At 58.0% G+C, this 57,671-nt stretch carries 48 protein-coding genes, 4 pseudogenes and 1 riboswitch (1 of these 53 running past the window's edge); of the genes and pseudogenes, 26 read left to right on the top strand and 26 right to left on the bottom strand.

What is annotated here, in order from left to right; translation table 11 throughout:
• The 4 genes from BLM14_RS28120 to BLM14_RS28105 form a co-directional block, all read right to left on the bottom strand.
• Nucleotides 1-186: the beginning of an ABC transporter substrate-binding protein gene (locus tag BLM14_RS28120; protein WP_100003330.1), read on the bottom strand. The gene continues 807 nt to the left of window position 1, outside the view; 186 of the gene's 993 nt are visible here — the first part of the coding sequence; it begins with the start codon at nucleotides 184-186; the stop codon falls past the left edge of the window.
• Between the two features lie 328 nt (nucleotides 187-514).
• The gene (locus tag BLM14_RS28115; protein ID WP_100003329.1) at nucleotides 515-1,510 is read right to left on the bottom strand and encodes a CobW family GTP-binding protein; all 996 of its coding nucleotides are present in this window, start codon (nucleotides 1,508-1,510) and stop codon (nucleotides 515-517) included.
• A gap of 2 nt (nucleotides 1,511-1,512) precedes the next feature.
• Complete coding sequence (locus tag BLM14_RS28110; protein ID WP_100003328.1) at nucleotides 1,513-1,980, bottom strand: RidA family protein; 468 nt, start codon at nucleotides 1,978-1,980, stop codon at nucleotides 1,513-1,515.
• 24 nt (nucleotides 1,981-2,004) lie between these two features.
• Nucleotides 2,005-2,736: a GntR family transcriptional regulator gene (locus tag BLM14_RS28105; protein ID WP_100003327.1), complete on the bottom strand. Its 732-nt coding sequence runs from the start codon at nucleotides 2,734-2,736 to the stop codon at nucleotides 2,005-2,007.
• 229 nt (nucleotides 2,737-2,965) lie between these two features.
• Here BLM14_RS28105 and BLM14_RS28100 point away from each other — a divergent pair, with 229 nt between their 5' ends.
• Entirely contained in the window at nucleotides 2,966-4,339 is a 1,374-nt protein-coding gene (locus BLM14_RS28100) for a cytosine deaminase (RefSeq protein WP_100003326.1), read from the top strand.
• Between the two features lie 265 nt (nucleotides 4,340-4,604).
• Here BLM14_RS28100 and BLM14_RS28090 read toward each other — a convergent pair whose 3' ends face one another.
• The 12 genes and pseudogenes from BLM14_RS28090 to BLM14_RS28040 form a co-directional block, all read right to left on the bottom strand.
• Entirely contained in the window at nucleotides 4,605-5,594 is a 990-nt protein-coding gene (locus tag BLM14_RS28090) for an isochorismatase family protein (RefSeq protein WP_100003324.1), read from the bottom strand.
• Complete coding sequence (locus BLM14_RS28085) at nucleotides 5,591-5,791, bottom strand: 2-hydroxymuconate tautomerase (RefSeq protein WP_067969826.1); 201 nt, start codon at nucleotides 5,789-5,791, stop codon at nucleotides 5,591-5,593. Before BLM14_RS28085 ends, BLM14_RS28090 begins: the two co-directional genes overlap by 4 nt.
• 1 nt (nucleotide 5,792) lies before the next feature.
• A complete protein-coding gene (locus BLM14_RS28080; RefSeq protein ID WP_100003323.1) occupies nucleotides 5,793-6,476 on the bottom strand; it encodes a resolvase in 684 nt (227 codons plus the stop codon).
• Nucleotides 6,473-7,819, bottom strand: coding sequence for a dihydroorotase (locus tag BLM14_RS28075; protein ID WP_100003322.1), 1,347 nt, complete (start codon nucleotides 7,817-7,819; stop codon nucleotides 6,473-6,475). Before BLM14_RS28075 ends, BLM14_RS28080 begins: the two co-directional genes overlap by 4 nt.
• Nucleotides 7,816-8,706, bottom strand: coding sequence for a dipicolinate synthase subunit DpsA (locus BLM14_RS28070; protein WP_100003321.1), 891 nt, complete (start codon nucleotides 8,704-8,706; stop codon nucleotides 7,816-7,818). Before BLM14_RS28070 ends, BLM14_RS28075 begins: the two co-directional genes overlap by 4 nt.
• Nucleotides 8,703-9,791 (bottom strand): NAD/NADP octopine/nopaline dehydrogenase family protein, encoded by a 1,089-nt coding sequence (locus tag BLM14_RS28065; RefSeq protein ID WP_100003320.1) that lies wholly within the window; start codon nucleotides 9,789-9,791, stop codon nucleotides 8,703-8,705. The genes BLM14_RS28070 and BLM14_RS28065 overlap by 4 nt, the downstream gene beginning before the upstream one ends.
• 170 nt (nucleotides 9,792-9,961) lie before the next feature.
• Nucleotides 9,962-10,090, bottom strand: a complete 129-nt coding sequence (locus tag BLM14_RS32275; protein WP_237143723.1) for a hypothetical protein — start codon at nucleotides 10,088-10,090, stop codon at nucleotides 9,962-9,964.
• A gap of 48 nt (nucleotides 10,091-10,138) precedes the next feature.
• Nucleotides 10,139-11,933 (bottom strand): annotated as a pseudogene (locus BLM14_RS28060) (malate synthase G); the annotation flags it as partial.
• 6 nt (nucleotides 11,934-11,939) lie between these two features.
• Nucleotides 11,940-13,215 (bottom strand): annotated as a pseudogene (locus tag BLM14_RS28055) (D-amino acid dehydrogenase).
• 150 nt (nucleotides 13,216-13,365) lie between these two features.
• A riboswitch (glycine riboswitch) is annotated at nucleotides 13,366-13,468 on the bottom strand.
• Between the two features lie 61 nt (nucleotides 13,469-13,529).
• Nucleotides 13,530-14,969, bottom strand: coding sequence for an amidohydrolase family protein (locus BLM14_RS28050; RefSeq protein WP_100003319.1), 1,440 nt, complete (start codon nucleotides 14,967-14,969; stop codon nucleotides 13,530-13,532).
• 120 nt (nucleotides 14,970-15,089) lie between these two features.
• Nucleotides 15,090-16,262: a M24 family metallopeptidase gene (locus tag BLM14_RS28045; protein ID WP_100003318.1), complete on the bottom strand. Its 1,173-nt coding sequence runs from the start codon at nucleotides 16,260-16,262 to the stop codon at nucleotides 15,090-15,092.
• A gap of 35 nt (nucleotides 16,263-16,297) precedes the next feature.
• Nucleotides 16,298-17,458: a mandelate racemase/muconate lactonizing enzyme family protein gene (locus BLM14_RS28040; RefSeq protein ID WP_100003317.1), complete on the bottom strand. Its 1,161-nt coding sequence runs from the start codon at nucleotides 17,456-17,458 to the stop codon at nucleotides 16,298-16,300.
• A gap of 156 nt (nucleotides 17,459-17,614) precedes the next feature.
• Here BLM14_RS28040 and BLM14_RS28035 point away from each other — a divergent pair, with 156 nt between their 5' ends.
• Complete coding sequence (locus BLM14_RS28035) at nucleotides 17,615-17,911, top strand: hypothetical protein (protein WP_237143693.1); 297 nt, start codon at nucleotides 17,615-17,617, stop codon at nucleotides 17,909-17,911.
• 238 nt (nucleotides 17,912-18,149) lie between these two features.
• On the opposite strand, the gene BLM14_RS28030 is transcribed toward BLM14_RS28035, so the two are convergent.
• Nucleotides 18,150-18,611 (bottom strand): GFA family protein, encoded by a 462-nt coding sequence (locus tag BLM14_RS28030; protein ID WP_100003316.1) that lies wholly within the window; start codon nucleotides 18,609-18,611, stop codon nucleotides 18,150-18,152.
• 733 nt (nucleotides 18,612-19,344) lie between these two features.
• Between BLM14_RS28030 and BLM14_RS28025 the strand changes: the two genes are divergently transcribed.
• Entirely contained in the window at nucleotides 19,345-20,694 is a 1,350-nt protein-coding gene (locus tag BLM14_RS28025; RefSeq protein ID WP_100003315.1) for a PIN domain-containing protein, read from the top strand.
• A 34-nt stretch (nucleotides 20,695-20,728) separates the two neighbouring features.
• Here BLM14_RS28025 and BLM14_RS32860 read toward each other — a convergent pair whose 3' ends face one another.
• Nucleotides 20,729-20,878, bottom strand: a complete 150-nt coding sequence (locus BLM14_RS32860) for a DUF3768 domain-containing protein (RefSeq protein WP_418314285.1) — start codon at nucleotides 20,876-20,878, stop codon at nucleotides 20,729-20,731.
• A 248-nt stretch (nucleotides 20,879-21,126) separates the two neighbouring features.
• Between BLM14_RS32860 and BLM14_RS28020 the strand changes: the two genes are divergently transcribed.
• Nucleotides 21,127-21,747: a hypothetical protein gene (locus BLM14_RS28020; protein ID WP_100003314.1), complete on the top strand. Its 621-nt coding sequence runs from the start codon at nucleotides 21,127-21,129 to the stop codon at nucleotides 21,745-21,747.
• On the opposite strand, the gene BLM14_RS28015 is transcribed toward BLM14_RS28020, so the two are convergent.
• On the bottom strand, nucleotides 21,740-22,621 hold the full coding sequence (locus tag BLM14_RS28015; protein WP_237143692.1) for a reverse transcriptase domain-containing protein: 882 nt from the start codon (nucleotides 22,619-22,621) through the stop codon (nucleotides 21,740-21,742). The genes BLM14_RS28020 and BLM14_RS28015 overlap by 8 nt on opposite strands.
• Before the next feature lie 887 nt (nucleotides 22,622-23,508).
• On the opposite strand from BLM14_RS28015, the gene BLM14_RS28010 reads away from it, so the two are divergent.
• On the top strand, nucleotides 23,509-24,378 hold the full coding sequence (locus BLM14_RS28010; RefSeq protein ID WP_207795656.1) for an AAA family ATPase: 870 nt from the start codon (nucleotides 23,509-23,511) through the stop codon (nucleotides 24,376-24,378).
• Nucleotides 24,379-24,381: 3 nt separating this feature from the next.
• Nucleotides 24,382-26,856, top strand: coding sequence for a S8 family peptidase (locus BLM14_RS28005; RefSeq protein ID WP_100003311.1), 2,475 nt, complete (start codon nucleotides 24,382-24,384; stop codon nucleotides 26,854-26,856).
• 149 nt (nucleotides 26,857-27,005) lie between these two features.
• On the opposite strand, the gene BLM14_RS28000 is transcribed toward BLM14_RS28005, so the two are convergent.
• Both BLM14_RS28000 and BLM14_RS27990 read right to left on the bottom strand, forming a co-directional pair.
• A complete protein-coding gene (locus tag BLM14_RS28000; RefSeq protein ID WP_133123941.1) occupies nucleotides 27,006-27,485 on the bottom strand; it encodes a hypothetical protein in 480 nt (159 codons plus the stop codon).
• A gap of 630 nt (nucleotides 27,486-28,115) precedes the next feature.
• The gene (locus BLM14_RS27990; protein ID WP_133123942.1) at nucleotides 28,116-28,514 is read right to left on the bottom strand and encodes a hypothetical protein; all 399 of its coding nucleotides are present in this window, start codon (nucleotides 28,512-28,514) and stop codon (nucleotides 28,116-28,118) included.
• Nucleotides 28,515-28,961: 447 nt separating this feature from the next.
• On the opposite strand from BLM14_RS27990, the gene BLM14_RS27985 reads away from it, so the two are divergent.
• From BLM14_RS27985 to BLM14_RS27975, 3 genes are read left to right on the top strand one after another with little or no spacing between them, the layout of a single operon-like run.
• A complete protein-coding gene (locus tag BLM14_RS27985; RefSeq protein WP_100003307.1) occupies nucleotides 28,962-30,230 on the top strand; it encodes a metallophosphoesterase family protein in 1,269 nt (422 codons plus the stop codon).
• Nucleotides 30,230-33,778 carry an AAA family ATPase gene (locus BLM14_RS27980; RefSeq protein ID WP_100003306.1) on the top strand — a complete coding sequence of 1,183 codons (3,549 nt, stop codon included), beginning with the start codon at nucleotides 30,230-30,232 and terminating at the stop codon, nucleotides 33,776-33,778. The genes BLM14_RS27985 and BLM14_RS27980 overlap by 1 nt, the downstream gene beginning before the upstream one ends.
• Nucleotides 33,779-33,815: 37 nt before the next feature.
• On the top strand, nucleotides 33,816-34,508 hold the full coding sequence (locus tag BLM14_RS27975) for an SH3 domain-containing protein (protein WP_100003305.1): 693 nt from the start codon (nucleotides 33,816-33,818) through the stop codon (nucleotides 34,506-34,508).
• Nucleotides 34,509-34,666: 158 nt separating this feature from the next.
• Here BLM14_RS27975 and BLM14_RS27970 read toward each other — a convergent pair whose 3' ends face one another.
• Nucleotides 34,667-36,106, bottom strand: a complete 1,440-nt coding sequence (locus BLM14_RS27970) for a Shedu immune nuclease family protein (RefSeq protein WP_100003304.1) — start codon at nucleotides 36,104-36,106, stop codon at nucleotides 34,667-34,669.
• Between the two features lie 766 nt (nucleotides 36,107-36,872).
• Between BLM14_RS27970 and BLM14_RS27965 the strand changes: the two genes are divergently transcribed.
• From BLM14_RS27965 to BLM14_RS27950, 5 genes and pseudogenes are all read left to right on the top strand, one after another.
• Nucleotides 36,873-38,603: an ATP-dependent nuclease gene (locus tag BLM14_RS27965; RefSeq protein WP_100003303.1), complete on the top strand. Its 1,731-nt coding sequence runs from the start codon at nucleotides 36,873-36,875 to the stop codon at nucleotides 38,601-38,603.
• Complete coding sequence (locus BLM14_RS27960; RefSeq protein WP_100003302.1) at nucleotides 38,593-40,080, top strand: UvrD-helicase domain-containing protein; 1,488 nt, start codon at nucleotides 38,593-38,595, stop codon at nucleotides 40,078-40,080. Before BLM14_RS27965 ends, BLM14_RS27960 begins: the two co-directional genes overlap by 11 nt.
• A 523-nt stretch (nucleotides 40,081-40,603) precedes the next feature.
• Nucleotides 40,604-41,513, top strand: a pseudogene (locus tag BLM14_RS27955) (recombinase family protein).
• A gap of 40 nt (nucleotides 41,514-41,553) precedes the next feature.
• Nucleotides 41,554-41,727 (top strand): hypothetical protein, encoded by a 174-nt coding sequence (locus BLM14_RS31370; protein ID WP_157929624.1) that lies wholly within the window; start codon nucleotides 41,554-41,556, stop codon nucleotides 41,725-41,727.
• A 238-nt stretch (nucleotides 41,728-41,965) separates the two neighbouring features.
• Entirely contained in the window at nucleotides 41,966-42,358 is a 393-nt protein-coding gene (locus BLM14_RS27950) for a hypothetical protein (RefSeq protein WP_133123943.1), read from the top strand.
• A gap of 256 nt (nucleotides 42,359-42,614) precedes the next feature.
• Here the strand turns inward: BLM14_RS27950 and repC (BLM14_RS27945) are convergent.
• The 4 genes and pseudogenes from repC (BLM14_RS27945) to repA form a co-directional block, all read right to left on the bottom strand.
• Nucleotides 42,615-43,084: pseudogene (repC, locus tag BLM14_RS27945) on the bottom strand (plasmid replication protein RepC); the annotation flags it as partial.
• A gap of 46 nt (nucleotides 43,085-43,130) precedes the next feature.
• Entirely contained in the window at nucleotides 43,131-44,345 is a 1,215-nt protein-coding gene (gene repC / locus BLM14_RS27940; RefSeq protein ID WP_100003300.1) for a plasmid replication protein RepC, read from the bottom strand.
• A 193-nt stretch (nucleotides 44,346-44,538) separates the two neighbouring features.
• On the bottom strand, nucleotides 44,539-45,570 hold the full coding sequence (gene repB / locus BLM14_RS27935) for a plasmid partitioning protein RepB (RefSeq protein ID WP_100003299.1): 1,032 nt from the start codon (nucleotides 45,568-45,570) through the stop codon (nucleotides 44,539-44,541).
• The gene (repA, locus tag BLM14_RS27930; protein WP_162293266.1) at nucleotides 45,567-46,790 is read right to left on the bottom strand and encodes a plasmid partitioning protein RepA; all 1,224 of its coding nucleotides are present in this window, start codon (nucleotides 46,788-46,790) and stop codon (nucleotides 45,567-45,569) included. Before repA ends, repB begins: the two co-directional genes overlap by 4 nt.
• Before the next feature lie 339 nt (nucleotides 46,791-47,129).
• Here repA and traI point away from each other — a divergent pair, with 339 nt between their 5' ends.
• The 12 genes from traI to trbI are packed head-to-tail and all read left to right on the top strand — an operon-like array spanning nucleotide 47,130 to nucleotide 57,384.
• The gene (gene traI / locus BLM14_RS27925; RefSeq protein WP_100003297.1) at nucleotides 47,130-47,768 is read left to right on the top strand and encodes an acyl-homoserine-lactone synthase; all 639 of its coding nucleotides are present in this window, start codon (nucleotides 47,130-47,132) and stop codon (nucleotides 47,766-47,768) included.
• Nucleotides 47,765-48,736 (top strand): P-type conjugative transfer ATPase TrbB, encoded by a 972-nt coding sequence (gene trbB / locus BLM14_RS27920; protein ID WP_100003296.1) that lies wholly within the window; start codon nucleotides 47,765-47,767, stop codon nucleotides 48,734-48,736. The genes traI and trbB overlap by 4 nt, the downstream gene beginning before the upstream one ends.
• Nucleotides 48,726-49,133 (top strand): TrbC/VirB2 family protein, encoded by a 408-nt coding sequence (locus BLM14_RS27915; protein WP_100003295.1) that lies wholly within the window; start codon nucleotides 48,726-48,728, stop codon nucleotides 49,131-49,133. The genes trbB and BLM14_RS27915 overlap by 11 nt, the downstream gene beginning before the upstream one ends.
• Entirely contained in the window at nucleotides 49,126-49,425 is a 300-nt protein-coding gene (locus tag BLM14_RS27910) for a conjugal transfer protein TrbD (protein ID WP_100003294.1), read from the top strand. The genes BLM14_RS27915 and BLM14_RS27910 overlap by 8 nt, the downstream gene beginning before the upstream one ends.
• A 9-nt stretch (nucleotides 49,426-49,434) precedes the next feature.
• Nucleotides 49,435-51,903: a conjugal transfer protein TrbE gene (locus BLM14_RS27905; RefSeq protein ID WP_100003293.1), complete on the top strand. Its 2,469-nt coding sequence runs from the start codon at nucleotides 49,435-49,437 to the stop codon at nucleotides 51,901-51,903.
• 40 nt (nucleotides 51,904-51,943) lie between these two features.
• Nucleotides 51,944-52,684, top strand: a complete 741-nt coding sequence (gene trbJ / locus BLM14_RS27900; protein ID WP_237143722.1) for a P-type conjugative transfer protein TrbJ — start codon at nucleotides 51,944-51,946, stop codon at nucleotides 52,682-52,684.
• Nucleotides 52,681-52,881 (top strand): entry exclusion protein TrbK, encoded by a 201-nt coding sequence (trbK, locus tag BLM14_RS27895; RefSeq protein ID WP_100003291.1) that lies wholly within the window; start codon nucleotides 52,681-52,683, stop codon nucleotides 52,879-52,881. The genes trbJ and trbK overlap by 4 nt, the downstream gene beginning before the upstream one ends.
• A complete protein-coding gene (trbL, locus tag BLM14_RS27890) occupies nucleotides 52,875-54,056 on the top strand; it encodes a P-type conjugative transfer protein TrbL (protein ID WP_100003290.1) in 1,182 nt (393 codons plus the stop codon). Before trbK ends, trbL begins: the two co-directional genes overlap by 7 nt.
• 18 nt (nucleotides 54,057-54,074) lie before the next feature.
• Nucleotides 54,075-54,737, top strand: a complete 663-nt coding sequence (locus BLM14_RS27885; RefSeq protein ID WP_100003289.1) for a conjugal transfer protein TrbF — start codon at nucleotides 54,075-54,077, stop codon at nucleotides 54,735-54,737.
• A gap of 17 nt (nucleotides 54,738-54,754) precedes the next feature.
• A complete protein-coding gene (gene trbG, locus BLM14_RS27880) occupies nucleotides 54,755-55,600 on the top strand; it encodes a P-type conjugative transfer protein TrbG (protein WP_100003425.1) in 846 nt (281 codons plus the stop codon).
• Nucleotides 55,600-56,061, top strand: coding sequence for a conjugal transfer protein TrbH (gene trbH, locus BLM14_RS27875; RefSeq protein WP_100003288.1), 462 nt, complete (start codon nucleotides 55,600-55,602; stop codon nucleotides 56,059-56,061). Before trbG ends, trbH begins: the two co-directional genes overlap by 1 nt.
• 12 nt (nucleotides 56,062-56,073) lie before the next feature.
• Nucleotides 56,074-57,384, top strand: coding sequence for an IncP-type conjugal transfer protein TrbI (gene trbI, locus BLM14_RS27870; protein WP_100003287.1), 1,311 nt, complete (start codon nucleotides 56,074-56,076; stop codon nucleotides 57,382-57,384).
• Nucleotides 57,385-57,671 lie beyond the last annotated feature (287 nt).

Genomic DNA, 57,671 nt, shown 5'->3' with positions numbered 1-57,671 from the left:
TACTCCAGCATCCTTGTAGAGGCCTTTCTGCTCGCCAAGATAAAAGAAACCGTATTCGCCCTTCAGCTTCCAGCTGAAGCGGACTTTCACATCTTCGGCCTTGGCGCTCTGGCTTGCCATAAGCATGGCAAGGGCGGTTGTCGCGACGAGTACGGTACCGCGAATGACACGTGTGGTGTGCAACATTTCACTCCTCCTAGTGACGCACCCTGGCGTCCAATTGGCTTTATGCCTGCTTTATTCCCCAAGGATCAAATCGGCGCTTCCTACCCGCGAATTTAATTCTTGATCTCATAATGTGATCACATTTTGAGATTGTCAAGGGAAGAATCTGCGAGAACTACGCGGCTTTCCCGCGATTGCCACAGTTGGGACGGAAGCCTCACGTTCCGGCGAACCACCAAGAATCGCCCGCAAATTTCAGGCGACGCCGCGTCGCCGCAATCATTCATTGTCGCATGACCGGTTGTTCAGCATGGGAAGTATTAGTGGGACTTGATGAGGGTGCCGTGTGTCATTTAGAGGCAAAAATACTCGGCAGCGAATTTTCAATGGCGGAGCGGCTCAAGTCCCGGGCGATGAACACCAACCAGCCGCCCGAGGAGCCTTCCGGCCAGCGCGGCAGGTACTCCGGCGGGTAGACGACATGCTGGACCCCCTGGATGACTACAGGGCGGGGATCGCCGACCACCGAGAGCAAGCCCTTGACCCGGAGGATTGATTGGCCGCGGCCGGCAAGCAGCAATTCCAACCAGTCGAGAAAAGCCGGCCAGTGGACGGGGTTGTCGATATTGATCGCAAAAGTCTTGATGCCGGCACTGTGCTTGCCGCTGATCGGAGTATCCGGGATCTCGACGTGGCGTGGCTGCCCGGTTCCAGCCGGCTCGAAAATCTCTTTGGAGCTCGGCATTTTCCCCTTACTCGAGACAAGCTGGCTGACTGCGGGATTGATTGTGGCAATGTCTTTCTGAACTGCGTCAAGTCGCCAAGGCTCGGCGAGGTCGGACTTCGTCACGATCACACGGTCGGCCAGCGCCACCTGCTGGACAGCCTCGGCAAATTGAGCGATCGTTCCGGCGCCGCCGACGCCATCGACGGTAGAGACGATATTGCCCGTCCGGTAGCCGCGCCTGAGCTGGAGGTCGCTCATCACCGCCTGCATGATCGGTGCGGGATCGGCGAGACCCGTGGTTTCGACGACGACGCGGCGGAACGGTGTCACTTCCCGGCGACGCACCATCGCCAGCATATCGATAAGCGTAGAAACCAGATCGTCCCGGACGGCGCAGCATAGACAGCCTGATGACAACAGCACCGCGTCTTCGGACACCTCTCGGACCAGCAGGTGGTCAAGACCGACCTCGCCAAACTCATTGATAACGACAGCGGTGTCGGTGAATTCCGGATCCCCGAGCAGGTGGCGAAGGAGGGTCGTCTTGCCACTGCCAAGGAAGCCGGTCAGGACATGGACCGGAATTCGAGCATCCGAAACGGAAGCTGCGGGCTGCACGGTCAGCTGACCTCGAAGATCGCGTCGATCTCGACCGGCACGTTTCGCGGCAGCGAGTAGCAGCCGACAGCTGCACGGGCATGACGCCCAGCCTCTCCAAACACCTCGACCATAAGATCAGATGCTCCATTGATGACCTTGGGGTGATCCTTGAAATCCGGCTCGGCATTGACGAAGCCCCCCAGTCGGATGACGCCGACCACGCGGTCGAGATCACCATCCAGAGCCTGCTTGAGCTGGGCCAGAATGTTGACCGCACACAGGCGCGCAGCTGCCTGCCCCTCCTCAACCGAAAAGTCGGAGCCGAGTTTACCCGTGAATTTGTCCTTACCGCCCTCGGCGGGCACCTGACCGGAGATATAAATTTGCCCTCCAAGACGGCGTGCCGGCACATAGTTTGCCAGCGGAGCAGTTGTTGCCGGCAGCACAATGCCCAACTTCGCCAGCTTGTCGTCGATCTTCCCCACCATGGCGAGTTCCTCCCTTACAAAATGTCAGTAGTCGAATTGCAATTCCAGGCCCTGAGTGAAGGGCAGTTCCAGCCCTTGTGGGCCGGCAACGCTGAGCAAGGCTTCGCCGGTGGTGCGGATGTCATGGACGATCCCCTTCTTGGCTGCTGTAGCGTTCATCTCCTTAAGGGCCACAAGGATATCTTTGTGGTCCGATGCATTCCACGGCATCGAGGGTATCAGCAGCGACATATACATTGTTGGGCCAACCTGCAGCCACATCGATTCGATGAGCGGCATCAGCACCTCGGAGCCCGATGCCTCGTAGAGCGTGAAATGAAACTTCTGATTGAATGACAGGCAGTTCAGGATGTCGCGCTTTTCGATGGCCACCAAAAGCTGCTTGTTTATTTCTGTCAGCTCTCCAATCAGCTCGGGAGTTGCTTTCTTCACGGCAAGTTCGGTTGCCATGCCCTCAAGCATTTCTCTTACCGAAAACAGATCGCTTAATTTATCCGGATGGAGCCTCGGGACCCGGACCGAGCCGCCCCTGGTCTCCTCCAACGCATTGGCCGCGACCAGGCGGCTGAGCACCTCGCGCACCGGCATCGGACTGGTGCCGAGGCCAGCAGCCAGTTTGCGCAGGCTCATTACCTGCCCGGGCAAGAAGGCACCGACCATGAGCCCGCGCCGCATGTAACGAAGTACATTTTCTTGTATGTGACCACGCGCGGGCTTTTCTCCACCGGCCTGGTTTTCCGCCTTTTGGATCGGCATCCTGTCTTCAGACTCCGTTATTTTTCTCAATTGGCAATTTCAGGGTGAACATCGCGTTGACCGCTAACAGTCCCCATCAGGAGTTGCATGTTGACATGCCATGGTTTGTGATCTCACAATGTGATCAATAAAGTACTTTTATACGAACCGCAACCTTTTACTGTCCTGCTGGCCTGACCCCGCGGCCGGTATGGCCAGTTACCCAAAGATTCCGCCGGGAAAACGAGATATGACTGCATCCGCTCTTGACCAGTTTGCCCTGCGTGCACAAATCGCCCGCGCCGCCGACTTCGGCCGATATGTCTTGCGCAACGTGCGTCTCAGCGGTCCGGTGAGAAGAACGGGTTCCGTGGGCGTTGCAAATACAGCGTTCTTTCTGGCTGATGTGTTTGTAGAGAACGGCAGGATTTTGGCAATAACTTCTGTATGCAGCCGCTCAACCGAAGCAAGCAACCCCAACCTCCACTCGATTGATTCCCGCGGCCGTGTCATGGTTCCCACCTTCGTCGATTGTCACACTCATCTCGATAAAAGTCAGATCTTGCCACGCACGCCGGCAGCGGACGGGACGTTTGACGGGGCGTTGCTGGTCACACGGTTTGACCGCACAGCCAACTGGTCCTCCATCGACGTCAGCAGGCGGATGGATTTTTCCCTTCGTTCGGCGTTCCACTACGGCACATCCGCCATACGCACCCATATCGACTCACAAATACCGCAGGCCGGTATCTCTTGGCCGGCGTTTATAGAACTCAGGCAGCATTGGCGCGGGAAGATAGACCTGCAGGCCTCCTGCCTGTTCCCCATAGACATGGTGCGAGATGACGTATTTCTGAGCCAGAATGCAAAGCGGGTCGCCGACGCCGGCGGCGTCCTCGGGGCGATCGCCTATCCGGTGCCCGATATTGATTGTCTGCTCGATAAGATGTTCCGGACAGCATCGTATCACGGACTGAATCTCGACTTCCATGCCGACGAAACAGCGGATCCGGCAGCCGATGTTTTACGCCGTATTGCCGAGACGAGCCTACGCTCGTCTTTCCCGGGGAAGGTATTGGTTGGGCACTGCTGCTCCTTGGCCATGCAGGCAAACTCCGTGGTAGATGCCACGCTCGACAAGGTCGCAACAGCACCTGTCGCTGTCGTTTCGCTGCCAACGTGTAATCTCTACCTCCAGGACCGTCGTCACAACGGCACGACGCCGCGCTGGCGCGGTGTCACTTTGCTGCATGAAATGAAGCGGCGCGGAATCCTCGTAGCCCGTGCCTCGGACAACACGCGCGATCCGTTCAATTCCTACGGAGATCTGGATATGCTCGACACGTTCCGTCTTGGCACTCGCGCCCTTCATCTCGACCATCCCCACGGTGACTGGATCAGGGCGGTGTCCGCAACGCCGGCGGAGATCATGGGCCTGGATAGCCATGGCGTAATCGCAAAGGGGCAACCGGCCAACCTGATCCTTTTTGAAGGGCGCTCCTGGTCGGAAGTTCTGTCTCGGGCGGAGAGCAACCGCATCGTAATCCGCAACGGCGTTCCGATTTCCGCGTCTCTGCCCGCTTACCCTGAACTCGACACGTTGGAAGGCCTGGCGCTACGTTGAAAGCCCCCCGTAAATTGGCGGAGGTTGTTGGCAGTCCTGGCCGCGGCTCCACGGATCGAAGTTTCGACGCAGACATTCGTTGTCTCGATGCGGACACCCATCCTGCGGGCAAGACCGCGAAGCTGCAAAGATCTTGTTGGCTGCATCGCAGCGCGGGCGGCCCGGCGCCGGTCGCGATCTTTCGATCTGGCATGGTGCCGCAGCACCAACTCAATCCGGCCGCCAATAAACCGGGGGCCGAATGCAATCTTCAGAAGTGCCAGGATCAGGCGGTGGCGCCGACCTGGTAGAGCTCGACCTTTGTGCCGTCGGGATCGGCGATGTAGATCGTCAGCCCGTAAGGCCCGTCATGCAACTCATTGAAGTAGCGCACACCGGCCTTCTTCAGCTTGGCGTCCAGAGCGCGGACGTCATTGACCTCGAAGGCGATGTGGTCGAGCTGTCGATGGTCGCTCGTCTTGCCGTGGATGAGGGCGATGCCCTGGTGGAAGGCGGTGAACGGACGACCGTCGGCGAGCGGTTTGGCCTGCCGGATCGTGAAGCCGAGCTGGTTGGTGTAAAACGCCACCGACGTGTCGATGTCGTTAACCATGATCAGCTGGTGGCCGTAGTTCGTGACGCGCGGCTTGACCTGTTCGCCGATCCAGTCGAGCACCTCCGAGGAGGGCGCGATCTCGCAGAAATACTGCTTCCAGATCTGCTTGGCTGTTGCCTCCCACTCGGCGTTGACGCCCGACACGCAGTCGTCGACGGCAATCACGTCGAGATCGCGCAGATAGGCTTCGCGGATCGAGGTCTCGACGCAGGCATTGGTGGTGGCGCCGGTGACGAACAGATGCTGGGTGCCCAGCATCTTCAGCATCATTTCGAGGCGCGTTTCATAGAACGCGCCGAAGCGATGCTTGCGGATAACGAAGGCGGGGTCGAAATCGGCGAGCGGCTTCAGCTCATCGATGATGTGCTCGTCCCAGCTGCCTGCCAGCGCCGACACCTGCTTGCGTCGGGCAGTGTGCCCGAGCAGCTTCTTCTTGGCGCGGTTCTGGTCGACGGCGAAGTGTTCCTGCATCGTCCAGATGACCGGAATGCCAGTGTCCTGGCAGCGCTTGATAAGCTTCTTCAGCGGCGGCACGATCGAGGACAGGCGCTTGGTGTCGACGCCCGAAATGCCGAGCGTGCCCTTTTCGTGGATGAAGGCGTTCTGCAGGTCAATGACCAGAAGCGCCGACTTGCGGTAGTCGAGGGCTTCGAGGCTCATTTCTTGTGCTCCACCATGTCGATGCCGAGCACGCCACCGCGGCCCCAGCTGTCCTTGGGCGTCTCGTGGATCACGACGTGCAGGTGATCGGGCTTGCAAGCGGCCTCTTCGACCATGGCCTTGGTGATGGCTTTAACGAGATTGCGCTTCTGCTCGACAGTGCGCCCTTCCCACATTTCTACGACGACGAACGGCATTTCATTTCTCCTCTCTTTCGGTGGGCAGCGCGCCGGAGGCCCAGACGGGCACGGCGGGCGCGAAGCCCGAAACCAGATCGTTGTTCGCCCGGTCGGTGCCGCAAAGCAGCCACAGCGGGCGGTTCGAGTAATTGACTAGCACCTGCTCTTCCATGCAGGCGAGGTTGGCTGCGTGTTTGGGGTCACGATCGAAACGGCTTGTCGCCGGCATCAGCCGGATTACATAAAGCGGTTCGGCCGCATCGAAGCCGTCGAGCGCCTTGGGGCCCACTTCCTCCAGCCTGATCGCCTTGGCCCTTGGGGTCTTTCGACCGACCGGGAGCAGGACGATCGCGCCGGCAAGCGGGCTCACCGGCCAGTAGCGACCTTCGCGACCTTGTCTCAGGAAGTCAGCGTAGCTGCCCGGCCCGGCGAACAACTCGCTGTCCCAGAGGATGACATCAGGCCCGACGACTTTGCGAACTGCGTCTATCACGAGATCGCTCTCGCACAGTTCAAGAAAGGCCCATGGGTCGGTAAAGGCGATGCAGTGACCCCAAGGATTGTGGATCCCCGACAGCCTCTCCTGGCGGATCGACGCTTTGCGGGCGACAATCCTGGCGACAGCCTCGCGTACCGGCAGGCGTCCCGGTATCAACGATATCCGACCAGCTAGATCAAGGTGATCAGCGATCTCGGTGATCATGATGGCACAGTCACGCAGCGCCCACGACCATAGTGGCGCTCATCGACGGCACCCTTTTCGTAAACCACCTCGCCCCGCGCCACCGTCATTACCGGCCAGCCCTTGAGCTTCCAGCCTTCATAGATGCAGGTGCCCTTGCCCGTGTGTGTGACGGTGCGCTCCTCGTCGAGGTCGACCAGCACCAGGTCGGCGTCGAAGCCGACGTCGATGTGGCCCTTGCGCGGCCACAGGCCGAAACGCCGCGCCGGATTGAACGAGTTGAGCTCGACCAGGCGGCTGAGAGGCATGCCGCGCTGATGGACGCCGAAATGCAGCATCAGCGACAATTCCCACGGGAAGCTGACGACGCCGGGGAATTCGGTCCACAGATCCTCAAGCTTCTTGGGCAGAAATGGCACGTGATCGGTGCCAAGGCTGTAGACCGAGCCGTTGAGCATGCCCGCCCACAGGCCTTCGAGCTCGTTGCGGTCGCGCAGCGGCGGTGAAATCTTGGCGCGCATGTCGAGATCATCGTCATAGCAGGTACGCGTCAGGTAGTGGGGGCAGGTCTCGACCGTGACATGCACGCCGCGCGCCTGCGCCTCGGCGGCGAGCACCGGACCCATGCCAACCGAGGTGTGGACCAGATGCAGCGAGCAGCCAGTCTTTTCGGCGAGAAAGATCATGCGCCGGATGGTTTCGACCTCGCAGAAGGCCGGACGCGATTCGGTATAGGCGCCGAGATCCTGGCGGCCGGTCGCGGCGATCTCCTTCTTGATCCACGAGGCGATCTGCGTGTTTTCGCAGTGAACGTTGATGACGCCGCCCGGAACCTTGGCGAGGATGCGCATCGCGGCATAGACCCAGCCGTCAGTCGCCGGCACGATGCCGATCGGATTGTCGGGCTCGTAGCCGAAATAACACTTGAACGACTTCACGCCAGTCTTGGCGATGATCTCCGGAATCTCTGCGATGTGCTCTTCGCGCTGGATGCCGAAGTGGAAGCCGAAATCGATGACCGAGTTCTCCTCGCCCAGCGCCTTACGCTCCTCGTAGAACGGCAGGTAGGATTCCTTGAGGTTGCGGATGTAGAGCAGTGCGGTCGTCACGCCGCCGGAAGCGGCAGCTGCCGTCTCGGTGCGCATATCCTCGGCGAAGGGGAACTTGACGCCGAGATGACAGTGCGGATCGATCAGGCCCGGCATCAGCACGCGGCCTTCGGCGTCGATGGTGCGGGTTGCGTCCGGCAGTGATTCGTCCGATCCGGTCAGGACGATCTTGCCGTCTTTGACCGCCACGCCACCGTGGTATTCGCCGTCGCGGCGAACCACCCGCGCGTTCTTGATGACCAGATCCGTTTTCATGACTTCTGCTCCAATATACTTTCGATGCGTCGGCTTATGCCGCTCCACTGGCTTCGGCCGACGGTGATGGGCGCGCGTGCGCCCATGCCGCGAGCCCAGACCGTCTTCAGCCCGAGTTCGGCAGCCGCAACCCTGTCAATCGTGCCGGGAGGCGCCGCAATATCAACCAGCAGCGCATGCTTGGGTAAAAGCGCCAGCTGTTCGCGTTCGAGCAGTCGCTTCGGCACGCTACCGATGACGATGTCCATCTTCGGCAGGTATTGCGGCAATTGTTCGAGCGTCAGCGATTCCGCGCCCGCCGCATAGGCGGCCGCGCGCTGCACCTGGTTGCGCGCCGCAACATGGACATGGGCGCCAAGCGCGACAAGCGTATTGGTCAGCAACGAGCCAATGGTGCCCTGCCCGACCAGGCAGATATTGGATTTGTGGATGGTGATCTGGGTGTTTTCGATGATTACCTTGAGCACGCCCTCGACGATCGCCGGGCCGCGCAGCAGCATCAGGTCGACGTCCCACTCATATTCGTGCAGCGTGATGCCGAGTGCTTCGCAATGGCCCTTCAGATTGGCGTCGCCCCAGCCGAGGATGATGTGGCCAGGCTTGTTCATGCCGGCCAGCATCTCGCGCGTCGGGATGATTTTTTCCGGGCACTTTGGCGCAAACAGCGCGCCTTCCGCGGTGATGCCGGGGATCGGAAACAGCGCAATGTCGGCGCCCTTCAGCGCGTCGGCAGCGTTCTTTGCATGGTAGACGCTCTCGATGCCCTCATCCGGCCAAGGGAAACCATGGGCGCGGACGGTCGCGCCGGCACGGACCGCGCAACGGGCGATCTCCTGTTCGCGGGCATCGCCTGCGACGACGGCGATCACTGTGTTCTTCCAGCTCATTTCGCTCTCACCTTTTCGATCAGCTGATCCTTGGACATGCCGGCGATGCCCATCGCTTCGGCGGTACGGCCACCCTTGCGATAGTCGGTGCCGACGGCGATCTGCGCCAGACTGTAGAGCGAATGCGCGACCGGCGTTTCGACGCCTGCGATCTTGGCGAATTCGAGGAAGGGCAGCAGGCCGTGGCCGAAGTCTTCCTTGTAGTAGCGGTATTCGAGCGAGTCCGGCCCCTTGATGCGCTTGTTGGCTTCGCCCCCGGCGATCGCCGTGCGGAAATCGCTGGTATCGACCACATCGGCCTCAACGGTGCCGAGTAGCTTCATCTCTTCGATGAGATTCGGCAGATCGTGACCAAAAGCCCTGGCCACCGCCAGCCGCTCGTCGTCGAGCTGCTTCATGACGCGGGCGACGCCCGGCGTCATGGCATCAACATAGAAGGTGAAGTCGCCGCCTGTCGCCTCGACCCAGGCCGCCGCCAGCACCGCGCCGGGCGGATGCAACACCATGTTGACGTTGGAAAGGTCCGAAGCAATCACATCGGCGACAGGGGTGAGGCCCGGGAACAGCTTGCCGGCAAGCTCCAGCACTTCGGCCCCACCCTTCAGCGCCGCTGCCTTGAGCTGCTTGGCCCGGCCGCTGACAGTAACGCCGTTGGGACGGTATTTGCGCGCCACATAGGTCAGCGTCGAGAACTCGACCACCGGAGGTGCGGCACGGCCGGTGCGTGAAAACGTCTCGGCGAATTCGAGCGCCCCGCCGGTATGGCCGGGGTTGAGCACGACAGGCCTGCTGGACGACCAGCCGGCCGCTGCCAGTGCCAAGGCAATCGCCGAATGCGAAAATGTCGGCAGCACAACGACAGCCACGTCGACACCGTCGATGGCCGCCTTCAGATCGGTGGTGATCAGCGCCGGCTTGGCGACACCTTCGCCGAGCTTGCCCTCGTAAGCGACACCGCCGAGCTTGACATGCGGCTCGATCGTCTCGGCCGAACGCGCCCAGAAATGGACGTCGTGGCCGGCCTGGACCAATTCTGCGACCGATGCGGCACCGCCGGCGCCCGCGCCTAATACTGCAACCTTCATACTCTCCTCCGAGGATTGAAGCGCAGCGATTCTAGCCGCGCGCCCTCAAGCGCCATGATGCTGCGGACTGGTTCCTCCCGAGCCCATGCGCCAAATTCATTCACCAACCAGTTTGATCACACTTTATGATCACAGATGGAATTGTCAAGCGGAAGAATGCCTTCCGCCCGTTACCCCGCGACGGCTTTAAGCCCTGCGGCTTCGATGCCTGTGATGGCCGCGAGTTCGTCATTGTCCGAGGTGTCGCCAGTGATGCCGACAGCACCGAGCAGGTCGCCCGTTGCGTTGCGGATCAGCACGCCGCCTGGCACCGGCACGATGCGGCCGCCAGAAACGGCATTCAGACCGTCGAGTTCGCGCTGAATCTCGTCCGGCGTCCAATTGGGGCGGGCGACGACAGGCACCAACAGGATGTCGTCGAGCCGCGCCTTGGGCCGGGACTTGAGCTCGGCCTGCACGGCATGCACGTCGACTTTGTGGTAGTGGGTGGCATGCAAGGTGGCAGCCGTCGGCGATGGCACCCAGGCGGTGTTGGCGCCAGCGCGCGGGTGGGCGATCTTCTGCTCCAGCATGGCTGCCATCAGGTCGGGCATCGCCCACATGCCCTTGCCGATCTGGGCATGGCCGAAGAGACCGCACTCAAGCCCGGTGTCTACGTTCCAGGCCTCATAGGCTGATATCCACCGCGCCTGTTTCATGTCGCCCTTGCGCACCATCGGCCCGGCTTCCATCGAGCTGTGGATCTCGTCACCGGTACGGTCGAGGAAGCCGGTGTTGATGAATACCACCCGTTCCTTGGCGGCACGGATGCACTCCTTGAGATTGATGGTGGTGCGCCGCTCCTCATCCATGATGCCCATCTTGATGGTCTTGTGCGGCATGCCAACAAGGCGTTCGACACGGTCGAAGATCTCGACGGCAAAGGCGACTTCTTCGGGACCGTGCATCTTCGGCTTGACGACATACATCGAGCCCGCGCGGGAATTGGCGCGCCGGCCGTTGGCGCCGACATCGTGCAGCGCGATCAACGCCGTGATCGCCCCATCCATGATGCCCTCGGGCACCTCGTGGCCGTCGCGGTCGCGGATTGCCGGGTTGGTCATCAGGTGACCGACATGACGCACTAGTATCAGCGACCGGCCGGGCAGGATAACGGCCCCGCCATCGGGCGATGTATAGCTGCGGTCGCCATTGAGCTTACGGACAAAACTCTTGCCGTCCTTGGTGACTTCCTCGGCGAGATCGCCCTTCATCAGGCCAAGCCAGTTGCGGTAGATCACGACCTTGTCTTCGGCGTCGACGGCCGCGACCGAATCCTCGCAGTCCTGGATCGTGGTCAGCGCCGACTCCAGCACCACGTCGGAGATGCCGGCGGGATCTGCCTTGCCGATCGCATTCTCGCGGTCGATGACGACCTCGACATGCAGACCGTTCCTGGCCAAGAGCACGGCATCCGGATTGGCGGCAGCACCACGATAACCAGCGAACTGCGCACCGTCCCGTAGCGAAACCGAGCCGCCCGCGCCGGTAAGGACAAGCTTGCCACCCTCGATCGAAAGCCCCGAGACCTCGACCCAGCTGCCCTGGGACAACGGCGCCGACTGATCCAAAAACCCCTTGGCCCAGGCAATCACCTTGGCGCCGCGCCTGGGATTGTAGCCCTTGCTCTTCTCCGCACCATCGGCATCCGAGATCGCATCGGTGCCGTAAAGCGCGTCAAAGAGCGAGCCCCAGCGGGCATTTGCCGCATTCAGTGCATAACGCGCATTCATGACAGGCACCACCAGCTGCGGCCCGGCGACGGTGGCGATCTCGGCATCGACATTGTCGGTGATGACAGCAAAGGCCGGCCCTTCCGGCATGAGATAGCCAATGTCAGACAAGAACGCCTTGTAGGCTGCCATGTCGTGCGGGGCCCCATGCTTGCGGTACCAGGCATCCAGCTTCAGCTGGAACTCGTCGCGCTTTTCCAGCAGCGCCCGGTTTTTCGGCCCGATCATGCACGATTTGTGCAAAACCTTCCCAGAACCTCTCGGCGTCAACCCCCGTCCCGGGCAATGCCTGCGTCACAACGAAGTCATGCAACTCGCGCGCAACGCGAAGGCCGAAAAGCGTAACAACATCCTCTTTTGGACTGAACATGTTCATCTATTTGCTCCGCTTCCTGGTTTTAAGCCGCAATCGCAGCACCGGATTGAGGAAGGCGCCTGAAATGGTCTCGGCGATCATCTGGGCGGTGGCGGCCGACAGCGTCCAGCCGAGATGGCCATGGCCGGTGTTGTAGAACACGCCCGCCTGGCGGCCCTTGCCGACCCGTGGCATCATGTTGGGCATCATCGGCCTGAGGCCGGCCCAGGGCACGACGCGGTTGGTATCGACGTCGGGAAACAGCATTCGCGTCCAGTCGACCAGCGGTCTGACGCGGTCGTCGCGGATGTCGCGGTTCATGCCATTGAACTCGGGTGCCGGCGACACGGAAGCGCCCCTCGCCCAACCGGCTGGTGACGATCTTGGCGCGGTCGTCGAGCAGACTGACCCACGGTGCTGCCTTCTGGCTGCGCTCGTCGTCGAGATGCACCGTGATGGAGTATCCCTTGACCGGATAGATATTGACCCGGTCGCCCAGCATCGCCGCGAAATGCCGGCTCGCGGCACCCGCGCAGACGACGACGCCATCGGCCTCGACGATCTCTGAAGCCGCGTCCCCCACGGACCCGCCGTTGGAATAGCCGATGCAGAACAAGCCATCGCGGGCAATCCGGTTGACCGTGGCGTCAAAGACGAAACGCGCGCCGCGCCGCTCGCAGGCCTGGGCGAGGCCATAGGTGAACTTGTGGATGTCACCGGTCGAATCCGACGGCGTGTAGAAGCCGCCATGGAAGTCGCCATGCAAGGCCGGTTCGATCGCCTTCACCTCTGAAGCAGTCACCGGACGGCGGTCGAGGCCACCTTCAACCAGCATCGAATTGACCTTCAGCGCATGCTGGAAACTTGGCTTGTCCCAGTAGACGTGCAGGATGCCGCGCTGGACATGGTCGAAGTCGATGTTCTCGCGCTCGGCGATGGCAAACAGGTGCTTGCGCGCGGCAATCGCCAGCCGCGTCGTTTCCACCGTGTTGTCGCGATAGTTCATGATGTTGGAGACGAATTCGGCGAGCCAGGCGTATTTGTGCCAGGTCGGCTTGGGATTCATCAACAGTGGCGCATCGCTGCGCAGCATCCACTTCATGCCCTTAAGCACTGTGGACCAGTGGTTCCACACCTCGGCATTGCTGGCCGAAAGCTGGCCGCCATTGGCGAACGACGTCTCCATGCCAGCGTAGCGCTGGCGGTCGATGACGGTGACGGAATAGCCGCGCTCAAGAAGCGCATAGGCGGTGGTGACGCCGGTAATACCGGCGCCGATGATGGCAATATGGGACATTTCCTTCTCCACGAACAATATTGGGTCGTAACGGGCCAAAACCCGCGGCTCTTCCCCAATCTGTCGCTGTACCTGAGAGCTTAACCGCAGCGACGAGACCGCTACGGCTTTCCCCTTCGGTGGGCGCTCGCAGCGCCTCTCTCCAGATCGTTCAGCTGCATGGTCCCTTTTGCCTGAGAGTTTCCTGGGGGGTTGCTCCGTCGGCGCCGATCGCTGCCAAGTTGCAACGGCCGATCTCTCCCATGCAGGCTATCGAACGCAGTTCATTCCTCATCGACATTAACGATTCGCACCGCCGGTGCTAGCGTCTCGAATCAGTTTCCTTCGTCATAAAGGGTCGTGGTTGTTTCGACATCCTCATGATGCAGCCCGGCCCGCACCACGGCAGCCGCCGCCAGTTCGCGAGCCTTGCTGCGGATCGCCGCTTCATCGACGCCTTGCACCTTGCCCTCGGCATATACCACCTGGCCGTCGACCCATGTCTGGGTAATGGAGGCGGTCGAAGCCGAAAACACCAGCGCTTGCAGCGGATCGTAGAACGGGGTCCATTCGACATGGTCAAGGTCGAACAGGATGAAGTCGGCCTTCTTGCCGACCTCCAACGAGCCGATCTCGTCGTCCCACATCAATGCACGCGCGCCGTCGATCGTCGCCGCGCGCAACGCCTGGCGCGCAGTGAAGATGTCGGGCTGCATGCGGGCATCCTTGAACATGCCGGCCACCACAAGAATCTGCCGCATCAGGTTCATGTTGCCGGCAGCCGAAACGCCGTCGGTGCCGAGGCCAACCTTGACGCCTGCCTTGACCATTTCAGGATATCTGCCGATGGCGGTAGCACCCTTGCCGAGTTTGAACGACGAGCACGGGCAGAAGGCGACGCTGGCGCCGCGTTCCGCCAGCAGCTTGACCTCCTCGTCGGATACGGCCGCGCCATGGGCGATTACCAGGTTCTTGCGGATGCCACCGGCATTATCGACGCGGGTGATCGGCCAGCAGCCATATTTGCTCTCGCAGACCTTTGCTTCCTCTATCGAGGTTGCAAGATGATAGGTTGTGCCGACGCCCAGTTTTTCTGCCAGCGCCACGGCGCCGACATGCAGTTCGAGGCTGCAGGGCTCCTTGCCCTCGATATTGACCCAGCAGCGGGCGCGGCCATTGAGGGTGTTGTTGTAGCGGGTGACGCACTCCTCCAGTACCTTCAGCGCCGACTTCGCGTCGGGGAAAAAGTGGTGCGCGGCCATCTCCTCGGTCCAGCCACGCGGCAGCTCCGCCGGCCGGTTGTCGGCGGCATGGCGGCCGGTGATGCCGCGGATGCCGGCCTTGTCCATCGCGCGAATGACGATGCCGGGATCGTATTGCGAGCCCATGTCGAGGAAGCAGGTCGTGCCGCAACGAAGCATCTCGGTGATACCGAGCAGTGCACCCCAATACTCGTCTTCCTCCGTGATGTGGGCGTAGAAGGGTTTCGCCCAATTGAAGACCCAGGCGCGCGTGTTGAGATTATCGGGGAAGACCGCGCGAGAGAGCGTCTCTGACAGATGAACGTGGCTATCGACGAAGCCCGGGCAAATGCCCAGCATACTGCCGTCGATCACCTTCTCGAATGCCCCGCCTATGTGGCGCGCCTTGACCTCGTTCGCCGCTCCGATATCGGCAATGCGGTCGTTCTCGATCACCACACTGGCATTGCGCAGCACCGTATCGTGTTTGTCGACCGTGAAAGCGAAGTTCAGATTTTCAATTAGCGTGCGCATGCGGCTCCACCCAATGCTCTATCAAAATGTTGTCCAGATCTCCGCCCTGCGTAGGGGCGGGCGATATCTATGGCAGCCGGGCGGAAACCCTCCAGGCAACCATTGGCGCGTTGCAGCGCCCTAGGCCACCGCCTGGGTCTGCATGCCCTGTCTGGCCGTGCCGCAAACGATCAGCTTGTCAGTGTTGGCAAAGTCGGACAGGAGTTCCGAGCCATTCGATGTCACCAGCAGCATATCCTTGTTCTGCATGCCAAAGCCGTAGCCGGTGTTGTAGCAGAGCGGCTCGAAGCCCAGAACCATATTCTCCTCCAGTGGCGCATCGCTGCCTGGTTTGCCAAGCACCGGCGTGACGCCGAGGTATGGGTCCTCATGCAGATGCAGGCCAATGCCATGGCCGACGAAGGAGATGGGCGGCAGGTTGAGTTTGGCGAGCTTGGCAATGAACGCGTCGTAGATCTCGCGGCAGCTGGCGCCCGGCTTCACCTTCTCCATGATATCGTATTTGCACTCGACGAGATGGGACCAGATCCTGTCGGCCATGGGCGGTGCCTCGCCGACGACAGCTGTACGGCAGACGCCGGCCTGATAGCCGTTTAGGACGGAGAAAATCTCGACACGGCAGACATCGCCACGCTTGAGGACGCGGGCGGACGGCCCGACATTCGGCAGGACGCTGCGTTCGCCGGTGGCGACGATAAGCAGCTTGAAATGCTCAGCGCCAAGTGAATAGACGTTACGGGTCAAGTGACCGGCGATCTCCATCTCGGAATCCCCGGCGTCCACCACGGCCAGCGCGTCGGTGATGGCCTGATCGGCAATTCGTGACAGCTTGCGGAGCAGTGCGATCTCCTCGACCGTCTTGATTTGGCGCAGTCGTGCAAGGATTGGTTCTGCATGCTCGAACCTGGCACCGGGCACTGCTGCAATCAGGCGGGCAAAGTCGCCCGCTGGTAGGTAGTCCATCTCAAGGCCGATGCGTGCCTTGGCGAGGCCAAGACTGGAGAGCTGGTCGGCGAGCACCAGCATCGGATCGTCGGAAAACTCGGCCCAGATACGCGACGGAACGTCAGGCAAGCGCCGCTTAATGGTCGAGGCTTCCATGTCGACGCCGAAGATGGCGGTGCGTCCATCGGCGGTGACAATGGTCATCGCGTGGCGATGGCGGATCAGCGGCTGCGACGGAACCACCAAACCCGTTGTGTAGGCGAAATTCTCGGGCGACGAGCAAATGATGGCATCGAGCCCATGTTCTGCCATTGCCTTGACTTGTTTTGTAACGATTTCTGCCCGCATGTTCGTTCCTCTCTCCTGGATTTCCTTGCCAACGCTCAATCGCGCACGCGGTATTTCTCGATCTTTGCCAGGTCGACATCGATGCCCATGCCGGGCCCTGACGGTACAATGATCGCACCATCGACGAAATGCATTGGTGCGACCAAAAGGTCGTCCGTGTAATAAATACCCCCGACCTGGCCATGCTGCTCCACTGCCGGCGTCGATACAGGGATGACGCATGATAACGTTACCGCCGGCGATGCCGCGGCGAGCTGGACATTGGCAAGGTTACCGACGCCGGTCTCGATTGATCCGTTGACGTTGCAGATGATGCCAGCGGCTCGGCACACAGCACCAACTTCCATCGCTTTGTAGAGACCACCTGCTTTGGTCGTATAGATCGAGATAATCTGGATGCCGCCATTCTGGATGATCTGGATGGCATCATGGGCGTTCCAGGCCGACTCGTCCGCCATGACGGGTGCATCGATACGCCGCCCCACTTCAGCGATCCGCTCGATGCCCATCACCGGCTGCTCCACATATTTGAGCCCGTTCTTCTCCATCTTGCGCACGATCTGAATCGCCTCGCCCGGCGTTTTGTAGCCCTCGTTGGCATCAACGCAGATCTCGACGGCATCGCCGGCTACTTCGCGGACGGCATCGACCATGGCCACGTCGCGCACCGGATCGACGCCAATCTTAACCTTGATCGTTTTGACGCCTTCCCGAACCAGCTTGGCGACCTCTGCGCGCGCCTCTTCGATTGAGATCAGACCAATGGAATGGGTGACAGGCACTCGGTCCCGCGCTTTGCCGCCAAGCAGAGTATGAACGGGAACGTTCAGCCAACGACCGGTAAGATCATATGCTGCAAACTCAACCGCTGCCTTGGAATAGGGATATCCGCGGATGATCGCGTCCATGCGGGCGTGCAACTCCACGAAGTTGCCAAGGTCTAGTCCGATTACGGCCGGCGCGAGATAGGTGTCGATGACGGTGCGCGTGATCTTCGCAGATTCGCCGAAATAGCGGCCGAACTCGCCGCCCCAGTCCTTGAGCGCCGGCGCCTCGCCCCAACCAACCCGGCCGTCGCTGTCGATCATCTTGACCAAGACATAGCGGCCGATGACCTCGGTCAGTCCTGCCCATTTGTGTTCGCGCCGCGTGGGCAGTTGGACAATCAATGTTTCGATGGATTTGATCGTTGGCACCTGTCTTACTTTTCCTTGTCGTCGCAAAGGTATCGTTGTACAATGCGATCATCTATTGTGATCACAGTTTATGATCATATTTTCAGATGTCAAGGATCGACGACTAGAATTTCTTGGAAGCGCGGGCGCTGCGTGGGTCAAAAGAAGGAGGGAAAAATGATTGTCGAAGCTACAAACTACTTCGCCAAAGAAGGAGAGGCCGAAGCCGTGCTCGATCAACGCCGCAAAGCAAGTGAGATCAGGCGTGCGCTCGGACTTCAAACGGGTCTCATTTTTTTAAAACTGGAAGGAACAGGTCCGGATGTTCGTTGGGAATGCAGGTTCGCGTCGAAGGAAGTCTATGAGGCCGATCGTGCTGCTAGGGCGGCCTCCCCGGAATTCGAGGAAGCACGCAAATTTATGCATGGCTTGCTAGAAAAATTCGAACGGCATGTCAGCGTCGAAGCAGATTAGGTCATTCGATGCAGAGTGGTTGATGAGCTTTGGGGTGCTTTGGAGCCCCTCAAGACCATACCGGTAAGCCTGTTCTCCGGGACCATGAAGCACCGGAAGAAACATTTTTAACGACTTGCTCGCAATGCGCCGCGCCTTCGTCCGCACCTTTGGCACCCGCCACAGGCGCTACGGCGGGCGGACGGCCTTAGCTGAAATACAATGGAGAGCATATTCTCGTTGTGTTTGCGCTCAAGCGTCATTCACTCAGCTTGCGCAAGCTTGCTCCAGGCGCGCGCTTGGCGCTGGGTGTTGCGGAGTGTTCTATGTCGTCACCTAGCACGGCTGTCCAGCTGTGCTTCCGATGTTCGTAGACGGAAAATTTCGGCGCCGGGAACTGCAGATCGGCAAACGCACCGAGCGGCACCGCCGTGACACCAGGCCAGCCTTCAATCACATAAGCGACTGTCGAACCGCAATTCGGACAGAAGCGATAAATTACTCGATGTCCGCTGTCGGCCACACGCGTCCAAGTCTTTGCTTTACCGATTACCCGAACCCTTTCATCAGGCCAACGCGCCTGTGCCGCGAAGGCGCTCCCGCTCCGCTTCTGACAGTCGAGACAATGGCAGACCGAAACTCGCACCGGATCGCCCTCGCACTCGGCTCGAAGCTGACCGCATCTACAAGTACCCACGTGCTTCGATGCTTTCCTCTTCATATCGGCATTCTTCTCCGACACCGGCGTTGATATTGACAACTCGGCCTGAGCGCTTCCGATAAAGCGCCTACGAATTGTATCGCACGGCAATGGGGAATTCCTCAACCATAAAACCGATTGATCCGTCACGGTGATACCCGCAAGTTTTGTTCAATCAGGAACTGCGCGAGAACCGTTCTTTTGAAAATGCCGATAATAGCGGATTTTGGCCATTTTTAATTGTAGCCCAAATGTCTACAATCCCTCTTCGACCTCCTCAATGCAGCATCCTTGATGTTGCTGTGCCAAGCGTAGTCCCTCGCACCGTCTTCGGATTTGAAGATACGACGTCCACCGGCAAGATGTAACCGACAAAGATCGTCACCCGCTTGGGCCGAAACCGCCATGCGAGGTTCGCTAGCGACGCTAGAGGCTGCCATCCTGAAACGGAAAGTCAGTGATAATTTCTATGGCGCAGGGACGATACCCAGGCCGCCGTCGCCCTTAAGAACCTTCAATCCAACCTCGATGAAATCGTCTCGATTCCTTGGAAAATGGTCGAGTAGTTGTCGTAGTCGCAGCGCGATCGTTCCAGTAAATAGCCCAAGGCTTGGGACCTTACGGAAAGCCAATCACCGTAACAACCTAGAGTAACCTCCGCCGGCACTTATCGGGTCAAGGAACCGACGAGAAGTCTGAGCGGATGTGAAACTTACCTGCTGGCGATGGGCGAGCAATAAGGTAGAATTGTTCGATGGATACGATTCCCCTATTTGTAGACTCCAACGCTTTTATTCAGTTGAGAGACCTCAAGGACATACCTTGGTCCAAGGTCTTCCCAGCTGCGAAGAGAATTGACCTCGTTGTCACGCCGCCAGTTATCAAGGAACTGGAGGGCATGAAAACCGGTCCGAACGAACGTCGGCGCGATCGGGCGCGAGCCGCGCTGGCGCTTGTCGATCACGCGATGGAAGAAGAAGGGTCGTCTATCAAGTTGCGTCCGGACCGGCCGGAAGTCTGGCTGAAAGTGGCCCACCGCGTGAAAGTCGATTGGGACCAGTTCGACCATCTCGATCGGATGAAAACCGACGACGAACTGGTTGTGCTCGCCGCATTGCACGGTAGCGGCGCTACGCTATTTACCCACGACCGCGGCCCTCGGATCAGTGCTCGGACGCTCGGAATACCGACCCTGAAACCGGAAAACGACTGGCTCCTTCCTCCGGAAAAATCTGACAAGGATCGCAAGATCGAACAACTCGAACGGGCAGCGCGGGAGCGTCATCCGTCCATTCTGTTAACCGTCGGCAAGGATGCGCAAGATGGGAGGATCGAAATGCCCTTGTTGCGCGTACCGCCACTGAATCCAGCCGAAATCCAGCTAAAGGTCGAGAGCGTTCTTAGAGAGAACCCGAAAGCCAACGTACGCGGTTCCTCTGCGAGCGATTTTCTCACCATAAGCTCTATTGGTGGCATCACCGACAACGATGTGCACAACTATCACCGGCAGTATGATAGGTACGAGCAAGACCTGAACAAATACTTCGAACGGCTGCATGTCGTAGTTGGTTTGGCAAGCCGAATGACGACAATTTCCTACACCGTGAAGAACGACAGCGGTGTGACGGCGCCTGGCCTGCGGATCGAGTATAGCATCTTGGGCGACGGATTCTTAAAGGCGGATGCAGAGGACGCTTATGAGATTGTATCGCGCCTATGTCCGTTTCCTAGACCTCCAAAGCCGCCAATGCCCCGCAGTTTGTTCAACCATCCGTTCCGGCCTGCGCTCACTTTTCCACGAGCGGACGAACGTGACCCGGTCGGATTCTATTGGGTCGACCGCCCGGGTTCTTCCGACAAGCGCGGTGCACTGCAATGCCAAGATTTTCGAGCACGCCGCTTGTGGGAGGACGAAATTTTCGTTGTCTTCCCGAAGGGCACAAAAAACGGCTCGATCCGCTTGGATGTGCAGGCCAGTAACCTACCGGCTCCTGTCAGCTCGTCAGTCGCCTATGAACTCGTCGAACGAGATTCTAATTGGGATGATCCGATCGTCATGGAGACATTGCGAAGAGCGCTTGTCTTAGAGTCAGAAGACGACTAGCGAGCCCCTGCCCTGAACCATAACGCCAAAACAGCTACCCTTGAGCGAGCAGCCGCTTGATCGAATCGCGACCAAGCGAATACTCGTCAGCGAAAACTCCGGTAAGAACTCTCCACTTCAGCTTGGGGTTGGCGGGATCGTCACTATGTAGCCTATTGTCGAGACCGTAGTAATCGATCTTCAACAAGACGGTATAGCGAGGGCGACTTTCACCTCTGCGTCGCTACGCCTTCCCCGTGAATCGCGTGCACCGCACCACGCCAGTTGGGTGACAGATCATCAAGGGTAACAAGCGGACGTCCGACAGAGTTCATTTAGAAATCGTCACGCACGGCCATAGGGTTGGGCAAATATATTCACGGGAAAGTGGTGGGGTGTCCCTTCCAACCGCCTCAGAATCCGTGCACCAAGGACAGGCAGAGGGTGTATTACATGAATGAACCAGAGAAACCAAAAGAAGAGGCTGCCAACGACACGCCACTCGCCCGATTGTATCCGCTGTTGCGGTTGCTGACGTCAGGCATTGCGACCGGTGCGGTTGTTACGCTGTTGAGCGGTTCGGTATTGGGCTTATGGCACCGCGTCAGTCCAGTGGAGACCGAGAAGGTATGGCAGGTTCCGAACGAGGATTATAAGCGCGTCTTGGGTGTGCTGGAGCAGTCGAACGCTAGCCTGCTGTCGCTGGAGCAGATCGTGGCGACGTATCCCGAGGCGTCCAAACTCGTCGGCAACCTCAAAACTGACATTGCGGAAGCTCAAGCCACCCTGAAACAAGTGCCCTACGTAGAGAAGACCGCCGACGTGGGATTGTCGTTCAGTTTCTTTGCACCGGCAAGCGCGCAGGAAACCAAGACGACGGCGGAGAGAGAGCAGGACCATACCATCGTATACAGCCTGCTCGGGCTGGTGGCCTTCGTACTCGTGGCGTTCTGCCTGCTGTACCTTTTCACACAGGACAAGGCCAAAAAGACCTTTGCGGAGAAGACTATCACCAGCGTGCTGGGATTTGTGTTCGGTCTACTCACCGGTTCGATGACCGGAAAGCTCAAGTAGCTTCCGGCGCCGGAGGGGGAACGACTGGAGCAGTGGCTGCAACAAGTGCTGCTTTCCGCTTAGACATGAAATGCAAGCGCCGACGCCTCTTGCGGGCACCAATGCGCCATGTGTGCGATTTCACGATATCGCAGTAGGTTTCAAATGATGCTTCACCAGCGCCCGTTCTGAACTCAGCATAAAATTTGTCAATGCGCTCGGGTAGCACTTCGGTCTTGCCGTTCTCAAGGGTGCAATTGAAAATGTCGATCTGCGGGGCCGGAGGACGTGTCTTGTCGTCGTTCAGCTCAAATCCTGCCACGTGCGCCGCCGCCAGCAGGCCATCGAACGCGACCTGCAGCGCGGCTTCATCGTTTCCCGACAGGCATATATCGTCCATATAGACGGAAACGGTAATCGTGGGATCGAGGCCACGCAGGTAATCGCCAATAGCAGACCTCGCCAGAACGAGCGTTGCCAAGATGGGCGACTGCACAAATCCGTAAGGTATGACATAGCCGCCACCCGCGAACGGGTTTTTCACGGTGGACCACTTCGCATAATATTCGGCACGGAAGATACCGATGTCCTTGAGGACGCGTTTCAGCCGGTTGCGCTGGACGTTGTAGAAAAAGCGAGCGATGTCGATGCGACAGAAGAAATTGTTGGCTCGGTGCTTATGGAGCGCGACGACGTGAGAGCCGTCCTTGAAATGGTAGATAAAGCTGTCGAACTTGTAAGCCTTGTTGACCTGACGCTTGATATCGATACCAAGCTTTTCCCCGAAGGGATTAGGGGCATATATTGGCTTGCCGTTTTTCCAATAAGAATAAAGAAAGTTTTCGAACATTACGGGCATAGTTGACAACCTTGCTGAGCAGATCAAAAACGGCATTGATAGTCTCGGTAGAGAGGTACAATACAGTCAGCACTGCTACAGCAAGGTCGAGACGCTTTTGAATTTTGTTCATGGGCGAATCCTCCATTGCGAGACTTCAGCAAACTGCAACCCATGTTTAACCATGGAGTCGTCAACTGAGAGAATAGGATATTCCCGAAGCTCGTACATCAGGACAACCCGAAGATCGTACAGTCCGCAGAGCCGTGAGCCGCAGCCTATTGCTGAAATCACCCTTGATATACATATCTGTGTATGAGTTTACAACGGTTATAACCCGCGCCATGAAAATCATTCTTCGGCGGTCCATCCCCAAATGTCCAATGCCTTGCGAATAGTGTCTGCCACACGCAAAGAGGTATGACTACGGAAAATCATAGCCGTCAGCTCAGAGGAAAACCGGCAATCTTCGAGCTTCAAACCGGTCGACTTTACCGGTGCGTCGAATTTTCAAGTTCAGGACGGCCACTTCGCATTCGACATCTTCAATGAAGTCGAGGACAGCCCATTGAATTGCCACTGCCGTTGGCCCCAAAACAGAGCGACCTCCTGGAAAAACCAATATAGTACATTGTTCTTGCTTTGTTCACGGTCGATATTATATTTACCTTTAGACGTATAATGAGTTCGCAACTGCTGAACGGCAAGCCACCCGTCTAGTCTATCCTAGGCGCGAAGTGTGTGGACGCGTGATCAAAAGCCTTTAGACGCGACACCGTTCATAGTAGCATGAAGTTAGAGAGCGAGGCTTCGTGTCCAACACAAAACAAATACTAGCAATGCTAAGAAGTCGGTCCGAAGGCGACGACGACATGTTTTTCTCGATTGCTTTGCAGGTTGCCGCGTCGGAAGCCCGCCAGGGTCACAAGAGCATAGCTGAAGAAATGCGTGCGGAGATCGAGCGCGCCCGGGCACGTAGATCGCGCGGCGCATCTGTACCGATCGCTTTTGGCGCGCCCCGTGGCAACCTTGAGGGTCTTCTTGAACTGCGGGAACCGCGTTACAAGCTCAAGGATGTCGTTTTGAATGCACGGCTGGCTCAGCGCATGGCTGACATTATACTTCAGCAGCGCAAGCGTGACTGGCTGCGCGAGCATGGCAAGGTACCAAGCCGTCGTCTCCTCTTTGTTGGCCCACCGGGATCCGGTAAGACAATGTCGGCCGAGGCCTTTGCTGGCGAGTTGCATTTACCGCTATTTGTCATTCGCCTCGAAGGACTTATCACACGTTTCATGGGTGACACCGCCGCTAAACTGCGTCTCGTTTTTGATGAGACTGCGAGACGTCGCGGTGTTTACTTGTTCGATGAGTTCGATGCTGTGGGCGGACACCGGACTTCGACAAACGATGTGGCGGAGATGCGCCGCGTGCTGAATTCCTTCCTGCAATTCATGGAGGAGGAAAATGCCACCGATAGCCTGATCATCTGTGCGACCAATCATCCCTCGTTGTTGGATCGTGCGTTATTGCGCAGATACGATCAGGTGCTGGAGTTCGAGCCACCGACGCAAACTCAGATCAAAGAGATCATCACGAGCAATCTGAAGCCGATGAAAACTTCGCGATTAGCTTGGAAGAAGATTCTTGAGGCTGCGGAGAACCTGAGCCAGTCCGAACTTGTTCGTGCGGCTGATGATGCGGTAAAGTCTGCCATTCTGGACGAACGCAAAGTCGTTTTGACTGACGACCTGCTAATGCGCCTTGATGAGCGGCGCGAGATGCGCATCGCATTTCGCGACGTGGCGACTTCATAGCGCATGCCAACACGTTTTACCCTACCTCATATCGACATTTCCGTTTTTCACACCTCAAGCGATTATGCCGGTCAGGGCGGCGGCGGTTCGAGCGCGGTTCGGATACGGGAGGAGCATGGCGCGAAGCTGCTTAACGAGCTCAACACGGCTTTCGAAGCAGCCGATAGCGCCCGAGTAGTAGACGACAGACTGCCACCTCCCCAAGGCAGCTATGTCGAAGTCGAACTCAGACGAGGTACGAATCCTGACGTTCTCGCGAAGAAACGGCAGGGTATTAAGCCAACAGCAGTAAAGGACGATGCTGCCGGACGAACGGTTGCTCTCTACGTGCCGGATCATGCTCGCGTGGCGCTGTCTGCCATTCTAGCGGACTATCGATCCGGGCCGCTGACTGGAGCCGGCAAGCCACCAAAAGATGCCACGGTCGGGCCAATTGAAGCCTTTAGGCGTGCGCGCCTTGAAGTGCTTTGGACCGACGACGCTGCGGCCCTTCCAAGTGATCCGCAACATCAGATGTGGTGGGCGATCTGGACGGAACGCAACAACGAGGTTGCGCTGGAAGATGTCTGTCAGCGCCTGGGCTTGAGGGCAGCAGGTCGTGACCGCCGCTTGTATTTTCCAGAAGCCGCAGTCGTACCGGTCCTAGCCACGCGAGCCGCGATCGAACTCATGATGTTTGCGACGGGCGTTATTAGCGAGTTGCGGCGCGCTACAGATAACCCGGTGTTTTTTATGGAAGACGTTCGCGAAACCCAACACGAATGGAGCAACGATCTGGCAGACCGCATAGTATGGCCCGATTCGACGGTACCTTCTGTATGCCTGTTAGACACGGGTGTTAATCGCGCCCATGCCCTTTTGGAACCAGCCATAGCGTCGGCCGACCTATATACGTATGAGACGGAGTGGGGTGTCGACGACCATGATAACCATGGTACGGCCATGGCCGGAATTGCATTGCATGGTGATCTGACGGCTCAACTTGCGGATACTGAAGCACGCATTCTTTCTCATAGACTGGAATCGGTGAAGCTCCTGCCTCCCGAGAGGACCGATGTGAACAATCCAAATTCCTATGGTGCGATAACACAGGCGGCCGTCGCGTTACCCGAGATAGGCGCATCTGAGCGCAGTCGCATTTTCTGCATGGCTATTACCAACGAGAATGTTTCCGGTGCACACCCATCGACGTGGAGCGCTGCGATCGATCAAGCCGCGGCTGGAACCATGATCGGCGATGACGAGAATTCTCCTCAACGGCTGTTTGTCCTTTCGACTGGCAATACCGAATCCGTCATGGAGATGGCGCAGTGGTCGGGTCAAGACGCCTATCCGGCCGAAGATCCCTCTCAAGCGTGGAATGCGTTGACTGTCGGAGGCTATACCGACCTCAGCGAAATCACCGACGTAGGTTACGAAGGTTGGACGGCTCTTTCGGAAGCCGGTGGGCTGAGCCCGCATAGTCGGACAACAGTCGGTTGGATGCCCAGCCGGTCCCCATTCAAGCCCGAGCTTGTCCTTGAAGCAGGTAATCGCGCGTTAAGTCCGGCCGGGCGTGAAATACTGACGGTTGACTCTTTGCGATTGCTTAGCACCGGCAAAGATGTTGACCGGCTACCATTGGTGCCGTTTGATGCAACGAGTGCCGCAACTGCGCAAGCGGCACGAATGGCGGCGCGCCTCGCAGCCAAGCACCCGGAATACTGGCCGGAGATGATCCGTGCTCTGATGGTGCACAGCGGTGAGTACACTGGGCCGATGCGAGCCGCGTTCGAAGCCCAGCCAAATTTGCGCGAGCGCTATGCCCTAGTGAGGCGGTTCGGCTACGGCGTACCGGACTTCGATCGTGCGAGCGCGTCGGCGAGAGATCACCTCGCTTTAGTCGCCCAAAACGAGGTTCAACCCTTTCGGATGGAAGGCACACGGAAGTTCCACGAGTGCCACTACTACTCATTGCCTCTGCCCGCATCAGTTTTGGAGCAACTGGGCAATGAGTTTGTTGATCTCAAGGTGACACTTTCGTACTTCATCGACCCGAATCCAGGATTTTCGGCGAACGTTGATCCGCAGCGCTATCAGTCCTTCGGCTTACGGTTCGACTTGCGCAGGAAAGGCGAGACGTTGGAACACTTTAGGCGGCGTGTGAACGCTTCGGAGCGGGACACTGCCCGCACTGTGGGTCCTAGACACCCAGACGATAACCGGTGGTTGCTCGGCCCTGATAGCATATCCGCCGGGTCGCTGCATTGCGACACATGGAGTGGTCCTGCAGTCGATCTTCTTGGACGAGACAGGTTATGCATCAAGCCTGTCGGCGGCTGGTGGCGGGATCGTGCGCGCCCGGCCGTTGTAAACCGTAGGGCGCGGTATGCGCTCGTGGTAACGCTAAAGGGGCGGCGGAACGATATCGACTTGTATACACCGATCTCTATCATGATCGAGCCGGAGGCCGAGGTAACGACTGAGGTCGAGGTTTAGGACCTCAGTCGTGAGCTTTGATAATCCGCGCTGCGTCAAAGAGCGTCTTACTGGTCGAGGAGAAGGAGTGCTCTGAGTCCGTGGACCGTTGCTCCAGTATCCTTGTGGATAGGTTGAACAATAATGTTTTACCCGAACAGCCAACTCAATTACATGACGGCTGCCGCAATGAGTGCCACGATAAGACCGCCTAGGACAGTTAAGGTCCACGGATGGTTTATTATGTCGACTAATGTCCTACCCTCACCAGGCGGCCCCTTAATGTAGCGAGATGTGACATCCTCACCAACCTCGAGCACGTCGACATCATTCGGCCCACTTATGCGGCCAAGGAAGAACACATGCGAACTCTGATTGAGGCGATCGATCGCATCGCGGTCTCGGCGAAGAAAATCGTCGATAGCCTTATCCTTAGGAACCTCTGTCTCGATAATAGACACTGATACCAAGTCGTGAATGTCGTACAAATGTCGGTCTGCAAGCAGTTTCCGGCCAGCCCGGTAGTAGCTGAGAAATTTCTTCTCTAAGTCAGTCTCCAACAGATCGCCGAATAGGAAAACCGGAGATTCGGCGTCCCCTTTGACCCAAGCCACAACATGAAAGTATCGGTTTGCATCAGTGTCGCCCATTTCTGTCATCCTTCGTCTGGTTAAGACTGATCAATCATTGTTCCTTGCACAAGGGCGGGCGCCGGTGGTTAATGTCGAGCTGAAAGAATCCGTGGGTACAAATTCATTCCCTCCCGCGGTAGATTGAATAACCGAACTCGCCGTGCGGATGTTTATTGGCCCAGGGTCACGACCTCGTCCGTCGGCACGACGAGCGTCGTCTGACTCTTTGGATGGTAGCAGTTCACCCCGGACTTCATTGTGAAGTCGCCAAATCCCGGGACGTTGATGCGGCCGCTTGATGTTCTGCGGAGCTGGATCGTCGACAAAGCGTAAACCAGCATTCCGCCCTGCGTTTGACGTACAGCGGCAGGGGCTCCCTCCGGCTGGTTCCGGTAGTACGACTCGATATCAATTATTGTCTGGTCCACGCATGGCGACAAAGGCGTGGGGTTCGCCTTCCGGTTTTCCTTGAGTGCCTCGATCATCTTCTTCGTGGCTACTGGAACACGGCGGCAGGGGCAATTTGGTCATGATCGCTCTGCTAGTGGTTATCGATTCTCGGAGACTATATGAAGTTCGGCGCGCACGGTATGTTCATCGCTGCCCTCGGGACATTAACGAAATCGCTCCTTAACTGCGGGCTCGTCGCTAAGGGCGCGGCGATCGGCTGGTAAGTCGTACATCTTTCAGTTTGGGCATCTGGTCGGTCGTGGCGCCAAGTGGATTCTTGTACCATTCTATAAAACCGTCTCGTGTTCCAAAACAAAGAGCCGCCACTCTGAAATATGATTCCGCCTGCAAAGAAGCATAGAGCTTTTCTTCAATCTCTCGCATGTAGATGTTCCGCAGATCGAATAGGGACTGGTTCACGAACTTATATTCCGACTCGTTCAACCAAACTTGCAATGCGGTTTGAACAGCGCCGACAGTGTCGGATTTTGCCTGCGCTTCGTCGATCAGCTTTCTATTGTCCGACTTCGGTACCTGATAGTTGGGTTGATAGAACGCAAGAATCTGCAATCGTTCGGACGTTTTGAATGGCGCCACCCAGGAAAACCTGTTGGCACCGCGGCTGAGATCCAATGATTGGCAGATGCGCTCAAATCTTTCACTAAGCTGAGAAACGCCGCGTTCTTTTCGCTTGCGCGAAGCGCCTCCTTCGCGATGTCAGTTTGTTGAGAGCTATGACTCAACGCAATCAACGAAACGATCAGTGCCCCAGCCGATATCACGGCACTTGCAACCGCTGTGTTCTTCTCCCAGCCACCAGAAAACAACGCGCGAAAATCCATTAGCCCCGTCTCCCCCTGCCACCCTTTGGGTAGAATATACAGATCATCGGTTATCAGTTCACATCTTGCACGCGCCTTATTCGCGTAGCTCGCTTTCGCCATCCACTGAAAACTCCTGTGAATTGTCTCTGCACGCGTGACGCACTGGTTGTGACGTGCGATGTATTGCAGCTCGATCTGTTCTCACTCCATTAAAGGATCCATGGCTTTTCGGTTCATCCATACCGCTGACATCCATCTGGACTCGCCTTTGCGTTCATTATCGCTTCGGGATCCGGACCTAGCCAGTTTGATCGGCGATGCCACGCGTCAGGCACTCATTGCTGTCGTGGATCTTTGCCTAGAAGAACAGGTCAACGCCTTGATCATCGCCGGCGATCTTTATGACGGCGATCAGACCTCCATGAAAACCGCCCGGTTTCTAGCAACGCAGATGCAGCGGCTGCATGAGGCAGATATCAACGTCTACAAGATCCGCGGCAATCACGATGCGTTGTCCAAGATAACGCAGGAACTTCTGCTGCCACCGTCGGTGAAGATATTTGGCGCTCGGGCCGAAGCTATCGAACTGCCACACAACGGGTTGAACATCGTCATCCATGGATTGAGCTTTGCCAAACCCCATGCACCAGACAATCTGTTGCCGAAATACAGACCGCCTGTGACGGATGGCGTAAATATCGGGATCATGCATACGAGTCTTGCCGGTGCTTCCGGCCATGATCCTTATGGACCATGCAACGTCGCTGATCTTCATGCTTCCGGTTTCGATTATTGGGCTCTCGGTCATATTCATCTGCGGTCGCATCACCTCGGGCAAAAAACGGTTATTATGCCGGGAATGCCGCAGGGCCGTGATATCAACGAGGCGGGCGAGAAAACCGTTTCCCTGGTGACCATAGGCGATGATCGTTCCATCACCGTCGAAGAGCGCTTGACCAGTATTGCTCAATTCGAACGTCTGACCGTTGATGTGACGGATATTCAGGAGTGGCGGGACGTTGTCAGCAGTATCGAAAATGCCCTTGTTAAGCAGCGCGATCGGACACGGTCGGAGCATCTCGTCGGTCGCCTGAAACTTATCGGCAGCACGCCGCTGGCTTGGCGTCTTCGTCGTGACCTGGATTTGCTGCAGGCGGAGGCCGAACAGCGCGCACAAGGCATTGGCCGAACCTGGGTGGAAAAGATCGAGCTCGGTGTCCGTCCAGCCGACCTGCTCCAAACCTTCGCCGTCGCCGATCCATTGGTTGAACTTGGCGAGCTGATGCAGACGGAGGTTATGACCTCCCACGGCTTTCGCGAAGACATCCGGCTGATGGTCCAGGATCTCCTCGACGATTTGCCGGCTGAAAGTCGCAAGTTTGCGGGAAACAACGAACTTGAATTCGACGCCTTCGTCGATGATCTGATGTCGCAAAGTGGTGACGACATCATCGCCCGCCTCAAAGCTCCCGCAAGGGAGCTACAGTGATGCGGCTACGCAAACTCGAGCTGACGCGTTATGGCAAGTTCACGGATTACTCGCTCGATTTTGGCGAGCCAGTTGCTGGAACACCGGATCTGCATATCGTCTATGGTCTGAACGAGGCTGGCAAATCCACGGCCTTTGCAGCCTATCTCGATTTGCTTTTCGGCATCGAGGAACGCAGCCGCTTCAATTTTCTCCACCAATACAGTGCAATGCAGATCGGCGCCTGTCTGGAATTTGACGGACACGAACACAAGCTTGTCCGGATAAAGCAGCGGACAAATTCGCTACTGGACCAGCACGGGCAGCCGGTCAATGAGGCATTGTTTGGCACACCGCTCGCAGGTCTCAGCCGGGACGCATACCGCACGATGTTTTCGCTTGATGAGCGGTCTCTGGAGGACGGCGGAAACGCCATCATCCAGAGCAAGGGAGATCTTGGCGAATTGCTGTTTTCCGCAAGCGCGGGTCTGGCCGGCCTCAGTCAAACTTTGGCGGCAACAGCAGAGGAAGCGAACCTCATTCACAAGAAGCGCGGACGCAACACGCAGCTGGCAGAATTGAAACAGACGCTTGCCGATCTTAAGGCACAGCGCGATGAGATCGATACCTTCGCTTCCACCTATTCGACCCTGATTGCAACGCACAAACAGGCTGAATCGTCCTATGATGAAGAGATGGGCAACCTTGCTAGCAGCAGGACGAGACATGGTGAACTTGCAAGGATTATGCGCGCCCTCCCCCTTGCTGCTGAGCATGAGCGCCTGACGGCTCAACTTGTTGACTATGCCGACTTGCCCCGACCGCCCACAGACTGGGTTTCTGAGCTCCCTCAGCTGACGAAAGACCAGACCAGGATCCAGACGCAGATCGAGGGCATCGAAAAGGACCTCGCCCGCTTGCAAGCGGAGATCGATTTCATCGACGTTGACGAACCGCTGGGGCCGATGGCCGACCGCATACTTGGATTGGAGGATGGACGGGCGCGGTTCCGAACTGCTGAAACAGACCTGCCTCGTCGTCGCGTGGCGCTGGCAGAACAGGAAGCTGCCCTTTCAATCATCCTTGCTTCACTTGAACAGACTGACAACAAGACCCCAGAAGCGCTGCTTTTGCCTGCCTCTCTCATTGGTGCGTTACGCGATCTCATTGAAACGCGTTCAGGTATTGACGCCACGCTTCAGACAGCAACGCGCGAATTGAAGAGAGCGAAGCAGCTTGTTGATCGAACCGCGGAAGAAAACGCCAAAATTGCAACGACTGGCGGAGTGATAGACCAAGCAGCAACGGCGCCGTTTGAAACAGCACTCACCAGACTGCAAAGCAGCGATCATCAGGCAAGGTTGCGGGTGTCGGAACGCGATCGCGGACAGCTGGCGCGAAATTGCGAAAATCTGTTGAGCAACCTGCGCCCGTGGACTGGAGATGGAACAGCTCTCCACGCTATTGCCCCTCCCGAGGCACGGCAGATCGAATCGTGGAGAAACGAAGCGCTGTTGATCGAAAAACGTCTCAGAGATCACAAGGAACGGCTGCGCGATCTGATTACGCAGCAACGCGATGCTCAAGCGCGCATTGAGGCGATACAGGCAGCAGCTGGATTGATCGATGATGCCAAGGCTCATCAATCACGCGAGGCTCGGACGAAGGCCTGGGACGAGCATCTCGAGCATCTCGACATAACAACGGCCCAAGTTTTCGAACAGAAAATGCGAACGGACGACGACCTCAACGAAGCCCGTCTGGCGCGATCGCGAGACTTGGCAGAGCTGCGGCAGTTGACCCAAACATTGTCGGTTCACGCGGCGGCCATACTACGCGAAGAAGAACTGTTAGCGGATGCGGACGCCGAACGCTTGCAACTCTCCACCCGAATTCGCACGGCCACTCCGCTTGCCATCGAATTGCCTGTTAACGGGGCGGTTGAGGATTGGCTCTCACTACTTGAGCGCTGGAGCAACATGCGTAAGGAAACGCTTGTCGCATGGAATGCTTTGCAACAGGTGGACGAGGACATCGCGCAGGCAAGGGCAGAATTTGGAAATGAAGTCGCCGCGCTCGTTGAAGCGATGCGTGTTGCCGGTGTCGAGGCCGTTGAAACGTTGTCAGCAACAGCGCTGATGCAAGCGGCCAGCACACACTTGTCCCGGGCCGTCAGCCTGCGGGCCGAGAGAGCGACTGCGGCAACAAATCTTCTTGAACGCCAACGCGAGCTGGCTGAACGGCAGCAAGATTTCACGGACGCTGATAAGGCAGCAAAACTCTGGGACGACAACTGGAAGGATGCACTTGCAAAAACCTGGTTCGGTGCTAACGCGCCGGCCGTCGCGCAAGTGCGCGAGATTCTCAAAGCGCTTGCCGACCTGCCGGCCACTTTGCGTGAGCGCGATCAGATGGCGCAGCGCATCGCAACCATGGAAAACGATCGGAATGCTTTTCAGGCTGAAGTCCGCGATATTCTGAAACACCTTGGCGAGACCTCCGATCCGACACAATGTCTCGCTGAGACAGAAAGCCTCACGAAAAGATATGACGCCGGCCAAAGGGCACAGCAAATCCATTCTATGAAGATGGATGAGCATGCGCGCATGTCGGAGACCCGGAGGGGGCTCGAGCAGGAGCTTGCAGTGCATGAAGCCCGCAAGACCGCGCTCACAACCTTCTTTGGCGTCGAGACATTGTCCGATGTCAGCAACCAGCTGGAACAGGTCGCTGAAAAGCATCGGTTGGAGCGCCGTCTCGCAGAATTGAGTGATCAGATCGTGAGAGAGTTACGTGTCACGACATTCGGCGAAGCCGAAGCACTCCTTGCCGAGGTCAACGTTTCAGAGGTCGAGATGGAAGCCGCCGAACTATCCGACAGGATCGATAACCTTGAGGAGCGAACAAAACTGCTCTTTGCAGATCTGACCCGTGCGAAAGACAGGCTTGAGCAGGTCGGGGGCGACGGCGCGGTGGCCAGGATCGAGCTGCAGCGGCGGACAATCCTCCTTGAAATTGAGGATCTGGCGCAAAAATACCTGCGCCTAAAAACTGGAGCCTCGGCCGCCGAGAAAGCATTGCATCTTTATCGTGACAGACACCGAAGCTCGATGATGAAAAGAGCATCGGACGCATTCCGCCAGATCACGCGTGGCGAATATTCCGGTCTCGCTGCCAAACCTGAGAAAGACAAGGAAATCCTCATTGGCGTTCCGCGGCAGGGCGGCTCGAAAATGTCAGACGCCATGTCCACGGGCACACAGTTCCAGCTCTACCTCGCATTGCGGCTCGCTGGTTACCAGGAATTTGCCCAGGTTCGTCCATCCGTTCCGTTCATTGCCGACGACATCATGGAAACGTTCGACGAACCACGGTCGGAGGAAGTCTTCCGCCTGCTGGCCGAGATGTCGAAGATCGGTCAGGTGATTTACCTCACTCATCACAGGCACCTTTGTGAGATCGCGCAGAAGGTTGTGCCAACGGTACGTATTCACGAACTGGACGTATATACGCCACACTCCCCACGAAACGCCACTGAACGCATGAAACCGTCTCTTGTGCTGGGTTGAAGTCCGTATGAAGCTATAACCCTTGTGGGGGCGGGTCATGCGCAAATTTCTGTTCTGGGCAACGATTATCGTGACCGGCGATTTTTGGCTCGGATCACACCAAAAGGATGCGCGGCGGCCACCTCCACTTTCTGTTAGCGAGCCCCTTGCTACACCTTCCAGCGCCAGCGATCCGCCGGCTGAACAAGCGCTCGAAACAGATCCTGCGGCGAACCCGACGCAAGCAGCTCCGACGGAGCCACAACATGCGGCCACCAGATTGCTATTCGTTCGCGGCAAACGCGTCGCACTTAGAAGCGGTCCAGATAAGGGCTTCACCATAATCGATCGATACGACATTGGTCGCGAAGTAACTCTTCTGGAATCTCAGACTGACTGGTCTCACGTCAGAGACAATCTCACGCGGCGGGACGGCTGGATTTCATCCAACCTTCTCAGCGAAAGCAAGCCAGAAGAAACTGCGAAACGCGAAACACCACCGCCCCAAAAGGCTCCACCGAAGCCTAAAATTGCCATGCCGGACATACGCGACACAACGATCATTCAGAGCATTATCGCACAATCAATCTCTGTTTATCCTGGAACATGTGCTTGTCCCTACAACACAGACCGGGCCGGGCGAAAATGCGGACGGCGCAGCGCCTATAACAGAGGCGGTGGCTACGCGCCGATTTGTTTCCCGCAAGACGTTTCGAAGGAGATGATTTCAGCGTTTCGGGCACGCCAGTGACCATGAACAGCAGGCCATAGGATCTTTTATCAATGTTCGGACATTTTACAGCGCGTTGTTCGGAAACACAGCATCCTGCATCTGCATGACCTCTATGCGGATCGCATGTGACGCGACAGGCAGACGCGATCCACCTTTTCCATTCTCCAACCGACCGGCTAGAAGAGTTCCGCTCTATGGGGATCTGCCGCTTTCGGCGGCTCTTTGAAGAACGCCAGCAATGCCTTCAGCTTGGCCAGAAGTTCGTCGAAAGTGATTATCATTACATCTCGCAAATTGTTGCGGAAGAGTTCGAGTGATTTTCGCTCCGGCTCACTTTCCGGTATGGTGCCTGCAATCACGAGGCACTGCACGGCGTAGGTGAATACGTCATACTCCCTAGAATCGATCTTCTTCGACTTGATTTCCATTTGCAGGCGGTATCGTTGGTCGAGCACCTGGTTTACAGCACCAGCCAATTCGCGTGTGGGGGCATGGAGTTCACCGCGATAGGCCTTCTTGTCAACAAGATCGGCGAAGGGCGTCTTGATCTCGATGATTGCGAGATTTCCGAAGAGACCAGCTTTGACAACATAATCCGCAAGTTTGCCACCGCTACCGTCGAGTTTGGTGCCACCAACGGAAACCTGCTCTTCGAAGACAACGGCGGGAACGCCGAACGCAAGCCCCAGTACGAATGAGTTATTAGTGAGGAATGCCTGCCAGTCATGCTCAGTGAGGCTTTTCTGCCTGATCTTCTTTTCCATCCGCTCAATGAGCTCTTCCAAAGTGACCGTTTCGATTTCTCGTCGAAGTTCGAGAAGTTCCTCCGGCTCTTTCTCCGCTATTGTCTTCACTGACGAGCGCACCCTCTTTATTGCCGAGCGTCTGGCCATGTCCTCAGTCTTGGATTTGCCGACGAGCTTTTGGGCGAGCAACTCCCCGAGGTCGGATGCTATGTCGCGCGCATCCTCATCGGCCTCATGTTTGGGATCGAGCATGGCTGTCAAAGTGAGGTCGATATAGTCCGACTTACGAGAGTTCGCGAAGGCGAGAGTACTGCGATGCAGTCGACCCATAGTTGTGCGAATCTTGCCGAACACTCCTCGCGACATTCGCAAGGTGTTCCCATCTTTCGAAAGTCCCTTTTGTTTTGAGATCAACAGTTCGTTGACGCCGACGATCTTCTCAATAGAGAGGGCAATAAGCCGGATGTCATAATTCAACCCAAACCCGAACCGAGGATCTCTCACAAATCCGGATGGAAGGTCTTCCAGATTGTAAGATTGACCGGTTTCATGGTCACCCGGCGCATAAACATCTTCAACCGTAATGCTGCGGAGTTTGGAGTATTTCGGCTTCAGAAACTCCTGATTAAAGCCTGTCTTGATGGGAAATGTCTTAAGCGTCCGGCTGTCCTCCTCGTATGACGCAAGGACAATCGGGGCTTCCGGTATTTCAAACCCCGGAAATACCTCCAAAGCCCGTTCGATGACCTTTTGCGAAACGATGAGGTGTAGTTCTTCCAGGCCGAAATCCGTCGTCATCAAATCTACGCGCAGGCCGTCAGGCGTCTCATCGGCGACTGTGGTGAAGGAGACGATCGGTTTAACTTCCATATGATCACGCCATCTTAGTTGTTTCACGAACTGGTCGCGATGAAATCACGCTCAGGATGCAGTTGGACACTGAGCCGAATCGCATCAACAACACTATGATGGCAAGTTGCAAAAAGGGAAGAGATTCAAAGTCTAATGGAGCTATCCGGCGATGCTTGCCAGCTAGATTCGTCGCGCGATGCTCATCGGTTGAATGCGAGTATCGGTCAGCGCCGGTCGCGAAAGATCGACGTTGTAATGCGCACGACTGGTGCGCCAATGCCCCAACCTGCGATCAAATTAGCGAGACTCGTTCACGAGGGACAGGCCATACCAAGACAACCACAGGTCGATCTTCCAGATCATGTCCGCCGTTTGGACTAAACGGACACACTGCTTACTGCAGACAAAGGGTATATGGCCGAGGGATGCCAGCCGACCGTCAAGGACAGTGCGGCTGCGGCAGACTCATTGCCAAGGCGATTGTGGTGATCGCAGGTAATGTCGAGGCGGCCGAAATCTGTGCGGAACTCGCCGCGCAAGCTTCTGCGGCTTTGCCGATGAGTAGTGCATCATAGAAACGCAGGGTTTAGCGCCATGTATGGCCTTCTTTACGTGCTCCAAGAGCATGGATTTTACGTTGGGCCATCAGTATCGCTGTCGAAACGATGGCTGTCTCTATTCGATGGTATAGCTTTAGCAAACGTGAGACTGATTCCAGGTGCTTTTGCAGTCAAACGAAGGCTAGATATCGACTGACGATATGCGTCAGCCAGAGGGGCACAGAATGCGTATCGTTTTTTTGGAGATACAGAATTTCCGCGGCATACACAGTCTGGTCTGGGCACCGGCACCAGGCATGAACTGCCTTAATGGACCGAGAGACTCGACGAAGACCACTATTCTCGATGCAATCGAACTTTGTCTCAATCCGCGTTCATACATCTTCGCCGACGACTGCGATTTCTACGATCTGAATGTCAAGAAAGAGATTAGGATCACCGTGACGTTAGCTGGCTTGCCATCTTCCTTTAAGACGGAGGATCGGTACGGCCTTCATCTTCGCGGTTGGGATCAAGCCGAGATGAAGATCATCGACGAGCCGGGGGCGGGATTGGAGGAGGCGCTCTCCATTACGGTTGTCATCGACCAATCGCTCGAAGCCCGTTGGTCAATCCAAAACGATCGCATAGATGCCTCCGAGAGCGATTCGCCAACCGTGCGATACAAAGATGCCAAGCAGTTGGCAACCAATCGGCTCGGGCCCTTTGCTGAAAGACATCTTGGGTGGGGCCGAACGTCTGTGCTCACGCGGATCGGTGAGGCCGGCGAAGGGTTCAGTCTTCAACTTGCCGAGGCTGGTCGCGCTGCCCGCACCTCGTTCAAGGCGGGCGACCAGGGCGTCTTCAAGAAGGCCGTGGATCGAGCAGAAGAACTGAGCAAACTCTTCGCAGTGCCGGTTCGGGGAAAGTTCACCGCCGAACTTGACGTGCAAGGCGTCAGCATAACGTCGGGTGGGATCTCGCTGCATGACGGCAATCTGCCTCTACGCCGGCTCGGTACTGGATCCGCACGTCTTCTCGTGTCCGCGCTCCAACATGATGCCGGACCTCCCCACATAGCAATCATCGACGAGATCGAGCATGGCCTTGAGCCGCATCGTGTCGCGAGGCTTCTCAAATATCTCAAGACACCCAAATCGAACGAAGATGGCGGCCAGCCTCAGATATTCGCCACGACACATTCACCTGTCGTTATCAGGGAACTGACTGCTGCTGATATTTTCGCCGTTCGCTCTACGTCCGGTATCACCACGGTTGCGTCGGTCGCTGCGACCGCGAAGGACATCAATACTGCCCAGCAGCACCTTCGGGGCACGCCCGAGGCATTCCTCGCTCGCAAGGTGCTCGTTGGCGAGGGTCGGACTGAACAGGGTTTCGCGCGCGGTCTTGATGAGTGGTGGCAAACATCGGACTTTGATTCTTTTGCCCTGCAGAGCGTCGTCGCCATCGATGGTGGAGGCAAAGACAAGGCGCCACTTGTGGCGGAGCACCTGCGGGACCTTGGATATGAGGTGCTGCTCGTCCTCGATTCCGACGAGGCACCCAACCCCGACGCGCTCAAGCGGGCAGAAGAAAAAGGCACCATTGTCCATCAATGGCCCGGAGAATGCTCCACGGAGGAACGGTTATTCCTTGATTTGCCTTGGAACGGCGTGCGCGACATGATCAAACTCGCCGTTACTTTCGTCGGGCAAGACAGCGTCATGGCGGTGATGGACAGAGCATTGTCAGCGGCCGATCTTCCCACCGTCACGGATGCAAAGCTTGGCGCCGAACGCGATACGCCGGCAGTCCGGCGCATACTGGGCAAAGTCGCAAAGGACAAGAGTTGGTTCAAGGACATTACGCGCGGCGAACAGCTGGCAGCCATCATCGGTCCCTGTATGGCAGAAATCGCAGAAACGCCGCTCGCCTTGGGCATCTATGCGATGCGGGGTTGGGTCGATGGCCGATGATGAGGACATCGCGCGGCTTGCGGCGGGCGTGCGTCGCGGAAGCATCGTTGCAGCAGCGGGTTGCGGCAAGACAGAGCAAATCGCACGCGCCGTCGCGATCTGCGAGAAGCGACGGCTCATCCTGACCCACACACATGCGGGCGTCGATGCACTGACGCGCCGCCTCAAGAAGCACCGCATCTCCAGCGACAAATATCGCATCGATACGATCGCGGGTTGGTGCCTACGTTTTGCTGCCTCTTTTCCGCAACGCTCCGGTATCCTCGCTACTGTGCCAACGACAATCGCCGAGTGGGACGCCGTGTATCTCGCTGGCGCTCGGCTTCTCGATAGCGGCGCCGTCGATGGGGTGCTGATTGCTTCCTATGGCGGCTGTTTTGTCGATGAATATCAGGATTGCACCCGCTCGCAGCACCAGGTTGTCAGCCGGTTGGCTAATCTTCTGCCGACGTGCGTCTTCGGCGACCCGCTCCAGGCAATTTTCGACTTCAGGAATCAGCAACCCGTCGACTGGGATGCTGATGTCTTCCCGACCTTTGTCAGATCGGCCGAGCTTTTGACACCTTGGCGCTGGAAGAATGCCGACAACGGCAAATTGGCCGAATGGTTGGGCGATATCCGCACTGCTCTTCAGCAGAACAATGGTATTGATCTGAGTTCTCGGCCTAAATGCGTCACTTGGACAGCGCTTCCGGCCGATCCCACCCGTCACCAGGCGATTATCGTCGGACAGTGCCTCGATGCGATGAGTGAAAACGACTTGGGCAATCTGATTGTCATTGCAGACAGCACCAGTGAGAACCGGCGATCATCCTTGGCCCAAAAGCTTGCCAAGCAAGGTTTCGCAAATATTGAGGCCATCGGCTGTAAGACGCTACATTCTGCGGCGACGTCCATCGACAATTCGAACGGCCAGGCGCGTTTGAAGGCACTTCTTGGCTTCGTGTCAAAATACACAACGGGCGCCGACAGGGCCGAGCTCGAGAAGGCCATCGATGCTCGGCAGAAAGGGCGCCGATTGGGCCAGGCTAAGTTCGGTAGCCTTTTTCCCTTGGCTGACGCTGTTATCTCGAACGGCGGCGAATTGGCTATGCTCGCGTTTCTTCAGGCAATGCACGACCGACCGGGGTCCTACCTGTACCGGCGCGAGATGTTTTTTGCCATGCAATCGGCCTTGCAAACCAAGGCAGCTGGCCGACTTCCGACCCTGAGCGCGTCTGTCTGGGAGGTCCAGAACCGAATACGTCATGCTGGCCGACGTCTCGCGAACCGGAGTATCGGCAGCACACTTCTCGTCAAAGGACTTGAGTTTGACCGCGCGATTGTTGTCGCGGCAGAAACAATGACGCCTAAGGATTGGTACGTTGCGCTTACCCGGGCAACAACGCGGCTCCGCGTGATCTCGACAAGCGAGCGTTTTTCACAGACCGACACCCAGCCTTCGCGGGCTGTCGGGCATGAGGATAGAGAAGCGTAAGCCCGATTTCCCCGCCCTGCCGATGACCAGTATCTGGCCAAACATGCAGCTCAAAGCGCTCGAGCAGGGCCGGCACCATGAGTGACAAATGCCGCCAGGCTCGCGAGGTCAGAAATCTGCGTCCGATTTTTGGCTTACCGTTTCAATTTGAAATGCTTAGTCAGAAACCACACACGCGTACCCCAATTTGGGGTTTTAAATTTTACAGTCGTAAACTCAGGTGACTTTAACTCACTGTTTACGTTAATTTTTTTTTACAAACGGCACTTAACAACTACTTAGCTTCTTCTTATCGGACTGAAATACGTCGAAGCCGGTCATGGCCGCGCAATGGACAGCCACCTGCATAACGATCGACGTGTAGTGCGCTTCTTTGGTCGTTTAGACGCCCGTTCTCGTTGATTTTACTGGGTTTTGTCGACCGTAGAACCGTCGTTGCACCTATTATCGGCATTTTCAACTGACCGTTTATCCATAACTTCCGATATTGTACAAGCGCGCTGTTTATGGCTAGAATCGGTGGATGTTGACCAGGCCAAGATCCCGTCTCCGCGGTTATGCCCGCGTTTCAGCCGAAGATCAGGTGAACGACGCGCAGCTACTAGAGTTGAAAGCGGCGGGCTGTGTTGCAATTTACGAGGAGCGGGGGTCGGGAGCCTCGCGGGCGCGTCCTGTGCTGGCGAAGCTGTTGCGGGAGATCAATGCCGGCGAAGTGCTGCTAGTGGTGCGGCTCGACCGGCTCGCACGTTCCGTCAGTCACCTGCTCGCGGTCATTGAGCAGTTGGAAGAGAAGGGCGCACATTTCCGCTCGCTTAACGATCCGATCGATACATCCACGCCACAGGGAATGTTTTCTTTGCAGGTTCTGGGCGCCGTCGCGCAATTGGAGCGCTCACTGATTTCCGAACGTACGAAGGCTGGGATCAAGGCGGCGAAAGCCCGTGGTAAACTGCCTGGCAATCCCGGCTTCCGTGAACTGCGGCCAGATGCGCTTGCCAAGGCGTCGCGGGCACGAGAGCGCAGCCATCTCGCGGATCTGACCACGACCATGTTCATCATGGTTGCCAATCGTGCAGCGCATGCGACCGGAGCATCCCTGGGAAGACGTTGTGCGAAGCCTAAACCGCGAGACAGGACAGAAATGGTCGGCTGATCGCCTGCGTCGTTCAGTCAAACGGCTGGTGCGCGAGGGACTGGCTGATCCAGGATTGTTTGTCCCCTCGCCTCGGCGCACGCCGCAAGACCGATTGATGTCGCTGGTCACCGGGATTGCCAACGCCAACCCGGATCTAACGTTCCGTGATATTGCAAGCCAGATCGAGGCGATGCACGAGCGCACGCCGCGCGGATCATCGATCTGGGCACCTTCGTCGGCAGAACACTTGCTTGACCGGGCGAGAAAGCTCGGCCTTGTTGCGCAGGCCAGGAATTGACGTTATTCACCCTGCTCATTCTATTAGATGAGAGAAGCCCATGGCTGTTAACTGGGTCACCACGCTACAGGAACAAGCGGATTTGGTGATAGATGTCGCGAAGGACGTAGCCAACACGCTGGACGCATCCGATCTGAGCGTCCACCAGGCATCCCGGCTCTACAAGATGGTGGAATTAGGAGCCAAGACTTCGATCGGATTGTCGAGCTCATGAACGAGCACGACTTGCAAGCGAGTTTCATTGACGCGGCCGAAATTATCGAAGACACTTGGACCAATCTCTCGGTTGCAACGGCGAACAGGCTAAGAGTATTGCGTGGCCTAGATCCCATCGACATCGCAGCACCTGATGATCGAAATGACGCATGAGCTCAACGCTACAATGAAAGCAGCTAGTGCCCATGCATGCCTGAGCCGCTACGATCTCCAGAGATTTTCGTCACCATATCTTGATGACACGTTTGCCAGGTATCCTGTTCCGGATGAAACAATTAGGGCGAGAACAGAGTTTCAGAGCCATGGATAACATCGTTTGGCAAAAAACCAGTATTGGAGCACAAGAGCCCTCGCACGAGTTCACTGCGATAGCGCCAAATGGGATTGATGTCGGCCGGATCTACCGTATCGATGGCGGTCCGCTCAAAGGTCGCTGGCGCTGGATTTTTCTGCTTGGCCATTCGCAATTCCGCCAAGGCATAATGAGCGGTGACCAGGCATCAAAGCATCGGGCCGCAAACCAAGTACGGAAGACATACGAGCGCTATCTCGAAACACCAGGCTGCGCCGGCGGGGGCCAAAGCCGGATACCGCTCAAAAAACAATCAAACCAAGACCGGGCGGTTTGACATATTGGCGCTCTTTGCTCCATTCAGGTGACGTTCCGCTATTCAGTAAAGGGTGGAAAGATGCGCATTGAACTGTGCCCAAACGGTAGAAACAGATGAGACAACAGTACCTCTTCTTCCTCGCGCTGGTCCTGGGATTTGCGCTGTTGGCAGCACTCGCTTTTTGTTCGACCCAAGATGCACCACCCAGCCTGGCTCCAACCGTTCCGCTGCAACAGCCAGGAACCGGCGGATAGCCAGCCCACGGGACCTACCACTACGTCCCGGTCACCAACTGCGGATGGACGCTATTTGCCTTCAACGCCGCCATCAGCATCGGCCCGACAGAAAACGCCCTGCCCTCGCCTTTTCGGTCAAAGCCCGCAGGTAACCGCCCGCGGAATTGATGTGTTGAGCTCGCTGCAGGATGCAGGCGATGACGATGGCAGTGTTCTCCTGGCCGAAGACATCGAGCGCATCCTCATAAGCCGAGGGGGAAATACCGAGATAGCCCCTTACCTGCGCCGCAGTGGTCATCAGATCCCGCCAGTTGCTGATCCCGCTTGCTGCATAGTCCGTAATTTCCGGACAGGCCTTCATCACCAGTCCAAGCGGATAGGCCTTTGTTGCATCTTCAGCCTTGGCTTTTACGAGCTCGAGTTTGGACCCTTGGCTATTTCTTAAGCCAGGTTCAGGATCAGAACTAGAGTCGGGTTTTGAATTCTGTTGCTGCGGTTCATTTTGAGACAAAACCCTGACAGCTGTCAGGGTTTTAGAGTCACCCTTCGACCGTTTATCCAGTTGCTATCTCGCCGAGCCCATGCGTTCTAAGCAGCGCCATCAGAACAGCTCCAAGTGAAAACTCGCCTCGTTCCGTTTTTGACGTGAGATCGCGCAGATACCCGCCGGCCGAGTTGATGTGCCCTGCCCGCTCTAGAATGCACGCAATTGTCACCGCCGCGTTCTCTGGTCCCATAACCTCGCAAGCTTCCTGATAAGCTGATGGGCTGACGCCGAGCATGGAGCGCACGGTGATCGCCGCAGCCATCAGGTCTCGCCAGCTATTTATCTCTCCACCTGGCCCATATACAGCAATCTCGGGGCAAGCCCGCAACACCATTCCCAACGGGAATGCCTTTAACGGTTCGCGCTCACGCTCATCGGTTTGGCTCAACCGTCCGCCCTGGTAATCTCTAAAGCCAGGTTCAAGTTCATAGGTGGATTCGGTATTTGAATTCTGTATGTGGCGTTCATTTTGGGCATCATTGGTGCTATTATTTTCTACTTCTTTCTGCAAATCCAATGTGTTGACGATTTCCTCCTGCAACATCTGCATCTCATCCAGGAGTTCGTCCAGATCCGAGAGGCGTGGCGAGCGGGGTATACGGCAGATCAGCTCCACATACACGGACTCGATTTTTGCCCAATCTCCGTCTGCTCCCTCCTCTATCGCGGCTGTGATGAGCTTACGGACGTCGCGCCGACATATCGTAAGGTTTTCCTTAGCCCTTCTTAATGCAAGACGATCCGCGGCAACCTGCTGTGCCATTCCAGCAAGCTCATCAGCTCGCATAAGCAATGGTGACAGATCAAATCCGAACGCTGTTTCGATCTCACCGGTTTTGTTCTTTCGCGCGTAGCGTTTGCCGTTGGCGCTGTCTCTACGCACTATCAGCCCCGCTTCGACGAGCAATGCGAGGTGCCGGCGGAGCGTGGCGCCCGCTATACCGTGCGCACGTAGCATCAGCTGAGCGTTGGATGGGAACACAACGAGCGGGGTATCACCGCGTAGCTGGTTTTCCGGATAGAAACTTAAAAGCGCATCAAGTATTGCCAGGCTGCGATCCTGGAGCCCGAGTAGCAAACGGGCCTCCGACGCGTCGCGAAATATCTTCCATTTGTCCGCCGACTTGCCAGGCTGGATTTCCTTCGTGGCGATCTGTCGTTTCACAAGGGCAAGCGTCACCGGCCGCCGCCCAAAGGGCGTCGTAACATGTCCATTTTGCATTTTTCTTCACCTTCTAAGAGGCAAAAGAAAGCCGCTCACCAAAAACGGTGCCAAAAAGCCTTGACTGGGATTCGAGGAAATGCGATTCTCTGGTTGTCACACTAAGAGAGAGGCTTCCACGACGGCAACGTTTGGGGGCCTTTTTCCTTTGCAGCGCTTCCTTTCTTCATTAAGCTTCAAATCCTGACAGCTGTCAGGATTTCCGATTCTCGCGTTGGCGGGCGAAGCGCTCGGCAAGACTTGGCAGCTCCGCCTCAACAAACTTCAAGAATTCGATCCCGAGTGGCCCATCGGCCAAAATGCGGACCTCCTTTGGAGACTTCACCAAGGCGCCAAGTTGTGTACCGCTGCCATCCGAGATCAAAGTCGGCTCGATGCCCTTTTTCGTGGCTGGCTTGATCGCATTCAGCATGCGCTGAAACCGCTGATCGGAGGTTTCAGCTCCATCAACGTTCCTCACCAATGCAGTCCTCAAGACCTCGAGTGCTGCTGGATCGCTACTGACCGACTTGGCCAGATCGAGCCAGCGTGGCCGCCCGATTTTTGGCGCCCGGCCAATGGCCTCAATGATGTCTGAGGGAATAATCCGGTAGACATTCCGCATGCGTGCCAATTCGGCGTCTTCGATCGAAAGCGCGGCATAGATGTGGCGCGGTTTGATCCCCGCATCGTCCATCCGCGACGCAAATAGAGCGCGCTCGATCCAAGTCAGGTCCTGTCGGCTCGCGTTTTCGATGCCTTGTGCGAGAACGAGATCAAGGTCCGAAATCTCCACCTCGATGGCACGAACAGCCTTGCCCAGTTGCTTGGCAGCAAGCCAGCGCCGGTGACCGTAGACGATTTGATATCTTCCGGGCGACGACGGGTGTTTTCGAACCTGAACCGGAACCTTTTGCCCATCAGTTTCAATCGACCGCTTGAACGCATCAAAACTCGTCGCGTCTTCGTCGGGCAATCGATCTGGGTAAGGGGAGGGGTCAATGAGGAAGGGATCCAGTTCTCGAACCGCACCTCCGCCTGATTCAACAAGAGCCTTCAATCGATCTCGTTCTGATCTGATGTCATCTATTGCGCGATGCGCCGCGCCAATAACACCAGCTCCCACGCGATTAGCGGAGGCTTGCGGTGGCGGGTCAGGCTGCTGGTCATTCGTCTGGCTGTTCTCCAGCTCTGCAGAAAGCAATCCGAAGCTGGCAACGATGGACTTGCGAGGTGATTTGCTCATGCACGCCCCCAGCTATCATTGATCAGTCGAACTATCGCCTCGTTGACAGCATCTACCGCCTCACGGGCACGTTTTTGAGTATCACGACCGATTTGCCCCATCTCGAGTTCGTATATGGAACGTTTCGCCAGTCCAGCCGCCTCAACCGCCGTGCTCTCGATGGCCGTGGGCAAAAACACATCAGAGCCAAACAGGTGTCTGAGCATTGCAACCACCTGTGACTGGGGAGCGTCGTTTGGGTTGTGCCGTGTTACCAGATAGCGGATGAAATCCTGATCAAGTTGAGCGCCGCTTTCATTCAGGACGCTGATGAGATCGCCCATCATGAGAAGAAATTGGCTCATGGACGCGACATCCAGCATGGCGGGATGCACGGTTATGATCATGCTCGTCGCGGCGTATATGGCGCTCAGCGTGAGGAAGCCGAGCGAGGGTGGAGTATCAAGAATGACGATATCATAGTCCGCTTCGACTTCCAGAAGAGCGAGCTTCAGGCGCTCGAAGAATATCGCACCGGAGCCGGACTTGTTGGCCAGTATCCTCGGTGTTTCGTGCTCATACTCCATCACCTCCAGATTACCCGGAATGAGGTCAATGCCGTCGAAGTATGTCTTGCGAATGATATCGCGGATTGGGCGACGTTCAGCCTCGTCATAGCGAAGAGCGGCATAGATTGTTTCGTTTGCTCCTATGTCGATTTCAGGCTGCGCACCAAACATTGCGGAGAGGGAGGCTTGCGGATCCAAGTCCAAGGCAAGGACGCGATATCCATGAAGGGCGAGATAGTGGGATAAATGGATGCAGGTGGTAGTCTTTGCGCTCCCGCCCTTGAAGTTGGCTATTGCAACGACTTGAAGATGCTCGCCAGCGCTACGCCGAGGCAGAAATCGCAAGGCGTCCGCAGGTTTTTGCGTTGCGAACAATTCACGCAACTCATTAATCTGGGCCAGGGTATAAACACGATGGTTATTCTCTAGCCGGCTCGGAACCGGACCACGCCCTTCGCTGGACATGAGCTTCAAGGTGGAATCGGGTATAGACGTCAACTTAGATACTTCGTTGGTCAAGAAGGGACGCAGGAGCTTTTGTGACCGAGGCGGATACATGCGAGTTCTGAGCTGCTGCAATTGCCCAGAAAGAATTCCGGCATGGCGCATGATTTTGCTGCCGGCATCTTCCTTGGAGCCAACAACTGTTTCTACTCGGTTTGCTATCGCCATTGGTCCCTCTTGGCGGCCTACTGTCGGTTTACCGGCCATTGCCCGCTAAAGCTAGAACACGATTCTCCTGACACGTCCAGAAGATTAGGGTTAACGCGCGCTCGCTAAGGGTCACGGCCGCTTTGATTTCACAGTTTATCTCCACCCAGGCCATTTGCCGCTGTCACGAATAAGCAGGTTCCAACACAAATTTCCGCCTGTTCTCAATATGTTCTTCTCTCGCTTTCCTTTGAGCTATAGCGCTGATTCGGTAGAACCGGCGAGGTGCAAATCTGCACGTTGCCACATGTGAGTTGTGATGCTCTTCCTGTGCCCCAGTTCGATTTTACGGAGTGGAGCATGCACATCACTATTGTTTCGCCAGACCTTTACGAGCAGAATTCCGACCTGCTTACAAAGATGCATCGCCTACGCGCATCGGTCTTCGGATCGCGCATGGGGTGGGATGTAAAGATCGTCGGAGGTGAGGAGCGAGACCGCTACGACGGGCTCGGGCCAACGTATATCCTGGCTGTCAACACTGACGGTCAGGTCGCCGGCTGCGCGCGTCTTCTTGCCGCCTCCGGGCCGACGATGCTTCAGGACAACTTTCCGCAGCTGCTGGTCGACGGCTCGCTAACCGCACATGCCGGCATGGTCGAGAGCTCTCGTTTTTGCGTCGACACCTCGCTTGAAGCGGGAAGGGGAGGGGGCCAATTGCACCTGGCAACGCTCACCATGTTCGCCGGGATCATCGAGTGGTCAATGGCGAATGGTTATAACGAGATCGTCACCGCGACAGACCTTCGATTCGAACGCATCCTGAAGCGCGCCGGTTGGCCGATGACGCGGCTCGGGGCGCCCGCTCAGATTGGCAAAACGATCGCTATCGCCGGCAGCCTTGTCGCCGATCAAGCGAGTTTGGAGAGCGTCCGTCCGCCAGGCTATCGTTCCGTGATAACAGTGACGAGCGATGCGTCCGACAGGAGTGCGGCGTGACCCAGCTCCGCTCCCACTCCCGCCTGGTGCGCAAACTTCAGGACGCACTCGGCGACCAGCTTTGCGCGGCCCTGGAGGATACGACCGTTGTCGAGATCATGCTGAACCCGGACGGATGGCTGTTCATCGAACGGCTTGGCCACGGCATCCAACCGGCCGGTCAGATGTCGCCGGCTGCGGCCGAGGTCGTCATCGGCAGTGTGGCCCATGCGCTGCAGTCCGAAGCGGATCATGAGCAGCCGATCATATCGGGCGAATTGCCGATCGGGGGCCATCGTTTTGAGGGCCTGCTTCCTCCGGTGGTTTCGGCGCCAACCTTTACGATCCGGCGCCGGGCGTCGCGTCTCATTCCCCTCGACGACTATGTGAGAAAACAGGTGATGACCGAAGCGCAGGCCTCGGTGCTCAGGACCGCGATCGCGTCACGCCTGAACATCGTCATCTCGGGCGGAACAGGGTCGGGCAAGACGACTCTTGCCAACGCGGTGATCGCTGAGATCATCAAGACGGCGCCGCAGGATCGTATTGTCATCCTAGAGGACACGGCCGAGATCCAGTGCACAGCCGAGAACGTGGTCGCGCTGCACACGAGCGATGGCATCGACATGGCGCGGCTTTTGAAGAGCACGATGCGCTTGCGTCCGGACAGGATCATCGTCGGGGAAGTACGCGACGGCGCGGCGCTCACGCTGCTCAAGGCGTGGAACACCGGCCACCCGGGCGGCGTCACCACCGTGCATTCCAACACGGCGATCTCCGCCCTGCGCCGCCTCGAGCAACTGACCGCCGAAGCCAGCCAGCAGCCCATGCGCGAGGTGATCGGCGAAGCCGTTGACCTTGTCATCTCAATCGAGCGTGACGGCCGGAACCGACGTGTCCGGGACGTGATCCATGTCGAGCGATTTAACGGCTCGGCCTACCAGACCGAACGTTGTGCTCAGATCAATGAGGAAAGTCATGCCGCTTAAACATTATCCTTTAGCGAGTGCCGGCGCGGTTGCTCTTGTGTTTTCAATGATGCTGGCCGCGCCCGCACTCGCATCATCTGGCGGCGGCGGACTGCCCTGGGAGGCGCCGCTCCAACAGATCCAGCAATCAATCACCGGCCCGGTCGCGGGTTTCATAGCGCTCGCGGCGGTTGCGATCGCGGGCGGCATGCTGATATTTGGCGGCGAGCTCAACGACTTTGCCAGAAGGCTTTGCTACATCGCGCTCGTCGGCGGTGTTCTGCTCGGCGCTACCCAGATCGTCGGCCTGTTCGGAGCAACGGGGGCCACAATCGGCAGCCTCAAGCCAAAGATGCACGAGAACATGGCCGTGCAGATGTCTTTCGCCGCCCGAGTAGGGGAGGGGGCGCATGGCTGAGTTCGGCTCCAATCTCATCCGCTCGCGGATCCATCGCGCATTGTCGCGGCCCAATCTGCTGATGGGCGCGGATCGCGAGCTGGTTCTCCTGAGCGCGCTTGCTGCCGTCATCCTCATCTTCGTCGTGCTCACCTGGTATGCAGCGATGGCAGGGATGATGTTCTGGCTTGTCGCCGTCGCAGTCCTGCGGATGATGGCGAAGGCCGATCCCTTGATGCGCCGGGTCTATCTCCGGCACGTCTCATACAAAAGCGTCTACAGGGCCACATCGTCGCCCTGGCGGCGTTATTGAGGCCGCGACATGGTAGCCTTGAAGCAATTCCGGCATTCCGGCCCGTCGTTCGCCGACCTCGTTCCCTATGCAGGCCTCGTCGACAACGGCATCATGCTCTTGAAGGACGGCTCGCTGATGGCCGGCTGGTACTTTGCCGGCCCGGACAGCGAGAGCTCGACCGACGCCGAGCGAAACGAGATCAGCCGCCAGATCAATGCGATCCTGGCACGTCTTGGCTCCGGCTGGATGATCCAGGTCGAGGCGGTCCGCGTTCCGACGACAGACTATCCTGATGAGGCTGACTGCCATTTCCCGGACGCTGTGACGCGCGCGATCGATGCGGAGCGGCGGGCGCATTTCGAGCAGGAGAGAGGCCATTTCGAGAGCCGGCATGCGCTGATCCTGACCTGGCGGCCACCAGAACCCCGGCGATCCGGACTGACGCGCTATGTCTATTCGGATGCCGGCAGCCGATCCGCCAGCTATGCCGACGGCGTTTTCGATGCCTTTCGCACCTCGATCCGCGAAATCGAGCAGTATCTGGCCAATATCGTTTCCATCCGGCGGATGCTGACGCAGGAAACGGAGGAGCGCGGCGGTTTTCGGATTGCGCGCTACGACGAACTCTTCCAGTTCATTCGCTTCTGCATCACCGGCGAAAATCATCCGGTGCGGCTACCTGATATCCCGATGTATCTCGATTGGCTGGTGACATCAGAGCTTCAGCACAGTTTGACGCCGACCGTTGAGAACCGCTTTCTCGGCGTCGTGGCCATCGACGGCCTGCCGGCGGAAAGCTGGCCGGGCATTCTCAATGCCCTTGATCTCATGCCGCTCACCTATCGCTGGTCAAGCCGCTTCGTGTTTCTCGACGACCAGGAGGCGCGGGGGCGGCTCGAGCGGACCCGCAAGAAGTGGCAACAGAAGGTGCGACCCTTCTTCGATCAGCTGTTCCAGACGCAGAGCCGCTCACTCGATCAGGACGCGATGACGATGGTGGCCGAGACCGAGGATGCAATCGCGCAAGCCGCCTCGCAGCTCGTCGCCTATGGCTACTATACCCCGGTCATCGTCCTCTTCGACGACGAGCAGCCTCGCCTGCAGGAGAAATGCGAGGCTGTCCGCCGGCTGATTCAGGCGGAGGGTTTTGGCGCCCGGATCGAGACGCTCAATGCGACCGATGCCTTTCTCGGCAGCCTGCCGGGTGTTTCCTATGCCAATATCCGCGAGCCGCTGATCAATACCCGCAACCTCGCCGATCTCGTGCCGCTCAATTCGGTCTGGTCGGGAAGTCCTTTAGCACCTTGCCCGTTCTACCCGCCGGGCTCGCCGCCGCTGATGCAGGTCGCCAGCGGCTCCACACCTTTCCGGCTGAACCTCCATGTCGACGACGTCGGCCACACGCTGGTGTTCGGCCCGACCGGATCCGGCAAGTCGACGCTTCTGGCACTGATCGCCGCCCAGTTCCGCCGGTACAGGGACGCGCAGCTCTTCGCCTTCGACAAGGGACGATCGATGCTGCCGCTGACGCTCGCCGCCCGAGGCGACCACTATGAAATTGGCGGCGACGCGGGTGGAGAAGGGGACGGGGGGTCGCCACGGCTGGCCTTCTGCCCCCTCGCCGAGCTTTCCAGCGATGGCGACCGCGCCTGGGCGGCCGAATGGTTGGAGACGCTTGTGGCGCTGCAGGGTGTCATGGTCACGCCGGATCATCGCAACGCCATCTCGCGCCAGATCGCATTGATGGCGGAATCGCGCGGCCGGTCGCTCTCGGATTTCGTGAGCGGCGTGCAGATGCGCGAGATCAAGGATGCACTGCATCATTATACCGTCGACGGGCCAATGGGGCAGCTTCTCGACGCGGAAGAAGATGGCCTGAGGCTTGGCGCCTTCCAATGCTTCGAGGTCGAAGAGTTGATGAATATGGGCGAGCGCAATCTCGTGCCGGTCCTCACCTATCTGTTCCGGCGGGTTGAAAAGCGGCTTACCGGAGCGCCAAGCCTGATCATTCTCGACGAAGCCTGGCTGATGCTCGGCCATCCGCTGTTCCGCGACAAGATCCGCGAATGGCTGAAGGTGCTGCGCAAGGCCAATTGCGCGGTGGTGCTTGCCACCCAGTCGATCTCCGACGCCGAGCGCTCCGGCATCATCGATGTGCTGAAGGAAAGCTGCCCGACCAAGATCTGCCTGCCGAACGGCGCCGCGCGCGAACCCGGTACGCGGGAGTTCTACGAGCGGATCGGCTTCAACGAGCGGCAGATCGAGATCGTCGCCACAGCCCTTCCAAAGCGCGAACATTACGTCGCATCGCCCGATGGCCGCCGGCTGTTCGACATGGCACTCGGGCCCGTTGCGCTCTCCTTTGTCGGCGCCTCCGGCAAGGAAGACCTGAAGCGCATCAGGGCACTCCACTTCGAACACGGGGACAATTGGCCCGAACACTGGCTCAAACAGAGAGGGATTGCTCATGCGCAAATCGACCTACCCATCGGCTGATCGACGCTGGACCGTCGCCATGCTCGCAATCGTGGCAGCGATGGCTCTGCCGTCTGCCGGCATGGCCGGTGGAGTCACCGGCGAGGCAACAGAATTCACCCAGCTCGCCAACAATGCCGAGCTCGTCGCCCTGGTCGGCAAATCGGCCGAGCAGGTGAACAACCAGATCACCCAGATCAACCAGCTGGCGGAGCAGATCCAGAACCAGCTGAATATTTACGAAAACATGCTGCAGAACACCGCGCAATTGCCGGATCATGTCTGGGGCGAGGTCGAAAGCGATTTGGGCAGGCTCAAGAGCATCGTCGGGCAGGGGCAGGGCTTTGCGTTTTCGATGGGCAATATCGACGACCAGCTCAGGCAGCGCTTTGAGAGCTATGCCGAGATGAAAAGCAACTTGCCCACGGAGGCGAGCTTTTCGACGACCTATCAGAGCTGGTCGGACACCAACCGTGACACGATTGCCGGGACGCTGAAAGCCGCGCATCTCACCGCCGAACAGTTTTCCAGCGAGGAGTCCACCATGTCTTCGTTACGCTCGATGTCGGAGAGCGCCGACGGCCAGATGAAGGCGTTGCAGGTGGGCCATGAGATCGCAACGCAACAAGTGGCGCAGATGCAGAAGCTGCGCGGGCTGGTCTCCCAGCAGATGACCATGATGGGCACTTGGTATCAGTCGGAACAGGCGCAGAAGGATCTCGCCCAGGCACGGCGAGAGCAGTTTTTCAACTCTGAGGTCAAGAGCATTCCCGAAGGTCAGAAAATGGAGCCGCGCTGGTGAACCGGACCGTCATCATTGCATTTCTCGTGCTTGTCGCTGCGGTTTCGTCGCTCGCTGCAACGCTGATCACCAATTCGAGAGCTTCCGGCAAACCTGCGCTCACCGAGGAACAAGGCGCCGCGAGGGAAAAGTTCTTTGGCTCCGGCAAGGAACTCCCACCGATCAAGGACGGTCAGGAGATGCGGCCACGATGGTAAAGAGCAATATCGAGCGTTCGCTTTTTCTCGCTTTCCTCCTTTGCGTTGTCTTCGCGGCTCCGGCCTTTGCGCAACAGGGGCAGGTCCTGACAGAGCTGGAAAATCAGGTCTCGACGGCCGCGAAAGGGTGGGAAACCACCATCATGAATGCGGCGAAGTCGCTGTTTTGGATCCTTGCCGGCATCGAGATCGGGATTGCGGCGGTTTGGCTCGCCCTTCAGGCCGCATCCCTCGACAGCTGGTTCGCCGAACTCGTCCGGCGCATCATGTTCGTCGGCTTCTTCGCTTTTGTACTCGCTGAGGGACCGAGTTTCGCCCGATCCGTCGTCGACAGCCTTTTTCAGATCGGCGCGGGCGGCGGATCGGCGTCCCCCGCCGAAATATTCGATGCCGGCATTCGCGTCGCTTCGCAAATGTCGCAGCAAGCACAGTTCGGGGTGTTCGAGGACAATGCACTCGCGATCGCGGCAGTTTTGGCGATGGGCGTCGTCGTCATCTGCTTCTCACTGGTCGCCGCGATTTTTGTGTCGGTCATGGTCGAGATGTATGTCGGCCTGCTCGCCGGCATGATCATGCTCGGCCTGGGCGGTTCGTCCTTCACCAAAGACTTTACTGTCCGGTACCTCGTCTACGCATTTGGAGTGGGCATGAAGCTGATGGCGCTTGTGATGATCGCAAAGATCGGATCGGAGGTGCTCACCGGGCTCGCCCAAGCACCCACTGCTTCTTCCGATCAATTCGTCACCACCCTTGCAATTGCCGGCATATCAGTGGTGGTCTTCATCATCGCCATGTACGTGCCAAACATCATTCAAGGCGTGGTGCAGGGCGCTTCAGTTTCGGGCGGGATGGAAGCGATCCGGCATGGCGGCCAGGCCGCATCGTTTGGAGCAGGCGGAGCGTTTCTGGCCGGAGGTGCTGCTGGCGCCGGCTTTGCAGCCGGTCAGGCGGCACGAGCGGCGGGATCATCATTCGCCGGAGCAGCCCTCCGCGGCATGGCGTCAGGGATCGGCAGCGCCGTGCACGCAACCGGCTCGGCGGCGAAGGAGAAAGCGATCGGTTCTCCCGGCGCCTATGCCGGCTCTCTTCTCGGTTTGGCAAACGCCAAGCTGGACGGTCGGCCCAACAGTCGCAGCGCCCCGAAGACGCCTCCCGAACGCAACGATCAATCTTAATCAGAGAGGACGGAAACGATGGTAGCGAACCGCGCCCCGGATAACCCCTATCTTGCCGCCCGGCAGGAGTGGAACGAGCGATACGGCTCCTATGTGAAGGCAGCCTCCGCCTGGCGGGTGGTCGGTATCACCGGCATGGTCATGGCGGTGGTCGGCTTTTCCTATGCGCTCTACCAGAGCACCGAGGTCAAGCTTGTCCCTTACGTCGTCGAGGTCGACAAGCTCGGGACAGCCGTGATGGCCGGCTTCCCGCAACAGATCGAATATGCCGACGCCCGCGTGGTGCGCGCCACGCTTGGCGGCTTCGTCTCAAACTTCCGCTCGGTGACGCCGGATGCCGTGGTGCAGAAACAATATATCGACCGCACCTACGCGCTGCTCAGAACCACCGATCCCGCGACCGAAAAGGTCAATGCGTGGTTCCGGTCGAGTTCGCCATTCGAGAAGGCGAAGAATGCCACTGTCGCCATCGAGGTCAACAACATCGTCGCACTGTCCAACCAGTCCTACCAGATCGACTGGACCGAGTTCGAGCGGGACCGCAAGGGCAAGGAGACCGCTGTCCGCCGGTTCCGCGGCATTGCCACGGTGACACTGACGCCGCCGCAGGACGAGGGCGTGATCCGCCTCAACCCGATCGGGCTTTACCTCCGCGACTTCGACTGGACCGCACAGCTTTGAAAGGCATGGCCACGCACATGAACATGAAAACACATACGCGCCGCGCCGGGCTGGTCCTCGCCCTGGCAAGTGGGCTGATAACCGGAACAGCTCTGACATCGGACGCGCTTGCGGGCGATGTATCTGCTAACGAAGAGAAGGGGATAGATATTTCGGGCAAGTGGCGCGCTAGCCATGGCCTGGTGACCAGGGGTGACGACGGCAAGGTCATCTTCCTGTTCGGCGAGGTGCAGCCGTCCGTCGTCTGCTCGCCCCTGCAGGTCTGCGATATCGAGCTCCAGCCCGGCGAGGTGGTGCGCGACGTGCTGGTTGGCGACACCGTGCGCTGGAAGGTCGAGCCCGCCACTTCGGGGGCGGCCGGCGGGCAGGCAATCCATCTGATCGTCAAGCCGTCCGAGCCTGGTCTCGTCACCTCAATGGTGGTGACGACGTCGCGGCGAACCTATCATATCCAGCTGAAATCCCATCCAACCCAGTATATGGCGCGGGTCGGGTTCGAGTATCCGGAAGACGTGTCGGCCAAGCTCGCCGACATCAATGCCCGGCTGGAAGCCAGCACGATCCCTGGCGCTGATGTGCCGGCCGAACGGCTGAGCTTTTCCTACTCCGTTTCCGGCCGGGCCGGCTGGCGGCCGACGCGGGTCTATAGCGATGGTGAGAAGACCTACATCCAGTTTCCGCGTCGGATTTCCGGCCAGGACGCCCCGGTGCTGTTTGTCGTTTCCGGTGGCCAGAACCGGATCCTCAACTACCGGATGAAGAACGACATGATGATCGTCGACTACAATGTCGAAAAGGCCGTTCTGGTGTCAGGCGTCGGCTGGAAACAGGAGAAGGTGACGATCAAGCGGGGAGGGCGGTGATGAGAGCTTTTGCTGTTCGCCCGATCCGCCGCCTTGCCATCGCCGGCCTCATCGTCCTCTTTCTTTCCGGATGCCAGACAATCGGAACAGACGGCCTGGTCGCCAGCGACGCGCCGCCGGACGTCTCCGGTCCGGCGGCAAGCGCTATCGCCGGCGATATGGTGAGCCGTCTCGCAGAGCAGGTCGGGTCCGGCAAGGTGGCGATTGCCCTCAAACCCGACGACTCTCCGTTTGGGCAGGCGCTCGAGGCGGCGCTCAAGGGCTGGGGCTATGCCGTTGTAACGGACCAGAAAACCGATGCGGGCAAGACCGTGATCCCGCTCGCTTACGTCGTCGTGGCATTTGAGGGTCAGGTCCTGACGCGTCTGTCGACCAGCAAAGTCGAGCTCGGACGTGCCTATACGGTGACCGCCAGTGGCGCGACACCGGCAAGCGCGCTCTCGGTTCTTAAGCGCGGCTGAGGGGGGGAGACGATGGTACAATCGCTTAAACTAGGCGCTGCTGCGACCGAGGACGCACAGGCCGGCATGCGCCGGATCAACCGCCTGCCGATCATAATAGTGATCGTGCTGGTGATCACCTTCCTCGCGGTGATCATATACGGCCTGACCTCGCGCGGGCTGTTCTTCGGTAAAGATGCGGGACTGGACACGAGTACGGGAACGCCTGCCTCGACCTTTGCCGATCAGATGAAGCGCGGTGTCACGGACGGCATCATCGGCGACACAGAGCAGAAGGTCACCTTCCAGCCGACGCCTGTGGAGACAAAGGAGGATAAGAAGACCAATCCGTTCGCGGAGCAGCCGGTACGGGTGGAACCGGACAAGAACCAGGAACTGGAGTCCGAGGCGGTTTGGCGGGCGCGGCTGAAGCGCGAGCAGCAGGAGCAATATCTGCGCGAGCGGCAACGCCAGAGGATGGCACGGCTGCAGGCCAATGACGCGGCCTATGACGCGCCCCTTGCCATCGACCGCAGCAAGCTGGAGGCACGCACCGACAAGACAGACAACCAAGCGTCGGCCGACAAGACCACCGCATCCTCGACGGTGAACCAAACCACGCCCGACCTTTATGCCGCTGCCCTGAAAAACGGCCTCGGCGGCCAGGACGTCGACCAGAACGGGCAGCGGTCCAAGGAGGATTTCTTCAACACCGATCTCAGGGAGCTTGGATACCTGCCGAACCGTGTCGTGCCGCAGCAATCGCTCTATGAGCTGAAGCGTGGCTCGGTCATTCCTGCGACGTTGATCACCGGCATTAACTCGGACCTTCCCGGCCGCATCACCGCCCAGATCAGCCAGAACGTCTATGACAGCGCCACCGGCCACCGGCTGCTAATCCCGCAGGGTGCGAAACTGTTCGGGCGCTACGACAGCAAGGTGTCGTTCGGCCAGAGCCGCGTGCTCGTCGTCTGGACGGACATCATCTTTCCGAACGGCTCTACCCTCCAGATCGGCGGTATGGCCGGCACCGACGCTCAAGGCTACAGCGGCTTCCGCGACAAGGTCGACCGCAAGTGGCTTCAGACCTTCGGTTCGGCTATCCTGATCGCGATGATCGGCACTGGCATGGACATGGCGATCCCGCAGAGTTCCACACTCGCGACACAAGACACGGCCTCGGATGCCGCAAGACGGAATTTCGCCGAGACATTCGGGCGTGTGGCCGATCGAACCATTCAGAGAAACATGGACGTGCAGCCGACGCTCGAGATCCGCCCCGGCTACAAGTTCAATGTGCTCGTCGATCAGGACATCGTTTTCCCGGGAGACTACAAAAGTTGACAGCGTCGCCGGTGAGGAAGGGATCTACTTCGTCCCTCGGGGAGCGGTGAGGAGCCGGCAAATGTTAGCGAGGATCGAGCACGGCACGGCTGTTCTGCAACGCGGCCGATAAAAGTTCCGGAGGATCGGGCCGACAGGTAGTGTCGCATGCCAGTTGTGGGTCAAGAATTTCGGCGATTTGGGCACCCCTTATCTGGCAGCGACGGCATCCCAGGAGCAATTCGACGAGATAACGAGCTCCCCACGGCCGTTAGCAATCGTGATAAGGTTCGGGGGAGCTGTACAAC

It is taken from the genome of Phyllobacterium zundukense (assembly GCF_002764115.1).
Taxonomy (GTDB): Bacteria; Pseudomonadota; Alphaproteobacteria; order Rhizobiales; family Rhizobiaceae; genus Phyllobacterium; species Phyllobacterium zundukense.
This window is presented reverse-complemented; position numbering and strand designations above follow the sequence as displayed.

Bases quoted from the DNA above. Each gene is read 5' to 3' on its own strand.
- BLM14_RS28110 (WP_100003328.1), bottom strand. From the start codon at position 1,980: ATGGTGGGGAAGATCGACGACAAGCTGGCGAAGTTGGGCATTGTGCTG.
- BLM14_RS28105 (WP_100003327.1), bottom strand. From the start codon at position 2,736: ATGCCGATCCAAAAGGCGGAAAACCAGGCCGGTGGAGAAAAGCCCGCG.
- BLM14_RS28100 (WP_100003326.1), top strand. From the start codon at position 2,966: ATGACTGCATCCGCTCTTGACCAGTTTGCCCTGCGTGCACAAATCGCC.
- BLM14_RS28090 (WP_100003324.1), bottom strand. From the start codon at position 5,594: ATGAGCCTCGAAGCCCTCGACTACCGCAAGTCGGCGCTTCTGGTCATT.
- BLM14_RS28085 (WP_067969826.1), bottom strand. From the start codon at position 5,791: ATGCCGTTCGTCGTCGTAGAAATGTGGGAAGGGCGCACTGTCGAGCAG.
- BLM14_RS28080 (WP_100003323.1), bottom strand. From the start codon at position 6,476: ATGATCACCGAGATCGCTGATCACCTTGATCTAGCTGGTCGGATATCG.
- BLM14_RS28075 (WP_100003322.1), bottom strand. From the start codon at position 7,819: ATGAAAACGGATCTGGTCATCAAGAACGCGCGGGTGGTTCGCCGCGAC.
- BLM14_RS28070 (WP_100003321.1), bottom strand. From the start codon at position 8,706: ATGAGCTGGAAGAACACAGTGATCGCCGTCGTCGCAGGCGATGCCCGC.
- BLM14_RS28065 (WP_100003320.1), bottom strand. From the start codon at position 9,791: ATGAAGGTTGCAGTATTAGGCGCGGGCGCCGGCGGTGCCGCATCGGTC.
- BLM14_RS28050 (WP_100003319.1), bottom strand. From the start codon at position 14,969: ATGCGCACGCTAATTGAAAATCTGAACTTCGCTTTCACGGTCGACAAA.
- BLM14_RS28045 (WP_100003318.1), bottom strand. From the start codon at position 16,262: ATGCGGGCAGAAATCGTTACAAAACAAGTCAAGGCAATGGCAGAACAT.
- BLM14_RS28035 (WP_237143693.1), top strand. From the start codon at position 17,615: ATGATTGTCGAAGCTACAAACTACTTCGCCAAAGAAGGAGAGGCCGAA.
- BLM14_RS28030 (WP_100003316.1), bottom strand. From the start codon at position 18,611: ATGAAGAGGAAAGCATCGAAGCACGTGGGTACTTGTAGATGCGGTCAG.
- BLM14_RS28025 (WP_100003315.1), top strand. From the start codon at position 19,345: ATGGATACGATTCCCCTATTTGTAGACTCCAACGCTTTTATTCAGTTG.
- BLM14_RS28020 (WP_100003314.1), top strand. From the start codon at position 21,127: ATGAATGAACCAGAGAAACCAAAAGAAGAGGCTGCCAACGACACGCCA.
- BLM14_RS28015 (WP_237143692.1), bottom strand. From the start codon at position 22,621: ATGCCGTTTTTGATCTGCTCAGCAAGGTTGTCAACTATGCCCGTAATG.
- BLM14_RS28010 (WP_207795656.1), top strand. From the start codon at position 23,509: ATGCGTGCGGAGATCGAGCGCGCCCGGGCACGTAGATCGCGCGGCGCA.
- BLM14_RS28005 (WP_100003311.1), top strand. From the start codon at position 24,382: ATGCCAACACGTTTTACCCTACCTCATATCGACATTTCCGTTTTTCAC.
- BLM14_RS28000 (WP_133123941.1), bottom strand. From the start codon at position 27,485: ATGGGCGACACTGATGCAAACCGATACTTTCATGTTGTGGCTTGGGTC.
- BLM14_RS27985 (WP_100003307.1), top strand. From the start codon at position 28,962: ATGGCTTTTCGGTTCATCCATACCGCTGACATCCATCTGGACTCGCCT.
- BLM14_RS27980 (WP_100003306.1), top strand. From the start codon at position 30,230: ATGCGGCTACGCAAACTCGAGCTGACGCGTTATGGCAAGTTCACGGAT.
- BLM14_RS27975 (WP_100003305.1), top strand. From the start codon at position 33,816: ATGCGCAAATTTCTGTTCTGGGCAACGATTATCGTGACCGGCGATTTT.
- BLM14_RS27970 (WP_100003304.1), bottom strand. From the start codon at position 36,106: ATGGAAGTTAAACCGATCGTCTCCTTCACCACAGTCGCCGATGAGACG.
- BLM14_RS27965 (WP_100003303.1), top strand. From the start codon at position 36,873: ATGCGTATCGTTTTTTTGGAGATACAGAATTTCCGCGGCATACACAGT.
- BLM14_RS27960 (WP_100003302.1), top strand. From the start codon at position 38,593: ATGGCCGATGATGAGGACATCGCGCGGCTTGCGGCGGGCGTGCGTCGC.
- BLM14_RS31370 (WP_157929624.1), top strand. From the start codon at position 41,554: ATGGCTGTTAACTGGGTCACCACGCTACAGGAACAAGCGGATTTGGTG.
- BLM14_RS27950 (WP_133123943.1), top strand. From the start codon at position 41,966: ATGACACGTTTGCCAGGTATCCTGTTCCGGATGAAACAATTAGGGCGA.
- repC (WP_100003300.1), bottom strand. From the start codon at position 44,345: ATGCAAAATGGACATGTTACGACGCCCTTTGGGCGGCGGCCGGTGACG.
- repB (WP_100003299.1), bottom strand. From the start codon at position 45,570: ATGAGCAAATCACCTCGCAAGTCCATCGTTGCCAGCTTCGGATTGCTT.
- repA (WP_162293266.1), bottom strand. From the start codon at position 46,790: ATGGCGATAGCAAACCGAGTAGAAACAGTTGTTGGCTCCAAGGAAGAT.
- traI (WP_100003297.1), top strand. From the start codon at position 47,130: ATGCACATCACTATTGTTTCGCCAGACCTTTACGAGCAGAATTCCGAC.
- BLM14_RS27915 (WP_100003295.1), top strand. From the start codon at position 48,726: ATGCCGCTTAAACATTATCCTTTAGCGAGTGCCGGCGCGGTTGCTCTT.
- BLM14_RS27910 (WP_100003294.1), top strand. From the start codon at position 49,126: ATGGCTGAGTTCGGCTCCAATCTCATCCGCTCGCGGATCCATCGCGCA.
- BLM14_RS27905 (WP_100003293.1), top strand. From the start codon at position 49,435: ATGGTAGCCTTGAAGCAATTCCGGCATTCCGGCCCGTCGTTCGCCGAC.
- trbJ (WP_237143722.1), top strand. From the start codon at position 51,944: ATGGCTCTGCCGTCTGCCGGCATGGCCGGTGGAGTCACCGGCGAGGCA.
- trbL (WP_100003290.1), top strand. From the start codon at position 52,875: ATGGTAAAGAGCAATATCGAGCGTTCGCTTTTTCTCGCTTTCCTCCTT.
- BLM14_RS27885 (WP_100003289.1), top strand. From the start codon at position 54,075: ATGGTAGCGAACCGCGCCCCGGATAACCCCTATCTTGCCGCCCGGCAG.
- trbG (WP_100003425.1), top strand. From the start codon at position 54,755: ATGAACATGAAAACACATACGCGCCGCGCCGGGCTGGTCCTCGCCCTG.
- trbH (WP_100003288.1), top strand. From the start codon at position 55,600: ATGAGAGCTTTTGCTGTTCGCCCGATCCGCCGCCTTGCCATCGCCGGC.
- trbI (WP_100003287.1), top strand. From the start codon at position 56,074: ATGGTACAATCGCTTAAACTAGGCGCTGCTGCGACCGAGGACGCACAG.